The 57,671-nt window shown below is 45.4% G+C and carries 51 protein-coding genes, 2 tRNA genes and 1 other RNA gene (2 of these 54 only partly in view); 18 read left to right on the forward strand and 36 right to left on the reverse strand.

Annotated elements, in window-relative coordinates; all coding sequences use genetic code 11:
* The 4 genes in view from holB to MJ761_RS06735 are tightly spaced (at most 9 nt apart) and all read left to right on the forward strand, a layout consistent with a single transcriptional unit that may run on beyond the window.
* A protein-coding gene (gene holB / locus MJ761_RS06720; protein ID WP_093092817.1) for a DNA polymerase III subunit delta' crosses the window boundary here: on the forward strand, positions 1-448 show its 3' portion. Its footprint begins 542 nt before the window's first position; the window shows 448 of its 990 coding nt (coding positions 543-990); the start codon falls outside the window, past its left edge; its stop codon occupies positions 446-448.
* A gap of 9 nt (positions 449-457) precedes the next feature.
* Complete coding sequence (locus tag MJ761_RS06725) at positions 458-817, forward strand: PilZ domain-containing protein (RefSeq protein WP_037408402.1); 360 nt, start codon at positions 458-460, stop codon at positions 815-817.
* A gap of 2 nt (positions 818-819) precedes the next feature.
* A complete protein-coding gene (locus MJ761_RS06730; protein WP_369796854.1) occupies positions 820-1,593 on the forward strand; it encodes a TatD family hydrolase in 774 nt (257 codons plus the stop codon).
* Between the two features lie 2 nt (positions 1,594-1,595).
* On the forward strand, positions 1,596-2,387 hold the full coding sequence (locus MJ761_RS06735; protein WP_093092813.1) for an MBL fold metallo-hydrolase: 792 nt from the start codon (positions 1,596-1,598) through the stop codon (positions 2,385-2,387).
* A 592-nt stretch (positions 2,388-2,979) separates the two neighbouring features.
* On the opposite strand, the gene MJ761_RS06740 is transcribed toward MJ761_RS06735, so the two are convergent.
* From MJ761_RS06740 to rluD, 12 genes are all read right to left on the reverse strand, one after another.
* A complete protein-coding gene (locus MJ761_RS06740; RefSeq protein ID WP_093092811.1) occupies positions 2,980-3,810 on the reverse strand; it encodes an urease accessory protein UreD in 831 nt (276 codons plus the stop codon).
* Positions 3,810-4,445 carry an urease accessory protein UreG gene (gene ureG, locus MJ761_RS06745; protein WP_093092809.1) on the reverse strand — a complete coding sequence of 212 codons (636 nt, stop codon included), beginning with the start codon at positions 4,443-4,445 and terminating at the stop codon, positions 3,810-3,812. Before ureG ends, MJ761_RS06740 begins: the two co-directional genes overlap by 1 nt.
* Positions 4,446-4,578: 133 nt before the next feature.
* The gene (locus MJ761_RS06750; protein ID WP_218060219.1) at positions 4,579-5,136 is read right to left on the reverse strand and encodes a HupE/UreJ family protein; all 558 of its coding nucleotides are present in this window, start codon (positions 5,134-5,136) and stop codon (positions 4,579-4,581) included.
* A 23-nt stretch (positions 5,137-5,159) separates the two neighbouring features.
* Positions 5,160-5,879, reverse strand: coding sequence for an urease accessory protein UreF (locus tag MJ761_RS06755; protein WP_093092805.1), 720 nt, complete (start codon positions 5,877-5,879; stop codon positions 5,160-5,162).
* 12 nt (positions 5,880-5,891) lie between these two features.
* On the reverse strand, positions 5,892-6,407 hold the full coding sequence (gene ureE / locus MJ761_RS06760; RefSeq protein WP_093092803.1) for an urease accessory protein UreE: 516 nt from the start codon (positions 6,405-6,407) through the stop codon (positions 5,892-5,894).
* The gene (locus tag MJ761_RS06765; RefSeq protein WP_093092801.1) at positions 6,361-6,927 is read right to left on the reverse strand and encodes a hypothetical protein; all 567 of its coding nucleotides are present in this window, start codon (positions 6,925-6,927) and stop codon (positions 6,361-6,363) included. The genes ureE and MJ761_RS06765 overlap by 47 nt, the downstream gene beginning before the upstream one ends.
* Before the next feature lie 26 nt (positions 6,928-6,953).
* Positions 6,954-8,675, reverse strand: a complete 1,722-nt coding sequence (gene ureC, locus MJ761_RS06770) for an urease subunit alpha (protein WP_093092799.1) — start codon at positions 8,673-8,675, stop codon at positions 6,954-6,956.
* A 106-nt stretch (positions 8,676-8,781) separates the two neighbouring features.
* Positions 8,782-9,096, reverse strand: coding sequence for an urease subunit beta (ureB, locus tag MJ761_RS06775; protein ID WP_093092797.1), 315 nt, complete (start codon positions 9,094-9,096; stop codon positions 8,782-8,784).
* 93 nt (positions 9,097-9,189) lie between these two features.
* On the reverse strand, positions 9,190-9,492 hold the full coding sequence (gene ureA, locus MJ761_RS06780; RefSeq protein ID WP_037408376.1) for an urease subunit gamma: 303 nt from the start codon (positions 9,490-9,492) through the stop codon (positions 9,190-9,192).
* Positions 9,493-9,993: 501 nt separating this feature from the next.
* Complete coding sequence (locus MJ761_RS06785; RefSeq protein ID WP_093092795.1) at positions 9,994-11,784, reverse strand: 2-isopropylmalate synthase; 1,791 nt, start codon at positions 11,782-11,784, stop codon at positions 9,994-9,996.
* 677 nt (positions 11,785-12,461) lie between these two features.
* Positions 12,462-13,253 (reverse strand): peptidoglycan editing factor PgeF, encoded by a 792-nt coding sequence (gene pgeF / locus MJ761_RS06790; RefSeq protein ID WP_093092793.1) that lies wholly within the window; start codon positions 13,251-13,253, stop codon positions 12,462-12,464.
* A 9-nt stretch (positions 13,254-13,262) separates the two neighbouring features.
* A complete protein-coding gene (gene rluD / locus MJ761_RS06795; protein WP_093092791.1) occupies positions 13,263-14,390 on the reverse strand; it encodes a 23S rRNA pseudouridine(1911/1915/1917) synthase RluD in 1,128 nt (375 codons plus the stop codon).
* Here rluD and MJ761_RS06800 point away from each other — a divergent pair.
* Entirely contained in the window at positions 14,389-15,195 is an 807-nt protein-coding gene (locus MJ761_RS06800) for an outer membrane protein assembly factor BamD (RefSeq protein ID WP_093092789.1), read from the forward strand. The two genes, rluD and MJ761_RS06800, sit on opposite strands and share 2 nt — an antisense overlap.
* Positions 15,196-15,467: 272 nt before the next feature.
* A complete protein-coding gene (locus tag MJ761_RS06805) occupies positions 15,468-16,013 on the forward strand; it encodes a cysteine hydrolase family protein (protein ID WP_093092787.1) in 546 nt (181 codons plus the stop codon).
* A gap of 361 nt (positions 16,014-16,374) precedes the next feature.
* Here MJ761_RS06805 and speD read toward each other — a convergent pair whose 3' ends face one another.
* The 4 genes from speD to MJ761_RS06825 form a co-directional block, all read right to left on the reverse strand.
* Complete coding sequence (speD, locus tag MJ761_RS06810) at positions 16,375-16,740, reverse strand: adenosylmethionine decarboxylase (RefSeq protein ID WP_093092785.1); 366 nt, start codon at positions 16,738-16,740, stop codon at positions 16,375-16,377.
* Positions 16,740-18,584, reverse strand: coding sequence for a DUF4178 domain-containing protein (locus MJ761_RS06815; protein ID WP_093092783.1), 1,845 nt, complete (start codon positions 18,582-18,584; stop codon positions 16,740-16,742). The genes speD and MJ761_RS06815 overlap by 1 nt, the downstream gene beginning before the upstream one ends.
* A gap of 8 nt (positions 18,585-18,592) precedes the next feature.
* A complete protein-coding gene (locus MJ761_RS06820; protein WP_093092959.1) occupies positions 18,593-19,603 on the reverse strand; it encodes an SPFH domain-containing protein in 1,011 nt (336 codons plus the stop codon).
* A gap of 63 nt (positions 19,604-19,666) precedes the next feature.
* A complete protein-coding gene (locus tag MJ761_RS06825; protein WP_093092781.1) occupies positions 19,667-20,065 on the reverse strand; it encodes a DUF350 domain-containing protein in 399 nt (132 codons plus the stop codon).
* A 249-nt stretch (positions 20,066-20,314) separates the two neighbouring features.
* On the opposite strand from MJ761_RS06825, the gene MJ761_RS06830 reads away from it, so the two are divergent.
* Both MJ761_RS06830 and MJ761_RS06835 read left to right on the forward strand, forming a co-directional pair.
* Complete coding sequence (locus MJ761_RS06830) at positions 20,315-21,823, forward strand: polyamine aminopropyltransferase (RefSeq protein WP_239392878.1); 1,509 nt, start codon at positions 20,315-20,317, stop codon at positions 21,821-21,823.
* Between the two features lie 12 nt (positions 21,824-21,835).
* On the forward strand, positions 21,836-23,464 hold the full coding sequence (locus MJ761_RS06835; protein WP_093092777.1) for an FAD-dependent oxidoreductase: 1,629 nt from the start codon (positions 21,836-21,838) through the stop codon (positions 23,462-23,464).
* Between the two features lie 81 nt (positions 23,465-23,545).
* Here MJ761_RS06835 and MJ761_RS06840 read toward each other — a convergent pair whose 3' ends face one another.
* From MJ761_RS06840 to queC, 6 genes are all read right to left on the reverse strand, one after another.
* Entirely contained in the window at positions 23,546-24,955 is a 1,410-nt protein-coding gene (locus tag MJ761_RS06840; RefSeq protein ID WP_093092775.1) for an FAD-dependent oxidoreductase, read from the reverse strand.
* Positions 24,956-25,003: 48 nt separating this feature from the next.
* Positions 25,004-29,470, reverse strand: coding sequence for a glutamate synthase large subunit (gene gltB, locus MJ761_RS06845; RefSeq protein WP_093092773.1), 4,467 nt, complete (start codon positions 29,468-29,470; stop codon positions 25,004-25,006).
* Between the two features lie 655 nt (positions 29,471-30,125).
* Positions 30,126-31,082: a lipoyl synthase gene (gene lipA / locus MJ761_RS06850; protein ID WP_093092771.1), complete on the reverse strand. Its 957-nt coding sequence runs from the start codon at positions 31,080-31,082 to the stop codon at positions 30,126-30,128.
* Positions 31,079-31,723, reverse strand: a complete 645-nt coding sequence (lipB, locus tag MJ761_RS06855) for a lipoyl(octanoyl) transferase LipB (RefSeq protein ID WP_093092769.1) — start codon at positions 31,721-31,723, stop codon at positions 31,079-31,081. The genes lipA and lipB overlap by 4 nt, the downstream gene beginning before the upstream one ends.
* Positions 31,720-31,992, reverse strand: coding sequence for an HP0495 family protein (locus MJ761_RS06860; protein ID WP_037490101.1), 273 nt, complete (start codon positions 31,990-31,992; stop codon positions 31,720-31,722). Before MJ761_RS06860 ends, lipB begins: the two co-directional genes overlap by 4 nt.
* Before the next feature lie 110 nt (positions 31,993-32,102).
* Positions 32,103-32,765, reverse strand: a complete 663-nt coding sequence (queC, locus tag MJ761_RS06865; protein WP_037490100.1) for a 7-cyano-7-deazaguanine synthase QueC — start codon at positions 32,763-32,765, stop codon at positions 32,103-32,105.
* Between the two features lie 192 nt (positions 32,766-32,957).
* On the opposite strand from queC, the gene tsaD reads away from it, so the two are divergent.
* From tsaD to MJ761_RS06885, 4 genes are read left to right on the forward strand one after another with little or no spacing between them, the layout of a single operon-like run.
* The gene (tsaD, locus tag MJ761_RS06870) at positions 32,958-33,980 is read left to right on the forward strand and encodes a tRNA (adenosine(37)-N6)-threonylcarbamoyltransferase complex transferase subunit TsaD (protein ID WP_093092767.1); all 1,023 of its coding nucleotides are present in this window, start codon (positions 32,958-32,960) and stop codon (positions 33,978-33,980) included.
* Positions 33,981-34,020: 40 nt separating this feature from the next.
* Complete coding sequence (locus tag MJ761_RS06875; RefSeq protein WP_093092765.1) at positions 34,021-35,925, forward strand: ATP-binding cassette domain-containing protein; 1,905 nt, start codon at positions 34,021-34,023, stop codon at positions 35,923-35,925.
* 24 nt (positions 35,926-35,949) lie between these two features.
* The gene (locus MJ761_RS06880; RefSeq protein ID WP_037404865.1) at positions 35,950-36,432 is read left to right on the forward strand and encodes a hypothetical protein; all 483 of its coding nucleotides are present in this window, start codon (positions 35,950-35,952) and stop codon (positions 36,430-36,432) included.
* Between the two features lie 21 nt (positions 36,433-36,453).
* Complete coding sequence (locus tag MJ761_RS06885) at positions 36,454-36,882, forward strand: DUF4124 domain-containing protein (protein WP_093092763.1); 429 nt, start codon at positions 36,454-36,456, stop codon at positions 36,880-36,882.
* Positions 36,883-36,978: 96 nt separating this feature from the next.
* Here the strand turns inward: MJ761_RS06885 and dnaE are convergent, their stop codons facing one another.
* The 12 genes from dnaE to tpiA all read right to left on the reverse strand — a co-directional run bounded on the left by dnaE (position 36,979) and on the right by tpiA (position 48,527).
* Positions 36,979-40,425 (reverse strand): DNA polymerase III subunit alpha, encoded by a 3,447-nt coding sequence (dnaE, locus tag MJ761_RS06890; protein ID WP_093092957.1) that lies wholly within the window; start codon positions 40,423-40,425, stop codon positions 36,979-36,981.
* Positions 40,426-40,950: 525 nt separating this feature from the next.
* A non-coding RNA gene (gene ssrS / locus MJ761_RS06895) (6S RNA) lies at positions 40,951-41,131 on the reverse strand.
* 6 nt (positions 41,132-41,137) lie between these two features.
* Entirely contained in the window at positions 41,138-41,440 is a 303-nt protein-coding gene (locus MJ761_RS06900; RefSeq protein WP_093092761.1) for a cell division protein ZapA, read from the reverse strand.
* The gene (locus MJ761_RS06905; RefSeq protein ID WP_093092759.1) at positions 41,440-41,766 is read right to left on the reverse strand and encodes a hypothetical protein; all 327 of its coding nucleotides are present in this window, start codon (positions 41,764-41,766) and stop codon (positions 41,440-41,442) included. The genes MJ761_RS06900 and MJ761_RS06905 overlap by 1 nt, the downstream gene beginning before the upstream one ends.
* 93 nt (positions 41,767-41,859) lie before the next feature.
* Positions 41,860-42,837: an NAD(P)H-dependent glycerol-3-phosphate dehydrogenase gene (locus MJ761_RS06910; RefSeq protein ID WP_093092757.1), complete on the reverse strand. Its 978-nt coding sequence runs from the start codon at positions 42,835-42,837 to the stop codon at positions 41,860-41,862.
* A gap of 337 nt (positions 42,838-43,174) precedes the next feature.
* Positions 43,175-44,422 (reverse strand): beta-ketoacyl-ACP synthase II, encoded by a 1,248-nt coding sequence (gene fabF, locus MJ761_RS06915; RefSeq protein ID WP_037404853.1) that lies wholly within the window; start codon positions 44,420-44,422, stop codon positions 43,175-43,177.
* A gap of 95 nt (positions 44,423-44,517) precedes the next feature.
* The gene (gene acpP / locus MJ761_RS06920) at positions 44,518-44,757 is read right to left on the reverse strand and encodes an acyl carrier protein (RefSeq protein ID WP_037404851.1); all 240 of its coding nucleotides are present in this window, start codon (positions 44,755-44,757) and stop codon (positions 44,518-44,520) included.
* Between the two features lie 245 nt (positions 44,758-45,002).
* Positions 45,003-47,027 (reverse strand): prolyl oligopeptidase family serine peptidase, encoded by a 2,025-nt coding sequence (locus MJ761_RS06925; RefSeq protein ID WP_093092753.1) that lies wholly within the window; start codon positions 47,025-47,027, stop codon positions 45,003-45,005.
* Positions 47,014-47,166 (reverse strand): hypothetical protein, encoded by a 153-nt coding sequence (locus MJ761_RS06930; protein WP_176715086.1) that lies wholly within the window; start codon positions 47,164-47,166, stop codon positions 47,014-47,016. The genes MJ761_RS06925 and MJ761_RS06930 overlap by 14 nt, the downstream gene beginning before the upstream one ends.
* 123 nt (positions 47,167-47,289) lie before the next feature.
* A tRNA-Leu gene (locus MJ761_RS06935) sits at positions 47,290-47,375 on the reverse strand.
* 19 nt (positions 47,376-47,394) lie between these two features.
* Positions 47,395-47,757: a preprotein translocase subunit SecG gene (secG, locus tag MJ761_RS06940; RefSeq protein WP_093092751.1), complete on the reverse strand. Its 363-nt coding sequence runs from the start codon at positions 47,755-47,757 to the stop codon at positions 47,395-47,397.
* 14 nt (positions 47,758-47,771) lie between these two features.
* Positions 47,772-48,527, reverse strand: a complete 756-nt coding sequence (gene tpiA, locus MJ761_RS06945) for a triose-phosphate isomerase (protein ID WP_093092749.1) — start codon at positions 48,525-48,527, stop codon at positions 47,772-47,774.
* 733 nt (positions 48,528-49,260) lie between these two features.
* Between tpiA and MJ761_RS06950 the strand changes: the two genes are divergently transcribed.
* From MJ761_RS06950 to MJ761_RS06965, 4 genes are all read left to right on the forward strand, one after another.
* Positions 49,261-50,532, forward strand: coding sequence for an MFS transporter (locus tag MJ761_RS06950; RefSeq protein WP_093092747.1), 1,272 nt, complete (start codon positions 49,261-49,263; stop codon positions 50,530-50,532).
* A 740-nt stretch (positions 50,533-51,272) separates the two neighbouring features.
* The gene (locus MJ761_RS06955) at positions 51,273-51,929 is read left to right on the forward strand and encodes a protein-L-isoaspartate O-methyltransferase family protein (RefSeq protein ID WP_093092744.1); all 657 of its coding nucleotides are present in this window, start codon (positions 51,273-51,275) and stop codon (positions 51,927-51,929) included.
* A gap of 444 nt (positions 51,930-52,373) precedes the next feature.
* Positions 52,374-52,601, forward strand: a complete 228-nt coding sequence (locus MJ761_RS06960) for a ChaB family protein (protein ID WP_093092742.1) — start codon at positions 52,374-52,376, stop codon at positions 52,599-52,601.
* Positions 52,602-52,830: 229 nt separating this feature from the next.
* On the forward strand, positions 52,831-53,154 hold the full coding sequence (locus MJ761_RS06965; RefSeq protein WP_093092740.1) for a rhodanese-like domain-containing protein: 324 nt from the start codon (positions 52,831-52,833) through the stop codon (positions 53,152-53,154).
* A 223-nt stretch (positions 53,155-53,377) separates the two neighbouring features.
* Here MJ761_RS06965 and MJ761_RS06970 read toward each other — a convergent pair whose 3' ends face one another.
* Both MJ761_RS06970 and MJ761_RS06975 read right to left on the reverse strand, forming a co-directional pair.
* A complete protein-coding gene (locus MJ761_RS06970) occupies positions 53,378-54,304 on the reverse strand; it encodes a DMT family transporter (RefSeq protein WP_093092738.1) in 927 nt (308 codons plus the stop codon).
* A 374-nt stretch (positions 54,305-54,678) separates the two neighbouring features.
* Positions 54,679-54,754, reverse strand: a tRNA-Arg gene (locus MJ761_RS06975).
* Between the two features lie 297 nt (positions 54,755-55,051).
* Here MJ761_RS06975 and MJ761_RS06980 point away from each other — a divergent pair.
* A complete protein-coding gene (locus MJ761_RS06980; protein ID WP_093092737.1) occupies positions 55,052-56,119 on the forward strand; it encodes a metallophosphoesterase in 1,068 nt (355 codons plus the stop codon).
* Positions 56,120-56,367: 248 nt separating this feature from the next.
* Positions 56,368-57,671 carry the 5' portion of an amino acid permease gene (locus tag MJ761_RS06985; RefSeq protein WP_093092735.1) on the forward strand. It continues 172 nt past the right edge of the window, so 1,304 of the gene's 1,476 nt are visible here — the first part of the coding sequence; the start codon lies at positions 56,368-56,370; the stop codon falls past the right edge of the window.

Below are 57,671 nucleotides of genomic sequence, written 5' to 3' on the forward strand. Positions count from 1 at the left end.
TGTGCAGCAACAGCATGGTGATAATGCTGCTGACCTGCTTGCCTTTCACGGCGGAGCCCCTTTATTTGCTGATAATGCTAGCCACGACCAGCTGCGCAACCAACTTATTCCCCTGCTGGTTAAACCACGCCTGATTGCGCTACTGGATTACGCTGCTGCATTTGACAAACAAAAACTGGCACTATCCACTTTTCTCAACTGGCTGGCCAAATGGTTACTGGATATGTCTCTGGCACAGCAATACATACAAGCCATGTATTATCCGGCATGGCAAGATGAGTTAAATAAAATTTCCGGACAAATCGACCCTTTATCCCTGTTTGCCTTAATCGACAGAGTTAATGCACTTGCCCCTTACGGTAAGCATACCCTCAATGTTAAAATGCAACTGGAAGATTTATTAATAGACTATCTTAACGTGTGGCAGCAAAAAAACACAAAATCATAAAGGAAATTTATGGCTGAAGCTCCTACTAACTTGCCGGGCAAAATGCTCAACCTAACTATTCCCGATAAACCTGAACTGTACCGCAGCTATATGGCTTTTCTAGAGTATGGTGGTCTGTTTGCACCCACAACTGACAATTTTCAGATGGGTGAAGAAGTGCTACTAGCCGTTACCCTGCCGGCATTCAACGAAGCCAAATATTTGCGCACTAAAGTAGTATGGATTAACACCGCTACTACCTCTACCGGCCAGCCACAAGGGATCGGACTGGCATTTAGTAAAGATGAAGACAGCTTTGCGGTAAAACAGGCTATCGAAGATATATTGCCAGGATTACTGCTAAGCGAACGCGCTACCTATACTATATAATTATGCTTATCGATTCCCACTGCCATCTAAACATGCCTGAGCTGGCAGCCAGACTACCACAAATACTGGAAAACATGGCTCAGGCAGACATACAGCAGGCTATCGCCATCAGCGTAGACAAAACCAGTGCTGCTGAAGTACTGGCACTAGCTGAGCAGCATACCAACTTATTTGCCAGTGTCGGTGTACATCCTGAAGACCAGAACTCAGTAGAAATAAGTCTAGATGAGTTTATAGTCGCTGCTCAACATCCAAAAGTAGTGGGTATCGGCGAAACTGGCCTCGACTATCATTGGTGTAGCGGCGATCTGACCTGGCAGCATGCGCGCTTCAGAACTCATATTCAGGCCTCCAACCATACCGGCTTACCGCTTATTATCCATACACGAGATGCCGGAGCAGATACCCTACGTCTACTACGTGAAAATCAGGCTCAGCAAGGTGTAATCCACTGCTTCACCGAAGATACTGCCTTTGCCAAAGCAGTGTTGGATTTAGGCTTTTACATCTCCTTTTCAGGCATCGTAACCTTTAAAAATGCCCGGCAGATACAGGAGGCATGCCGTTATGTACCATTAGACCGGATACTGGTAGAAACCGATGCACCATATCTAGCGCCAGTACCCAAACGCGGCAAACCTAACGAACCGGCTTACGTACGCTACACTGCCGAATTTGTAGCACAGTTGCGTGGCGACAGCATAATTACGATTGAAGAAGCCACTACCGCTAATACCTATCGTCTCTTCAATAAACTTCCACCGCTTAACAATTAGCCATGACCCAGCTCACCCTTACAGTACTTGGCTGTAGCAGTTCTTCTGGAACACCACTTATCGGGTGTGACTGCCCTACCTGCACCAGCAACGACCCGAAAAACCGGCGCACTCGTTGCAGTGCGCATATACAGGTTGGTGAGCAGCATTGGCAAATTGACACAGGCACCGACTTTTATCACCAAGCCCTACAACACAGACTGCCACGCATTGACGGCATACTCTACACCCATCCCCATGCTGACCACCTTAATGGCATTGATGACTTGCGCGCATTCTGCTATAAACAACAGGCAGCCATTCCCATTTACGGCCATCATGATACACTGGCTAATATTTGCAGTCGTTTTGATTACGCCTTTCTGGAACAGAACAGGCACTGGAACCGACCAGTACTTCGTGCCCATGAGCTGCCACTGAATCAGGGACAAAATAGCGTTCTCAACATTGACGGCGTACCTGTATGGCAATTTGGCGTACCACACGGCAGCTGGATCACCAGTGCTTTTCGCATCGGCAATATCGCTTGGTTTACCGACTTTAATCACATCGAAGAATCCATATTCCCACATTTACAAGGATTGGATTACCTGTTTCTGGATTGCCTGATGGATACCCCCTATCCCAGCCACCTCAGCACCGAGCAAGCCTTTGCCTACGCAAAGCGTATCAATGCCAAACAAACCTACTTTATTCACATGACCCATGCGCAGGAATACCATACTTTAAAACAGCGTTGCCCCCAAAACTGCGCACCTGCCTATGATGGACTAACTGTGCACAGCAGTTATTAGCAATATTTAGTAAAAATAACCACAATCCTGATAGAAACAGCATAAAAATTAAATATTAAAAACATGTAGTTAAAGCCTACAATCTTAAAATAACAAGATTTAGTTGCACCACCAATTCAGCATTGCACCTGCTGACAGCACTACAAGGCATCCTGTAAATTTATGTCTACCAGCATAAATTACAGTAATAATAACTGTCTGGTAACATCTATTAAAATAAATCAGCTTAACTGGCTTTCAACAATCCAAAACATCAGCTCATCAGACAAATTCTAAATAAAGTATTATCTGCATTGTCAAAAAGACTTTTTTGCTGTGAAATTAATAAATTCAGTCAAATAAAAGATGTGATAAGTATTAAATTTGTTAAACACATAAAACAAATTTTTAAATATTAAAATTATTTATACATTAAATATAATTAAATATTTAGCCATATTAGATTGATGTTTAAAATATATTGATCTTAAAATTGAAAATTTTATGTTATATGAATATAATTTGAATAATATTTGTCAAACTACATTCGTTATTCTATTCGGGAACTAAAATTTATTTAGCATAAATTTTTAAGGTTTAATGAGTGAATGCATTATTGCTCATCGGGTATACGCAAAAAATGATTTGTTATTTGTTGCATGAAATTCTGCAACACTTCTGCACTCATCCCCAGCGCACGTACACATAAGGCACAATCAGCAGCCTGTGTAATGCCCCACAGATACTGATTATTTTCCAGCGGCCATTCGGGCAATAATGCGGCATATATCTGATTAATCAGTTGTTGTATCTGTGCTTTGCTGGCTGCGGTGTTGATGTAGTAAAGACAGGCCTGATGGGTATACTGTTCCATCTGCCCCAATACATTAAGGGGCTGTTGCTGTGGCTGCCAATAGATATTGTCGCTAAGCAGTGGTTGTTGCTGATAATCGATATTAATCCGTGATGACAGGTAATGAAAATCCCAGCATTCCTGATTGAGCACACGGCCGCAGGCAATGATTTCACCCAGTATCAGTTGACAGTTATCAGCCAGACTAATCTGCATGCTTTGGGTTAAGGCAGCGTTGCGGTGCAACACCAGTGGATGAGGCAGATAACACAGCCGGCTGTGTTCATGCAGCACAATATGCGTATGCTGCTGCGCTTCATTTTCGGCAGGCATGGATTGTATGCGGGTGAATGCCTGCGTAAATAAATACAACTGGGTCTGTTGTGCCAGCTCAATTTCGATATCTATCCGGTCACCAGCTAATAAACCCGGTGATGAGCTCATCTGGATGGCCGGTAGTGCCTGAGGCCATACCGGTGCAGCCATCTGCGCTAAAGGGAGGATTTTTAGAGGCGGTGTGTAATAGCAGTTAGCAAATGTGGTCTGCCCGCGCTGGTTTAACTGGGTGGTAAGCTGTAAACGGCTGTGCATTAGCGTATTAAACCAGCGGGTTCGGCCACATTTTCCAGTAAGGCGTATTTTTTTATCCAGTCTATTATGGTGACGATACCATCTTCTGCCATCAGATTGGTAAACACAAACGGCTGCCCTTTGCGCATACACTGTGCATCCTGTTGCATTACTGCAAGACTGGCGCCAACATATGGGGCTAAATCAGTTTTATTGATTACCAGCAAATCCGAACGGGTAATCCCCGGGCCACCTTTACGCGGAATTTTTTCGCCCTGCGCAACATCAATTACAAATAAAGTGACATCGGCCAGATCAGGGCTGAAGGTAGCAGAAAGGTTATCACCACCACTTTCGATAAACACAATCTGGATATCTGGAAAACGTGCCACCATTTCGTCTACAGCCTCCAGATTCATACTAGCATCTTCGCGAATAGCGGTATGCGGGCAGCCGCCAGTTTCCACGCCCATAATCCGTTCAGGTGGCAGCAAGCTGTTTTGGGTCAGAAATTCAGCATCTTCCTGAGTGTAAATGTCGTTGGTAATCACTGCAATGCTGTATTGCTCAGCCATATGGCGAGTAAGTTTTTCAATCAGAGCTGTTTTACCTGAACCTACTGGTCCGGCAACACCGATTTTTATGTATTGACGCATGGTGTTTTTCCTTTGCTGTTAGTCCTGTTGTTCAGATTAATGTGTTGTTTTGTTTTTTATTGTTCATATTGCTGCTGACAGGTATAGATGCAAAGATTTTGCTGTCTGCATTGAATGTTCTAAGGTGATGCTTTCAGGAAGCAAACAGCATACTGAAACCTATTACACCAATCAGACTGCCAGTAAGACGTAATATCCACTGATGTCTGCTCATGGTGGTACCGAGCGCAAAACCGGCTACATGCAAGAGTGCTGTTGCCATAACAAAACCGCAGGCATAGCTGAATGCACCATGTGAACCCATCTCTGCACCATGCGCCACTCCATGAAACAAGGCAAACAGGCCAACCATAAATATGGCGGTACCAGCTGGTACTTTTTTTAACCAAGCCGCGGCCAATCCCAACACCAGCACAGAAGCAGCAATTCCCTGCTCCAGCATCGGTATCTGTATGCCCTGTGCCCCCAGTACAAAACCGCCAATCATAACGCTGACAAAGGTGGTGGGAATCAGCCAGCGCGCTTTACCCTGAAAAGTGGCCGCCCATAAGCCCACTGCAATCATGGCCAACAAATGATCCCAGCCACTGAACGGATGCTGTACTCCAGCCAGCCAGCCTTCGCTAAGGTGGCCGGGATGGGCAAATGCCAGCACGGGGCTTAACAGGAACAAAGCAAATATTTTTTTCATAAATTCCTCCATTATTAATAAATCTAACTCATATACAGGCGAGTATATAAACGCTCATGCTGCATTGCCCGAATGTCAGTGGCCAGTGTGGTAGCGCCCAATTGCTGCCACTGTGGCTGCATACTGGCTTGTACGGTTTGTGCAATCACGGTATGCAGTTCGATTAACATTTCCTGTCCGGCCATCTGGCTTAGTGGTATCAGCTTAACGCCGTTGGTAATCAAACCGACAACAGCGTTGTAATAAAATGCCTGTAGCGTAGCAGCCTTATCCAGCTGCATGGCAGCAGCGAGTAACCCAAACACCAGTGGATAAAATCCGCGCACCTGCTGTGCAGCCAGTGCAGCCTGATAAGAAGCCACGATTGCTACCTTGGTATGCTGAGCAAAAATTTTCAGCAGACGTACGCCCAGTTTATAACTGCTTTCTCGCAACTCACGCGCTACTTTTGCCGCACCTATCTGTTTATCTAGTAATATTAATGCCTCCAGATTCTGCTTGCTGCTGGCATTAAAGGCCAATGACACATAAGCACCGTCATTATGCAGCCAGTTTTGCTGCAACTGGGTGTATACAAATGTTTTCAGTGTCGCCGCATCATGTACAACACCCTGCTGGACAAAGGTTTCCAGCCCGCCGGAATGATTAAAGCCACCAATCGGCAGTGTAGGATCAGCCAGTTGCAGCAATAATCCTGCACGCGTTAAAGCGTCAATATCAATGTGTCTGTCTGAACCGGACATATATTCAACTTATCAGTGGTGATGATGGCCAACTAAATCATGTGTATGGCTGTGGCCACCGCCAACACCCGGCGCTGAATTGGCACGCAATTGTTCACTTAAGCGCCGTTGCTGGCGTATTGGTGCAAAACCAGCCGCCTGCAACCATTCAAATAAGGGTTTATCAAACGGTAGCAGCAATTCATTTCCGTCTAGAAATAATGGCGTATGTTTGTTACCGATTTCATAACAAGCACGTGCCATTTCCGGCAAGGTTTGCGGCGCCAGCACCATCACTTCACTTGGTTCAATCTGCACCACAATTGCCAACTGCTTGTCCAGATAAACTACATCATCATGGTGCAGCCGCTGTCCCTCTTTCAGCAGACGAAAAGCAATCTCACGCCCGTTTGTTGTCGTCGTACGGATAATGCGCCGGTCTGCCTCAAACCATTGCAGACAAACAGTATCCAGCTTCTGAGTAGTAATCTGCTGCTTTTCTTTAAGCGTTTGCAGATTGCCGAGGATGGTTTGGATGATTAGATTCATTTTTGATTTTAGCAATTTGAATAAAATATTTTAAAAGGCAAACACAAATAATAAATAACCAACCAAATTCACCTAGTATAAAAAACATTCCTTTAAATACTTCTAATTTAAAATCTTCGTGGGATGGATTAATTAATAGCCAAAGAATTATATCTATGATCAGAGATGTACTCAGAGCCAAATATCCAAATAAAATAGCTACTGTACGTTGTGTAATGCGACTATCAACATAAAAATACCAGTCAGCAAAATTTCTTTTACTGCGTAACCGCAGATAACATACCGAAATAATAAACCAAATGAATGCCGATATAATAATGTACTTAAATGAATGTATACCTTGGCTAGCAATATGCCATCTTTCTAAAAACAAATCCGAATCACTAAAAAAATGTACGCCATATTTGGTTTGCTCAAATGAATTTGAAACAAAAAATCCCGTTGTTAAAACACATGACAGCAGTAACATACTTTTTAATTCGTCAATAACTAGAGAAATAAAGTCTTTGATATATTTCATATATATGCAACCACAAATTGTTTTAATCAAAACAGAAAATACCGCTGTGCCAGCGCCACTTTTTCAGCCGGTTCACAGGTAATATGCTCACCATTCACCCGTACTTCATAGGTTTCAGGATTGACACTGATTTCAGGCATTGCATTGTTGTGAATCAGGTCTTTTTTGCCAATTGAACGACAATTGTGCACAGGTAAAGTTTGTTTACATAAACCATATTGGCTGCGGATATCATTATCCACACCAGCCTGTGATACAAACAATACAGCGGTATCCTTCACAGCACGGCCAAGTGCGCCGAACATGGGGCGATAGATAACAGGCTGAGGTGTGGGGATAGAGGCATTCGGATCGCCCATGCGCGCATAGCTGATGGTACCGCCCTTGATGATGATTTCCGGTTTTACACCGAAAAAAGCTGGTTTCCACAATACCAAATCGGCAATTTTGCCTGCTTCAATTGAGCCTACATATTCGCTGATACCCTGAGCAATGGCTGGGTTGATGGTGTATTTGGCCAGATAACGCTTGATGCGAAAGTTGTCGTTGGCGCCGGTTTCTTCAGCCAAGCGGCCACGCTGCTGTTTCATTTTGTCTGCGGTTTGCCATGTGCGTACAATCACTTCAGCTACTCTGCCCATAGCCTGTGAATCTGAACTCATTATCGAGAATACGCCCATATCATGCAATATATCTTCGGCGGCAATGGTTTCCGGGCGGATACGCGAATCGGCAAAGGCCACATCTTCGGCCACATTTTTATCCAGATGATGACACACCATTAACATATCCAGATGTTCGTCTATGGTATTCACGGTAAACGGGCGGGTAGGATTAGTAGAAGCCGGCAGTACATTCGGATACATCGCGGCTTTGATGATATCCGGTGCATGGCCGCCACCGGCACCTTCGGTATGAAAGGTATGGATTACCCGGCCATCAATAGCCTGCATGGTATCCTCAAGAAAGCCACCCTCATTCAGGGTATCGGTATGAATCGCTACCTGCACATCCATTTCATCTGCAATCTGTAATGAAGCATGGATTACCGCGGCGGTTGCACCCCAGTCTTCGTGGATTTTCAGCCCCAGTGCACCGGCAGCTACTTGCTCGCGTAATGGTTCCAGACTGGCGCAATTGCCTTTGCCAAAAAAGCCCAGATTAACTGGCGCCTGTTCGGCAGCCTGCAACATTTTCTGAATATGCCATGCACCCGGAGTCACTGTAGTGGCATTAGTACCATCGGCAGGCCCGGTACCCCCTCCGATCATGGTGGTGATGCCGGATTCAATGGCATGGGTAATTTGCTGTGGTGAAATAAAGTGAATATGGGTATCAATTCCGCCTGCGGTGGCAATTAGATTGGCACCATTATGCACTTCGGTAGCAGCACCAATAATCATGTTCGGGTGCACGCCATCCATAGTATCGGGATTTCCTGCCTGACCAACAGCCACTATTCTGCCATCACGAATACCAATATCAGCTTTTACTATTCCCCAGTAATCCAGTATCAGTACATTGGTGATCACCATATCAAGCACATTCTGATTGTTGCGTGGCGCTGTAGCTGATTGTGCCATACCGTCGCGAATGGATTTGCCGCCGCCGAATTTACCTTCATCACCATAGGTGAGTAAATCGCGTTCAACTTCAGCAAATAGCTCGGTATCACCCAATCGTACTTTATCACCCACGGTTGGCCCATAGGTGGCAACATACTGCTGGCGGGAAATTTTCAGGCTCATGACAGGATTCTCTATTTAAGTAATCTGTAGCAATTCTCTATGGTTTGATTATTGGATATTTATCCGGAGTTTAGTATCTAAACCGTATATTGGTTAAGCAGGCAAATCATTTATTGCTTATGCTGCCATTAACGGCATTATGAAAACCAAATACTTTTTTATGGCCACCGTATTCGGTTAGCGCCACCGTTTTGGCTTCACCGGGCTCAAACCGCACGGCATTACCTGATGGAATATTTAAACGCATACCACGTGTCTGTTCCCGCTCAAACTCAAGCGCATTATTGGTTTCATAAAAATGATAGTGTGAACCCACCTGTATCGGCCGGTCGCCACGGTTAACCACGGTAATGGTGAGGGTACGGCGGTTCTGATTGGCAATGATGTCATCTGCGGCCAGTATATATTCTCCCGGAATCATACCGTTTCTCCTGAATAGGTATGGTACGAATATTATTTGCTGTTAAATAATCATTTCGCCCATAGCGAATGTTTACAGTAACTGAATCATGCTTTAGCGGATAGGCTGGTGTACGGTAACCAGCTTGGTGCCGTCGGGAAAAGTTGCCTCAATTTGTACTTCATGCACCATTTCGGCTACGCCTTCCATGACATCAGCAGTGGTTAATAATGTAGCGCCATACTGCATTAATTCGGCCACACTCATACCATCGCGCGCCGCTTCCTGTAACTGGCTGCTGATATAAGCGATGGCTTCTGGATAGTTCAGTTTCACTCCCCGAGCACGCCGTCTGGCAGCCAGTTCTCCCGCCACAAACAGCATTAGTTTTTCCTGCTCACGACTGGTTAAATGCATAACTTTCTCTATAAATAGTCAATTAATGAATTACATTACTGCGCCTGACAATCTAAACTACTTTATACAAAGCTATTTAAAAAACTATTTTTCTTTAAAATATTTATAAATTCTGTGAATAATAAGTAATACAAAAATAATTGTAAAAATCTTGCCAATCATTCTGCCTTGCTGGTAAGCAGTACTGTTTTCATCTACTACAGCAAAAGCATTAGTCATGGTAAAAGCAAATACAGATAGTACCCACAAAAACTGTTTAATATATTTCATGGCTTCAAACTAATCGTATAAAGGGAAATTCAATTTTTTAAAACCCTTGTTTAAATCAGATATAACTGAAATTTAATAAGTTTATAAAATATCATAAACTTAATATAGTTAGTTTGTATAGCAAAATCTAAAGTTTTTTTACATAAAAAGTGCCTGTTCTTTGGTTGGAAAACCAAAGAACAGGCACTTTTAGATTAATTAGCTTTTAAGTATTTGCAGATTTTACTTTATTTATATTATCCCCTGAGCCTTAACGCGTGGCTGACTATTCAGCTTGTTCAGGGCAGACAGATATGCTTTGGCACTGGCAACAATGATATCGGTGTCGGTTCCCTGCCCGCTTACCAGATGACCCTCATGTGACAAACGCACGGTAACCTCTCCCTGACTTTCCGGGCCGGCGGTGATGGCATTGACCGAATACAATTGTAAATCTGCACTGCTGTGCGCTTCAGACTCAATAGCTTTGAATACGGCATCAATCGGTCCTGAACCATGCCCACTGGCACGTTTTTCGTTGCCGTCCAGATTAAAGACGATTTCCGCCACTGGTTCTTCGCCAGTTTCACTGCGAATGCTCAGTGATATGTATTTGTAACGATCGGGAGCTCGGCTTTCCAGTTCATCAGATACCAATGCATGCAAGTCTTCATCAAAAATTTCACGTTTTTTGTCGGCCAGCTCTTTAAAGCGGGCAAAAGCAGCATTAAGGGCTTCTTCACTATCAAGTTCAATACCCAATTCCTGTAGTTTGGTGCGGAAAGCATTGCGGCCGGAAAGTTTACCCAAAGTTAGCCGGTTGGTACTCCAGCCAACTGATTCGGCAGACATGATTTCATAGGTTTCACGACATTTCAGTATGCCGTCCTGATGAATGCCTGATTCATGTGCAAATGCATTGGCACCAACAATGGCTTTGTTCGGCTGAATCGGATAGCCGGTAACGGTAGAAACCATTTTTGAGGTGGGCACGATCTGCGTGGTATCGATATTGGTTTCCAGCCCAAAAATATCGTGGCGGGTTTTCAATGCCATAACCACTTCTTCCAGACTGGCATTACCTGCCCGCTCACCCAGACCATTAATGGTACATTCCACTTGCCGTGCACCGCCGCTTACTGCGGCCAGTGAGTTGCCAACGGCCAGTCCCAGATCATTATGGCAGTGTGCCGACCAGATGACTTTATCGCTATTCGGGGTTTTCTGAATCAGTTCACGAAAGAATGCTTCTGTCTGAAATGGAATGGCATAACCCACTGTATCGGGGATATTGATGGTGGTGGCACCTGCTTCAATCACTGCCTGACAGATTTCAGCAAGAAAATTGATATCACTGCGCAGTGCATCTTCACAGGAAAACTCCACATCATCGGTATATTCACGCGCTATTTTCACTGCTTTAACCGCAGTTTCTTTAACCTGCTGCGGCTTCATACGTAATTTATGTTCCATATGCAATGGACTGGTAGCAATAAAGGTATGAATACGCTTGCGTTTGGCCGGCGCAACTGCTTCGCCGGCTTTGCGTACATCGCGTTCATTGGCACGTGACAGAGAGCAGACAGTAGCATTCTGGATAATTTCGGCAATGCTGTGAATAGCATCAAAATCCCCCGGACTGGCAGCAGCAAAACCTGCCTCAATCACATCCACACCCAGTTTTTCCAACTGGCGTGCAATGCGGATTTTTTCTTCTTTGGTCATGGCCGCCCCCGGCGACTGTTCTCCATCGCGCAGGGTTGTGTCGAATATAATGACTTGATTATTGGTACTGGGCATTCTTGGTCTCTCCAAGGTGATGTTATTGTGTTGCATAAATGCATTGATATCCAGCGGCTTGTTTTGTTTCTCAGCCATCAGAATAATTTTTTGTAACTGATTTAATGGCAATGAACCACGCTTGCGCCATTTATAGATAGCAGCCGTTGAAGCGGCACTATCCGGATAATGCTGTTTGAGTGCTTCTGCTAAAGCGTTTACGCCCCCAAAATAGGCAATCAGGCGGTCTATATTCAATTGCATAACTGACCTTTTGTCCAATTTATTCATCTCATCAAGTTACAATATATTCTAATAAGCTAATATACGTAAATTTAGACAGAAAAACAAGCTCAATTATTGGTTATTTTGTTTTTATACACCCAATTTGGACATTTTGTATATTAATTCGTACTGATCATTTATTCGTGCTTGAGTAACTCAATACCTATAATTAAACCGCCGGATTATCTTAAACGGGATAAACGGCGGCTATATGGCAGATAGTGGTATTTTTAGTTGGCTAAATCGCCTTTTAAGGCAACACCAGTCTTGGCATTAAAATTTGCAGAACAGCCATTGAGAGCAAGTTCACTAAGATTGCAAACGCACCGGCATTTGCCACCGCTCTTGATGCAACATTATTACCATTGTTATTATTAAAATAACATAAAATTTTTCCATCGCAAAGCAAACTGCTATCCGCCGTGCCGTCCCAGACATCGGATTCTGCACACTTATCGTCTTGGCTAGAACATTGTCACTGCAATACGGCAGCAAACTCACACAACACAGCAATAGCCTGCACAACCTGCGCAATGCTGTCAGATTTAGTTTTTTCCAACATAAAATCAGCCATTATTTTGCCCTTATAAATATATTCTTTGCTGGCTGTACTGTTAAGAATGCAACAAAACCAAGTCTGATTCAGCATTTATTTTTTAGTTAAGCCAGATTGCGCTCAGCATACGTCCCGTTTGTCCATCACGTCGATAAGAAAAATAACGTTCACGCTGTAAAACCGTGCATTCAGTACCGCCGTAGACTTGATGTACACCTGCATCAGCCAGAGCCAGCCGTGCCAGCGCATAAATATCTGCCAGATAATGGCCATTACCAATATCAGCAAAGGCTGCCTGTGCCTTGGGCTGGCGCAGACAAAATGCTTCCCACACTTTCGCACCTACCTCAAAGGCTTCCGGTCCTATTGCCGGCCCCAGATAAGCAAGAATTTCCACTGGATTGACCTGCATGGCCTCTACCGTATTCTGCAATACCCCATTTGCCAGCCCACGCCAGCCGGCATGTGCCGCAGCCACTACCGTACCGGCACGGTCGCACATCAATACTGGCAGACAATCCGCAGTCATAATGGCACAGGCTACTACTTCACCCTGCCGGCAGAAACTGGCATCAGCAGCTTCTGGCCTACCCGCCTGCAACGCAGTTAATGCCGACATAGCATCGGTTACCTCGGCACTGTGTACCTGATTCAGATAGGCCAGCGGCTTTGCCACCTGCTGCTGCACCAGTGCGCGATTATGCTGTACTGCCTCCGAAAGATCTCCTACATGCGCACCAACATTTAATGAAGTAAATGGTGGCCGGCTCACACCACCTTGTCGCGTAGAAATCAGGGTATGTACATTAGCCGGTGCCGGCCATTCTGCCTCAAAAAAGGATTTTTTGTCCTGAGTCAGACCAAGTGCCTGATTCATGTCCCACTGATTCATCGTGCTACTCTATTCGCGTACATAAATAACATCCACATCATAATCATCGTCATCCCAATCTTCATCTTCCGCTTCGGTACCCAAACGCTGCTGCCACTCATCTGCGGTTTTAATCGCAGAGTCCATGCCAGCCTGTAAACGCAGCACGGAGAGCAAATGATAAATATCAGCCGGCAATGGTGCTTCAAACTGCATAGTTTCCTGTGTTTGCGGATGAACAAAGCACAGACGATAAGCGTGCAGTGCCTGACGTGCCATTGCTTTAATTGCTGCCTTGACTTCAGCTGTAGCTGGCTGGCGCGGATTGCCATAAAGCGCATCTCCAGCCAGTGGATGACCGGCTGCTTTCATATGCACACGGATTTGATGAGTACGACCGGTTTCCAGCTGGCACTCTATATAGCTGAAATCAGCATAACGCTCCAGCACCTTGACATGGGTAATGGCCTCCTTGCCACCGAAAGGCACAACAGCCATACGAATACGATTATGCGGATCACGCCCAATTAAGGTTTCAATTTTGCCATCAAAGGGTACCGTGCCATCCGCTACAGCACGATAGGTGCGTTTCACAGTACGTGCCTGTAATTGGCGTACCAGCTGCGTTTGCGCAGCTACAGTTTTGGCTACCACCATCAGACCACTGGTATCCTTATCCAGCCGGTGCACGATTCCGGCACGAGGCACCTGTGCCAGTACCGGACAATAAGCAAGCAACCCGTTAAGGAGCGTACCATGCCAATTGCCTGCAGCAGGGTGGACTACCAGTCCGGCAGGCTTATTCAGCACCAGTACACAATCATCTTCATATATAATATCCAATGGCATAGACTCAGGTACAAAGGCCTGTTGGCTTTCATCCTGCTGGATAGCTACCTGAATGGTTTCACCACCGATTAATTTATACTTGGGTGGTACCACACTGCCATTAACGGTAACATGATTATCCTTTATCCATGCAGTCAGGCGACTGCGGGAGAATTCTGGCACCAATTTTGCCAGTGCTGCATCCAAGCGCAAGCCGGCCAGATCATTTGGTACTGCCCAATTTTTATAAGTTTGTGCACTATCATCTGCCGCAAAGGGCAAATCATCGTTATAATCGTCATCATTCTCTAACAAAGAAGTGTCTTCCATGAAAAATTTGTTTTTGGCGGTGGCCTTAGGCCTGTTACTGAGTGCCTGTGCCAGCACAAGTACGGTCGATAAAGATTCCCAAATTACCCGGGACTGGTCTGTTCAGCGTTTGTATAATGAAGCTCATGATGAGCTGATGCACCGTAATTATACTCATGCTGAGAAATTATACGAAATTCTACAGGCACGTTTCCCTTATGGCTCCTATGCAGAACAGGCTCAGCTGGATCTAGCTTATGCTTATTACAAGGACGATGAGAACGACAAGGCACTGGCAGCTGTCGAACAGTTCCAGCGTCTGTATCCGCAACATCCAAATATGGATTACGCACTGTATCTGAAAGCACTGATACAGTTGAATGAAGACAAATCCTTTGTCAGCAAACTGGCTAAACAGGATTGGTCTGACCGTGACCCGAAAGCCAATCGCGAAGCCTATACTACCTTTGCCCAGCTGGTGCAGTATTTCCCCCGGAGCAAATATGCCGATGATGCCCGTACTAAAATGCAGAAACTACTGGAGGCACTTGGTGGCAATGAACTATCAGTAGCTCGCTATTACATGAAACGCGGTGCTTGGTTGGCGGCAGTGGGACGAGCACAGACAGTGATTTCCCAATATCAAAACACCCCCAATGTAGAAGAAGCGCTGGCAATCATGATTTCAGCATATGCAAATTTGGGTGAACAGGCATTGAGCGATGACACAAAACGTGTTCTGGCACAGAATTTTCCAGACAGCCCTTATTTACAGAAACCATGGAATGACCATAATGCCATTCCGTGGTGGCGTTACTGGAAATAATTGCTACAGCCATCAAATTATGCAGTCTTATACAAACTAATCCTACGCTATCAGGCCAATATCAATTGTATTGGCCTGATATTTTTGCAAACGCAGTATGCACTATTTTGGTCAATATGCTGCACTGTGTACAGACTGTAGATTCATCTGAGCTCATGTTTTAGCACAAAACAGCTATATATAAACCATAAATTAAAGCTAAAATATCAGCAGAAGCATTTTACAATTTAAAACAACTAACTACAAATTACCAAAATCTTTGGGGATAGCCGATGAAAGCACTGATTTCAATTGATTACACTAATGACTTTATTGCTGAAAATGGCGCATTAACCACCGGAATAGCGGGACAATCAATTGAAGAAGAAATGGTCAATGTGGCCAGAACATTTATTGAGCAAGGTGACTTTGTGGTTTTTGCCATTGATGCCCATCAGGCAAATGATCAGTATCATCCAGAAAATAAATTATTTCCGCCACATAACATCATCGGTACAGAGGGACAGGATTTATATGGTGCATTGAAGAACCTGTACACAATAAATCAATCTAATTCGCAAGTTTACTGGTTAAATAAACGTCATTATTCAGCATTTAGTGGTACTGATCTGGATTTACGTCTGCGTGAAAGAAACATCACAGAAATACATTTAACTGGCGTATGTACCGACATTTGTATTTTACATACCGCAGTTGATGCCTATAATCTCAATTATAAAATAGTCATCCATCAACAAGCCGTTGCCAGCTTTGACATTACAGGACATAACTGGGCTTTAAAGCATTTTCAAAATACTTTAGGAGCAAGCATAATTTAATCATTCTGATTAGCTCTCGATTTATCTTACCATAAGCAAGAGTTTTTGTAGTGCACAGGCGCCTGATGTAACTACCCACTAAAAGAGTACAGCCCAAATTTGAAATTTCTCCATTAACCCACGAGAATTTAAATATAAAAAAGACTGAGCACCAAATTATCTCTATTTAAAAAAGCACAAGCCGGTGTTGCGCTTTAAGAACTGTGCCATAAATATGGCATGGGTAACTCAATCCTGTATAAATGGCAAAAAAGCGGCGTAGAAATGTCGGATATCAATCATCTAAAGGAGTAGGAAACGGATAATTGTAAAATTAAAAAACATTATGATTTTCTAATCAGCATAAGTTAGAAAACATATTTTATATTTTTGGTAAATATTCACGTGCTAACCAGCGAATCTGCATCTGTGCATCTGGTAGCAATTGTTGCAATTCAGCTACTGCTGCTTCAACCAGCAACTGCCCGCACATGAAAATATCAATGGCAGCATAGTGATGCTCCGGCCAAGTATGAATGCTGATATGTGATTCTGCCAGTAACAGTACACCAGTTACGCCGCCGCAGCCGCCAAAGGTATGAAAATGGCTGGCCAAAATATGCGCCTGCGCCACCTGTGCTACCTGAACCAATACTTCTTCAATGGCGATGGCATCCTGCAACCAGCTACTGGTCAGTTGATATACATCTAGTAGACAATGTTGTCCTATAGTCTGATTAAGCTGCATTATTTATGCCACCGACCGCCACTGCCACCATAATAGTGGCTATCAGTAGAAGTACCAGCTTCTTTATCGCTGATATAGATAGCATAATTGCACCAAGTAAATATGATGACAATCAGGGCTGCTAAATAAGGGTTATATTTTTTGGCACTATCTGTAGATTCAAATATACCCCATGTCCAATAAGGAATTTTTACAAGCAATCCGTAAGTGATGAAATGAAATATTAATGACGTGATGCCAAAATCATTATCATCCAGTCCTCCTATAAATATCGGTAAATTCAAAATAATAAATAAAACCATCCAAAATTCAACAGTACGAACATCAATGTCGGGTTTAATGAAAGCTTGCAAACGCCATTTTCTGATATTACCTATAGTAAAATCTTTTGCCTTGAGTCTTTGATGTTCATGGACGATTTTAACGGCTTTATCAGCTGACAGTGGTTTTGCCTTAATACTGATATTTTTATTATCTTTAAACCATGCTGCTACCAATGATGCCGGAATACTGCTGACAACCGACCACGACTGTTCGTTTTGAGTCAGGGTAGTGGATAACTTACGCTGTTCACAGCCATAATCGACGTAATACATACTGTCGCCCGGTGCTACCTGCCAATAAAAAGCACCAACAGCATAGAGAACATGAGCGGCATAATCATAAAGAAAAGGAACTTTATCCTTTCTGAAATCAATTGGCTCTAATGGCCTGTTTAAGGTAGGCCAGTCATCCAGCGTTGAAGCCAGTGCCCATCGATTGTTTTCCAGCTCCAGTAGCCATAAAAACCCTTTTTTGGGGGAATAGAGCAGATATTCCGTCCAGCCAAGCGTTTCTATGTCAGTTTCCGCACGTTCGGCTACCTGAATATATAAAGGTACATCCGGCATAACTTTATTAACAGGTACGTCATACAGCACCATCGCGCCCAGTACCCACCAGCGTTCATTGCCAATCCGCGCTCTGCTGCCGATTTTAATGGTCAGATAGTGCTCCTGATGCTGGCGCATTTCACCAGTCGCATGCAGCTGGGCAGTTTCTTCACTCATGTCCAACTGGCTACGGCAATACTGGCACACCACATAATCAGCAATACCACTTACCCAGCGGATTTCCCCTCCGCAATTAGGGCACTTGCCTCTTTTAGTACTACCCTTGACATAACCCGAGTGGGTACGTATCTGCTCAGGTGTGCGGGTATTTTGCAAATGCAGTGATTCTAGTGCCACTCCCTTCCCAGCAAATACCTGTGGCTGAGACTTTCCGTCTGAATAATCAAGCGTGATAAAAGATGTGCCATTGCGACAATCAACTACCTGAGCAGTTTCAGACTGCGGTAAAGATATAGGTAGTTCTCCCTCAGCAGCATACTGACCACGCTGGATATTCCGGATATCGGCAACGGCATAGCCACGCTTTTGGTATTTGAAAAAGGTATTACCAATTTTCAGATTACTGAACTCAGGCAAGGCACGAAGATCAGGCAGTGCTGGTTGCAGACGGGTGAAAACAAAACGGTCGTTGGCCTCGGAAAGCCATGCACTGCTACCATCATGCATCAGCGCATGCCATTCATTCCACGAACCGGCATCGTAATTAACCTGCATCCGCCCGATTAAAGTAAATGGCTTGCCCTGCCACACACCGGAGGTACCGATTTGCAGTGGCGACAAATCATTTAAAACCGCAGAATGGCGACCAGACTGAACCAGCTTATTCTGATTAATTAATAAAACAGAATGACAATAACCACAAACAGCAGTTACCGCGGTAGCTGAGTGAATGCCTATTTCAGCCCCACAGCAGGGACAGGTGCTATGCAGCAGATAGGAAGAACTGTTCATACAACCGGCTAACCAGTGATTTTTTTGATAATCTCAGCCTTAGCTGTATCGTAATCATTCTGGCTAATCAGATTTTGCTCCAGCAAGGTTTTCAGTTGTGCTAGTCTGGCAGTCGGGTCTGCGGCAGTGGTTTCTGTGCCACCTGCCGGTGCTGACTGTGTGGCTGCGGCACCAGTAATACCGGAAGTCATGACATTGGCTATATTCATTCCCGCTGCCAGTCCGGCACCAATACCGGCAACACCGCCCTCATTCTGAGCAGCCAGAGGAATAGCCTGTGCAGTCTGATACTGAGCATACCGTGCCATATCACCAACTATACCCATACCCATGCGTTCATCCAGACGCTGTTGCAGGTTTTCGGGCAAGGTAATACTTTCTACGGTAAAGTTTTCCAGCTCCAGCCCGATCGCGGCAAATGCCGGTTGCAGCAAAGTAGTCATTTGCTGAGACAGCATCAGCTGATTGGCAGCCATATCCAGAAAAGGAATATCTGAACTACCGAAAGCACTGGCCAGCTGAGTAACAGCCAGATTGCGCAACTGCTCTTCCAGTGTTTCGGTGCGATATTCCTCACATACACCACTTACTTCGCGAAAGAAAACTGCCGGTTGGGCAATACGGAAGGAATACATACCAAACGAGCGTACAGAGATGGCACCGAAATCATTGTCGCGAATGGTAACCGGCTGAGCTGTGCCCCAGCGTCTGGATAGCTGCTGGCGCATATTAAAAAAGTACACATCAGATTTGAATGGCGACTGAAATAATTTACCCCAGTGTCTCAAGTTAGTGAGTAAGGGCAAGTTCTGAGTATTCAGGGTGAATGTGCCGGTGCCAAACTGGTCAGCAATGGCTCCTTCATCTACAAACATGGCATTCTGAGATTCCCGTACTATCAGAGCAGCACCATTCTGGATTTCCTGATCCCGTAGCGGGAAACGCCACATTAATACCTCGGGGTCGGGATTTTCCCACTGGATAACGTCGATAAATTGTTTCTTGATGAAACCACCCAAACCATTACTACCAAAAATAGAATTCAGTACCATTGTTCGTATCCAGATTTAAAAGTTTGTTTATTAACTTAATGCAGCAGCATTGAGAATGCCGATAGCTATCGACAGACCAAAAAACAGGATGCCAACTGCGATATTGTTGTTTGCCAGCTCCTGATTGGCTTTGGGAATAAGCAAAGTGGCAATAAAATACACCAGAATCTGCACAATCATGGCAGCCACGCCCCAGATAATGAAACTGATCAGGCTTACTGATTGCAGCATACTGGAAATCAGAGTGATGCAAAAACCGGTCATAGCACCACTGAGTGAAGTAGCACAGGCTATATTGCCCTGTTTAATTAATTTCAGTTCAGCTACAGGAGTGATGCGCAGGTAGACAATAATAAACCCGATTAGCAAAAGCAGAGCAACAGCGAAGTATTTCAAATACTGCAAATACTGCCATAAAGTAATTGCCATATTTCATTTTCCTGATTATTTCTGCTCTTAAACATACCGTATAATAATAGTTTTGTATAGTATGTTTTTACTTTAAGCAGCAATAAATTAACATTTTAATTTGCATAGAGTATTCTGTAACCAGAATAGTTTAGATTCGGGCAGTGATTATGAGTTATCAAAGCCACCATAAGTAATGGCAATGCTGACTTACGGAGCAAGCTACCAATCACTGTAGCGATAGCATCAGAAATCAATAAAGGATAAATAGTGAATCCTGCATTAATTGTGTCGGTGTTTGTGGTAGCCAGTTGCGGATTGGCCTATGAGTTAATCATGGCAGCACTGGCCAGCTATCTGCTTGGGGATTCGATACTACAGTTTTCGTCGATTATCGGTGTATATATGTTTGCCATGGGTATTGGTGCTCATCTGACTCGTTATATTCATGACAAAGATGCATTAAGCCGCTTTATTGACATTGAAATTCTGGTGGGTATAGTCGGCGGTATTTCTGCACTGCTTTTATTTGTGCTGTTTGGTTTTTCCGCTGCACCATTTCGCTCGGTATTGTATGGGCTGGTACTGATTATAGGCATTATTACCGGTATGGAGCTGCCACTGGTGATGCGGGTGCTCAATTTGCGTGAGGTTGAGTTTAAGGAAGTGGTTAGCCGAGTACTCACCTTTGATTATCTCGGCGCGCTGGCCGTTTCACTGCTGTTTCCGCTGATTCTGGCACCGAAGCTGGGCATGGCCAGAAGTGCTTTGCTTTTCGGGATTCTGAATACAGTTGTTGCCCTATTAACTGCGCGCCTATTTAAAAAAGATTTGCGCCGTTATCGGCACTTGTGTCTGCGTGGCAATATTGTTCTGTTTGTACTACTGCTGTTTTTCTGCTACGCCAATCAGATTACCAATAAGGCTGAAGAGCATTATTTCGGTGATCCGGTGGTTTATAGCACCGCTTCTCCTTACCAGCGGTTGGTAATTACCAAGTGGCACAATGATACTCGGCTGTTTATCAATGGCAATTTGCAGTTTTCTTCGGTAGATGAAGCACGCTATCACGAGGCACTGGTGTTGCCGGCAATGGAGCAGAACCCAAAGGCAGCCAATATACTGATACTGGGTGGCGGTGATGGACTGGCTGCGCGGGAAGTGCTGAAATATTCACAAGTTAAACAGGTGACATTGGTTGATCTGGACGCCAGCATGACCAAAGTATTCCGCACTTCAGCACAACTGCGCGAACTTAATCAAGATTCACTCAACCATCCGAAAATGCGCATTATCAATGCCGATGCGGCACAATGGCTAGAACATAATCAGCAAAAATTCGACGTAATTATTATCGATTTTCCCGACCCTTCCAATTTTTCTCTGGGCAAACTGTATTCTGTACCAATGTATCGCATGGTAGCACGACACTTAAACCCACATGGCAATATTGTGGTGCAATCCACTTCGCCCTATTTTGCACCTAATGCTTTCTGGTGCATTGTCACCACACTGGAAGCGACCGGACTGAAAACCCTGCCCTATCACGTTTATGTTCCTTCCTTTGGCGAATGGGGCTACGTGATGGCTAATCAGAATGGTGAATTTCTGATTCCCGACCACTACCGTGTCCCAACCCGATATCTGGATGCCAATAGTACACGGGAAATGTTTAATTTTCCGAAGGACATGCAGCGACGTGCGGTTGAAGCCAATCATCTGAATACACAAAAGCTAGTGGAATACTTTGAAGCAGACTGGCGTGCGGTAATGCGCTAAGGGGGATGGAGAATGAAAATCAGTCGCCGCCGCTTTCTCGGCCATGCACTCGGTGTCAGCATGGTAGGATTAACCGGCTACGAAGCATGGCGTTATTTTGTGCCCGGAAGACCGCCAATCAGCGTGGATTTTCCGGGCAAAGCGATTGGCCATGCTATTCGTGATGCACAAATGCAGCCGCCTGCAAACATACCCACACACTACGTCAACACGGTGATTATCGGCAGTGGAGCTGCTGCCTTATCTGCCGCGTGGCAATTGTCCAGACAGAAAATGCAGGATTATATCCTGCTTGATGGTGCGGAACGTAATGGCAACAATCGCGGCGAAAGCCAGTTTGGCGTGGATTACCCAACTGGCGCTCATTACCTGCCTCTGCCCTCGCCCGAGTCTGAACACATTCGTGAATTACTTGGCGATTTACAGCTTTACCAGCATGGTGTGTATGATGAACGTGCCCTGCTGCAAGTACCCAATGAACGCCTGTTTTATCAGCAGCACTGGCAGAATGAATTACTGCCACAGCGTGATGCCGACAGTGAGCGTTTTTTTCACTTTATCCGCCAGCTCAGCAATCAGCGTGGTGCCGATGGCAAACGCCTGTTTACCATCCCGCTGGATTTATCCAGTACCGACAGCCACTGGCGTCGGCTGGAACAGATAACGTTTGCCCACTGGCTGCAACAGCAGGGTTATCATTCATCAACATTATTATGGTATCTGGATTATTGCTGCCGTGATGATTACGGGCAAGGTATCGGCCAAATCTGTGCCTGGGCAGGTTTACACTACTTCTGTGCACGCGGTAATGAACAAAATGAGCATGGTTCAGTGCTGACATGGCCACATGGTCTGCATGAACTATCGCAGCGCATACGCACATTCTGCCGTCTGCAACCACTTAATCGCTGGCCTGAAAGCAGCCAGCCACCTAAGCGACCATGCAGTTTGAATGCCTTTGCTGTTTCGATTGAAGAACATACACATGGTGTGCGTCTGCTGGTCTGTACCGGCCAGCAGAAATATTTCTGGCTTGAAGCGCGCCATGCCATCTGTGCCATGCCACTGTATATTGCTGCACATGTAGTTAAAAATATTCAACAGTATGGTTTTAAGCCTGAAAGCCATATGCCACAGTATGCACCGTGGATTGTGGCTAATTTCTTGTTACGCGGAATGCCACCAGAAAGCAAGAACAGCAGGCTGGCGTGGGACAATATCCTGTATCAGGGTGCGGGGCTGGGTTATGTAGTGGCCACCCATCAGCTAATCCGGCAAGGGCCACCGGCTTACACCTCTTTTACCGCTTATACGGCACTGAATCAGGATACACCAGCAAATGTACGCCACTGGATGCTGTCTGCCTCGCCGGAGGAGATTTACCGATGTGCCGCAGCGGAGCTGGAACAGATTTACGGAGTAGTCTTGCGCCGGCGCATACTACAGGCACGGTTAAGTCTGCGCGGCCACGCCATGGCGGTACCGCAGCCCGGCTATCTGACCAATCTGGGTTTACAGGCACTGCGTTCTTATACCGGACGTTTACAGTTTGCCCATAGTGATTTATCCGGTTATTCGATTTTCGAAGAAGCCTGCTACTGGGGCAAGCGTGCAGCCATGCAGATACTGGCACAGCAATAATCAATCGCTACTTAGGAAAACAAAACTGCCTGATGCCATACTTACAGATGGCATCAGGCAGTTTTATCCGGAAATCAGTTCTCAGACTTGCAGATAATCCATGATACTTTGTGCTGCATCTCGTCCCTCGGCGATGGCGGTAACCACTAGATCTGAACCGCGGGTAATATCACCACCGGCGAAGATCTTCGGATTGGCGGTTTGCTGTTTGTATTCACCATTAGTCTGAATGCGGCCACGTTCATCCACGGTTACGCCGACAGTGCTTAACCACGGCATGTTGTGTGGCGCAAAACCAAACGCCACAATCACGGCATCACAGGCAATCACTTCTTCACTGCCGGCAACGATTTCAGCGCGGCGGCGCCCATGTTCGTCTGCTGCGCCCATACGGGTTTTTACTACCTGTATGCCGGTAACAGCACCTTCTGCATTGGTCACTATGGCCTGTGGCTGGACATTGAATTTAAACTGTACGCCTTCTTCGCGCGCATTATTGAATTCTTTTTTGGAACCGGGCATATTGGCTGCATCGCGGCGATAGGCGCAGATAACTTCTTTTGCCTGTTGACGCAAAGCTGTGCGTACGCAATCCATGGCGGTATCGCCACCACCTAGTACTACTACGCGTTTGTTGGCCATGGAAACATAATTTTTACTGGCAATATTCAGCAGATTTTCGGTATTGCCAATCAGATATGGCAAGGCCAGATAGACGCCGCTGGCATCTTCATTCTCAATGCCGGCACGCAGCCCCTGATAAGTCCCTACGCCCAGAAATACAGCATCGTACTGTTGTTCCAATTGTTGCAGGGTGATGTCTGTACCGACATTGACACCCAGTTTGAATTCAATCCCCATATCGGTGAGTACATGGCGCCGGTGCATCATCACTTCTTTTTCCAGTTTGAAAGCCGGAATGCCAAATGTGAGCAAGCCACCAATTTCTGTCGCCCGTTCGTATACTGTAACGTCAACACCATTGCGAATCAGTACATCGGCACAGCCCAGCCCAGCCGGCCCGGCACCCACTACGGCTACTTTTTTGCCCACTTTTTCCACCGCACTGATATCAGGACGCCAGCCCTGCGCAAAAGCCTGTTCGGTAATATATTTTTCGATGGCACCAATGGTAACCGCACCAAATTCAGCGTTTAGAGTACAGTCGCCTTCGCACAAGCGATCTTGCGGACACACGCGTCCGCATACTTCCGGCAGGCTGTTGGTGGTATGCGCTAGTTCCACTGCTTCAATAATCCGTCCTTCATTCGCCAGCCGCAGCCAGTTGGGAATGTTGTTGTGTAACGGACATTTATTCTGGCAGTACGGATTGCCGCAGGCCAGACAGCGATCAGCCTGAGCAATCGCCTGAGCAGTAGTAAACGGCTGATAGATTTCCGCAAACTCATGCTGACGCACGGTAAGCGGTTCTTTCGGAGGATCGACACGCGGGACATCGATAAACTGGTAAACATTTTCGCGTTGACTCATCTGGTGTTCCTTGCACTATTTCTGTTTATTCCTGATTTTGGAGCGGTTTTACTGTGTAACGGCTCTCAGCTCGGTAACGGTACGTGGTTTGTGTCCCAGCAGCGCATGAACATCATTGGCTTTCGGTTTAACCAGTACAAAGCGGTTAACATAATTGTCCCATTTTGCCAGAATGCGTTCCCCTAACGGGCTATGAGTATTCTCCACATGCTCAGCAATTAAGCCACGCAGGTTTTCCTGATGCATGCTCAGCGCACTGATATCCAGCCCTTCCACCAGCTCAGGGTTGATGCGCTGCCTGAAGCCTCCATCCACATCCAGTACATAGGCAAAACCGCCAGTCATACCAGCACCGAAGTTGATTCCGGTTTTACCCAGTACACATACCACACCGCCAGTCATGTATTCGCAACCATTGTCGCCAATACCTTCCACGACAACTGTTGCACCGGAATTGCGCACGGCAAAACGCTCACCGGCCTTGCCGGAAGCAAACAGCTTGCCACCAGTAGCGCCATATAGGCAGGTATTGCCAATAATTGTGGTGTCTTCCGGCCGGAATGCTGTACCACCATGCGGATGAATCACAATCTTGCCGCCGGCCATTCCTTTGCCTACATAATCGTTGGCATCTCCGGTCAGATATAGGTTTACGGTTCCGGCCAGCCATACACCGAAACTTTGTCCGGCGGTACCATTCAGGTATATATCAAAGCGTTGTGGTGCATGGCCGCGATTGCCGTAAGCCGCAGCAATCTGACCGGACAAAGTAGCACCTACTGAGCGGTCTGTATTGTTGATGTCATAGCTTAAATCCACATCTGCACCGCTTTGCACTGCATCCCCGATATCCTGCATGATGGTGCGGTTAAGGCGGCCGCTATCAAACGGCGGATTGGTCTGAGTACAGTAACGCGAACTGCCATCCGGTACTTTAGGTGAGTACAGTAGCTTGCTCAAATCCAGCGTACTTTGTTTCGGCGTGATGCCAGACACGATTTCCAGCAGCTCGGTACGGCCGATTAAATCGGTTAACTGGCTTACTCCTAGCTGTGCCATGATTTCGCGCACATCCTGTGCAATGAATCTGAAATAATTCATTGCTTTTTCTGGTAAACCATGGAAATGTTCCTGACGCAGGGTATCGTCCTGAGTAGCTACGCCGGTAGCACAGTTATTCAGGTGACAGATGCGCAGATAGCGACAGCCTAAGGCAATCATCGGCCCGGTACCAAAACCAAAGCTTTCTGCACCAAGAATCGCTGCTTTAACAATATCCAAACCGGTTTTCAGGCCGCCATCTACTTGCAGGCGCACTTTATGGCGCAGATTATTTTCCACCAGTGCCTGCTGAGCTTCGGCCAATCCCAGCTCCCACGGGCTGCCAGCATATTTCACGCTGGTAATCGGGCTGGCTCCGGTACCACCATCATAACCAGAGATGGTAATCAGATCAGCATAAGCTTTGGCTACTCCGGTAGCAATGGTGCCAACACCCGGTAAAGACACCAGTTTCACAGAAATCAGTGCGCGCGGATTAATTTGTTTTAAATCAAAAATCAGCTGCGCTAAATCTTCAATCGAATAAATATCATGATGTGGTGGTGGTGAAATCAGAGTAGAACCAGGCACGGCAAAGCGCAGTTGTGCAATATACGGGGTAACCTTGTCTCCCGGTAACTGTCCCCCCTCTCCCGGTTTGGCACCCTGAGCCACTTTAATCTGAATAACATCGGCGCTCATCAGATAAGCCGGTGTCACTCCGAAACGACCTGAGGCCACCTGCTTAATCCGTGATACCCGTTCGGTACCATAACGGCGCGGGTCTTCGCCTCCCTCACCAGAATTAGAAAAACCGCCCAGCCGGTTCATCGCTGTGGCCAGTGCCTCATGCGCTTCTGGACTTAATGCTCCTATCGACATGGCTGCACTGTCAAAACGCTTATACAAGTTTTCAGCCGCTTCCACCTGTTCCAGTGCTATTGGTGTAGCAGTTTCGGTTTTCAGCCGCAGCAAATCGCGTAGCATAGAAGGAGGCCGCTTATTTACAGTATCTGCATAACGGCGATAGTTGGCATAATCACCACTATTGACGGCTGCCTGCAAAGTATTGACCACTTCAGGATTATAGGTGTGGAATTCTCCTTGTGGCTTGTATTTCAGATAGCCACCGATTTCCAGCCCTCGGCTTTTCTGCCAGGCGCGCTTGTGAAACCAGCGTAACTCCGCATCCAGTTGTGCAAAAGTGGCTCCTTCAATCCGGTTAAGCATATTTTTAAAGCACAACTCCATCACTTCCTGATGAAAGCCGATTGCTTCAAACAGACAGGCACAGCGATAGGAAGAAATGGTCGATATGCCCATTTTAGAGATAATTTTATACAAACCTTTATTGATGCCATCGCGGAAATTGATCATTACTTGCCGTAATGGTTTGGTAATCGCGCCAATGCTCACCATTCTGGCCAGACTCTCATAGGCCAGATAGGGATACACTGCTGTGGCGCCCAAGCCTATCAGTACAGCAAAATGGTGCGGATTGCGTGCCGAAGCAGTTTCAACAATAATATTTGCATCACAGCGCAGATTGGTTTCCACCAGTCGCTGCTGAATCGCGCCGACGCTGAGAACAGCCGGAATCGGCATGGCATCTCGACTGACATTACGGTCTGAAATCACCAGCAGCACTGCCCCATTTCTGACTGCGGCCACGGCTTCATCACACAAGCGCACCAGTGCCTCTTTCAGACTGATTTCATTCGGGTTATAGACTGCATCCAGATGATGATGCTGATAGTATTCGGCTGATAATTGCAGCAACTGCTGCATATCGGAGAACAGCAGTACCGGCGATTGAAAATTCACGCGGTGCGACATGCCCTCGGCTTCAAAAAACACGCTCATTTCGCGCCCGATGGAGGTGTTCAGGCTCATTACATGTTTTTCACGCAAAGGATCTATCGGCGGATTGGTGACTTGGGCAAAATACTGACGGAAATAATCAAACAATACCCGCGGTCGCTGCGACAACACGGCAAACGGCGTATCGTCTCCCATTGAGCCCACTGCTTCCTGACCATTTTCGCCCAGTACGCGCACGACACTTTCCAGTTCTTCTATGTCATAACCGAACAATTTCTGGTAAACCAGCAGTCTGTCTGCTGAAAAACTGGATTCGCCTACTTCTTCGTCTGGCAGCTTCTCAAACGGAACCAGTGATAGAACATTTTTGTCCAGCCATTCTTTATACGGATGGCGCGTTTTTAATTCGGTATTGATGTCGGCCGATTGCATCAGCCGCCCCTCACGTGTATCAATTACCAGCAGTTCGCCCGGGCCGACACGGCCTTTTTCCACCACTTCATCCGGCGCGTAATCCCAGATACCTACTTCTGATGCAATGGTAATCAGCTTGTCCTGAGTAATCACATAGCGCGCCGGCCGCAGGCCATTACGGTCGAGCGTGCAGGCTGCATAGCGGCCGTCGCTGAGCACAATCCCTGCCGGTCCATCCCACGGTTCCATATGCATGGAATTAAAATCATAAAATGCGCGCAAATCCTCATCCATATCCGGATTATGCTGCCAGGCCGGCGGTACCAGTAAGCGCATGGCTCGAAATAAATCCATCCCACCATTTACAAACAGCTCCAGCATATTATCCAGTGAGCTGGAATCAGAGCCGGTTTCATTGACAAATGGAGCCGCTGTCTGCAAATCCGGAATCAGCGGAGTGTGGTATTTATATGAGCGCGCCCGTGCCCAAGCCCGATTGCCGGAAATAGTATTGATTTCACCATTGTGCGCCAGATAACGAAATGGTTGCGCTAGCTGCCAGCGTGGCAGCGTATTGGTTGAAAATCGCTGGTGAAACAGACAAATTGCACTTTGCATGCGTAAATCAGCCAGATCAGGATAAAACCGCGGTAAATCCTTGGGCATACACAGCCCTTTATAAATCGTTACCTGATTAGACAAACTGCAAATATAAAAATCGCGGTGATTAATACGCTTTTCAATGCGCCGGCGGGTCATAAACAGCCGCCGTTCCAAATCACGCGGCAGCCAGCCGGCCGGCGCATTGATAAAAACCTGCTCAATATGTGGCATATCTGCCAGTGCAATGGCACCAAGCATTTTCGGATTAGTGGGTACAGGCCGCCATAGTGAAATATTCAGCGTTTCACGAGTCAGCTCCTCCTCAATAATGGCCTTGTACTCCTGTGCCAATGCCTCATCACGTGGAAAGAATATCATGCCCACCGCAAAATTCTTTGCCAGCGTGATGCCAACTTCTTCGGCTACCGCCTGAAAGAATTTTTTCGGCATTTGTAGCAACAGGCCACAGCCATCACCTGTTTTGCCATCAGAGAGAATCGCCCCGCGATGCTGCATGCGAGACAACCCCAATATTGCGGTACGCACCACCTTGTGGCTGGGTTCGCCTTCAATATTGGCAATTAATCCAAAACCGCAGTTTTCTTTTACTAAAGTGTGGTCGTATAAACTGGACATCAGGAAACCTCGCTTACTGCATTAACTGCAAAGCACAAATTGATTAGTCAAGATATCAAACATACAAAAATTTACCTATATGCGTCAAAATTTTTTTTGGTTAGCATGACAAAAAAAAATCTATGATTTCATTAAATTTCAGTTGAAATCACTACATATATTCAATCTAAAACGCATTAAAACGGTATTGAACAAAAAATATGCTATATTTCACCAAATTACATATTAATGGCAATCAGGCTTTAAAATCTAAAAAAATGGGCAAAAAGAGTAAATAATGCCATTAGCAAGTTAAATTAATGAGAATAATAATCAATTCATATTTTAATTCAACAATATAACACTACCTTTAAAATAAAACCTATTCTCAGACATCCATACAAAGATAAGCCTGTCCTGTACCTCTTTCGCCCTGAAGAATTTCCGGTCGCCACCTGAAAAGTTTTTATACCTAAATCTCGCCAGTCGCTACTCTGTAACAACAATACTGACAATACGCCGGAAATAATTTTCCGTTTTCAGCCTCTATAGTAGAAAAGCACATACGCAAGACAGCGCCATCTTAATGTTGCCGTCAATATTTCTGTTTCAAGCCAATAAGAGTGATTTATCTATTAATAAAAAAGGGAGATGCAAGCATCTCCCTGTTAGCATGTTATTCGCTGACCACTCCAGCATGTTCAGCCTGAACGTCGGCATGATAGCTGGAACGTACCATTGCGCCGATTGCGCCATGCTTAAAGCCCATTTCATAGGCACGTTTTTCAAATATCTTAAACTGTTCCGGCGTAACATAGCGTAATACCGGCAAATGGCTGTTACTAGGCTGCAAATACTGGCCGATGGTAATCATCTCCACATCATGCGCGCGTAAATCCTGCATCACTTCCAGAATTTCTTCATCACGCTCACCCAGCCCCACCATCAAACCGGATTTCGTCGCCACTTCCGGCCGTAACGCTTTATACTGTTTCAACAGCTTCAGCGAATGCTGATAATCCGCACCGGGTCGCGCCTGTTTATACAACCGCGGAGCGGTTTCCAGATTATGATTGAGTACATCCGGTGGTGTTTGTGCCAGAATATCCAGCGCCGTATCCAAACGGCCACGGAAATCCGGTACCAGCACCTCAATCTGGGTATGTGGGCTGGATTCTCGAATAGCACTAATACAATCAGCAAAGTGCTGTGCTCCGCCATCACGCAAGTCATCGCGATCCACCGAAGTAATCACCACATAACGCAGATTCATCGCTTTCACCGAAGCGGCCAGATGTTTCGGTTCCTGCAGATCAAGCGGATTGGGGCGACCATGCCCTACGTCGCAAAACGGGCAGCGGCGGGTACAGATATCACCCATGATCATAAATGTTGCCGTTCCCTTGCTGAAACATTCGCCAATATTCGGGCAACTGGCCTCTTCGCATACCGTATGCAACTTCTGCTCACGGACAATGCTTTTAATTTCAAAAAATTTCTGGCTACTGGGTAGCCGCGCCCGAATCCATTCTGGTTTTTTCAGTTTTTCTTCCAGCGGTACAACTTTAATTGGAATACGCGCAGTTTTTTCTGCACCCTTGTGTTTTACCCCTTGGCTATTATCTTGATTCATAATACAACTTTCTGTATAGATGGCCGCTCAGGCGGCGGTGCATTCAATTGCAAAGTCAGGTAGCCGGTTAAACGTTTGGCAACATCCGCAAGCGCAGGACAAGGCTCTGTCAGATCGGCCATCTGGGTCATGTGCAAGCCGGCATAGCCACACGGGTTGATATGTGTAAACGGTGTCAGATCCATATTCACATTCAGTGCCAGCCCGTGATACACCGAACCCTGCTTGATACGCAGCCCCAGTGAAGCGATTTTCCGGCCGTTTACATAAACACCGGGACGTTTCGGGTCATTTTCTGCTGCAATACCATAATCAGCCAGCGTAGCAATAATACTGTTTTCCAGCCGGCTCACCAGCTCCCGTACGGTAATATGGCGCCGCTTAAAATCAATCAGCGTATACACCACCAGTTGTCCCGGGCCGTGATAAGTTACCTGCCCGCCACGGTCAATCTGCACCACTTCAATTTCATCATGCACCAGAATATGTTCGGGCTTGCCGGCCATCCCCTGTGTAAACACCGGCGGATGTTCTACAACCCATAATTCATCTTCCGTTTCAGTGGTACGATTCGCCGTAAAATCCTGCATCGCCTCAAAAACCGGCCGATAAGCGCGCAAGCCCAGCTGCACCACCTTCATAGCACAACCTTCACCATCGGATGGCTGCTTAAAGCACGATAAATATTGTCCAGCTGCTCCTGACTTTGCGCACGGATAACCACTGTTGCACTAATATAATTACCCTTACTGCTCGGGCGGGTATTGATATCTGCTGCTGCCGTTGCCGGTGCATGCTGCTGCACTACCTCCAATACCGTAGCCGCAAACTCAGGATGCTGCGCACCCATTACTTTAATCGGGAAATCCAGTGGAAATTCAATAATACTGGTTTTCAGATTATCACTCATCTCTGTACCTTTCCTGTCTGCACACGTTTGTACCATTTAAATCCCATGCAAAACAGGCTTATTCACGTAAAAATTTTTAATCCAAAGCTAACAGCGGCAACAAACTTATACTAAACAACAGTTTTTTGCGCCAGATAAGTCTGTAACCCGCGTTCACGCAGCACACAGCTCGGGCACTCGCCGCAGCCGCCCTCCACCCCGTTATAACAGGTATGCGTATGATTACGCACATAATCCAGATAACCCAGCTCATCAGCCAGCGACCATGTCTGCGCCTTATCCAGATACATCAGCGGCGTAATCAGCCGGAATTCATAATCCATTGCCAGATTCAGTGTTACATTCATCGACTGCACAAACACATTGCGGCAATCCGGGTAACCGGAAAAATCAGTTTCACACACCCCGGCAATCACATCATGAATCCCCTTACCCTTAGCAAAAATCGCTGCATACAACAAAAACAGCGCATTGCGCCCATCGACAAAGGTATTTGGCAGCCCCGCCGTCGGCGCTTCAACCACCTGCTGCTCATCCATCAATGCATTATGAGTAATGCTTTGCAGCAGCGATAAATCGATCACTGTCTGTGCCACACCCAAGTCTTGCGCTATCCAGCGTGCCTTTTCCAGCTCAATCGCATGACGCTGGCCATACTGAAAAGTAATCGTCTGTACATTTTCGCGTCCATAAGTTGCGATAGCCTGCAACAGACAAGTAGTTGAATCCTGACCACCAGAAAAAATTACCAGTGCTTCAGCATATTGTTTCATTATTCAGATTCCTTAGTTTTGATTCCAGAACCGGCAGAAACCCATTTTCTAACCGTCTGACGTGGGAAGTTTGCGAACCACGCAGTCACTTATTATAAAACATTTGCTCCCCCATTCTGACAGTCTAACCACGAAAGCGTGTAAAACAGGTAAAATAACCAGCTTTACTGCTTAAAATTCAAATATTCAAACATGTTGGTATTGGGAATCGAATCATCCTGTGACGAAACCGGTGTTGCTCTCTACGACAGCACACACGGATTACTGGCGCATCAGCTGCATACACAAATTGCCATGCATGCCGAATATGGTGGCGTTGTCCCTGAGCTGGCCAGCCGCGACCATATCCGTCGTCTCACTCCGCTTACTCATGCCTGCCTGCAACAGGCCGGCAAAACCTACCGCGATATCGATGCCATTGCCTATACGCAGGGGCCCGGCTTAGGTGGAGCCCTGCTGGCTGGCGCCAGCTTTGCCAACGCACTGGCGTTTGCCCTCAACAAACCCATCATTCCAGTACACCATCTTGAGGGGCACATGTTATCGCCGCTGCTCAGCGAAGAAAAACCGGCTTTTCCCTTTGTCGCCCTGCTGGTTTCTGGCGGTCATACCCAATTTATGGCAGTAAAAGGCATCGGTGACTATACTCTGCTGGGCGAAAGCATCGATGATGCTGCCGGAGAAGCTTTTGATAAAACCGCAAAACTGCTCGGCCTGCCTTACCCGGGTGGTGCCAAACTGGCAGAATTAGCCAGACTAGGACAACCGGGTAGCCTGCATTTTCCGCGCCCGATGCTACATTCACATGACCTGAATATGAGCTTTTCCGGCCTGAAAACCGCCGTACTAACCGCTGTAAACAAAATCCGCACAGAAACAGGTTGTGACGCAGAATTACCAGAACAGATCCGCAATAATATCTGCCGCGAATTTCAGGATGCTGTAGTAGACGTACTCACCAGCAAAGCCAAACAAGCACTAAAACAAACCGGCTATCAGCAGCTAGTCGTTGCCGGCGGCGTGGGCGCCAACTGGCAGTTGCGCCAGAGCCTCAACAACCTGCCCAGAGTGCGTACATTCTTTCCGCCAATGGCCTACTGCACCGATAATGGCGCCATGATTGCCTTTGCCGGTGCCATGCATCTGGCCAGTGCTCAGCCGGCTGCCGGTTTTAATGTCAAACCACGCTGGCCATTAAGCCAGATTGTCCAGTAATACCATACCCTGATAGCACCATTCCACCACACTGATTTATATGATCGAAATCAAAAACCTCAGCTTACAGCGTGGCAGCAAACAGCTGCTGCACAACGCCAGTCTGACCATCTATCCCGGCCAGCGCATCGGTCTGATTGGCAAAAACGGTACGGGTAAATCCAGCCTGTTTGCCCTGCTAGCAGGTAAAATCAGCCACGACAGCGGAGATATCCGCTTGCCCAAACACTGGCATCTGGCTACGGTTAAGCAGGAAACACCGGCACTGGACATCCCTGCACTGGATTACGTCTTGCAGGGTGATGACGAATTACAGCTGCTGCAACAGCTGCTGCAACAGGCAGAAGCCTGCAACGATGGCCTCAAACAGGCAGAATACCATGCACGTCTAGATGAAATCGGCGCCTACAGTGCTCCAGCACGTGCAGCCAAACTGCTCAACGGACTTGGCTTTTCCCAGCATGAACAGCAGCAGCCGGTAAAATCATTCAGTGGTGGCTGGCGTATGCGCCTGAATCTGGCACAGGCTTTAATGTGCCGTACCGATTTACTGCTGCTGGATGAACCGACTAACCATCTGGATCTGGAAACAGTCCTGTGGCTGGAGCAGCATCTGGCTAATCTCAATACCACCCAGATCATCATCTCGCACGACCGCGACTTTCTCAATGCCACCACCACCCAAACAGTTGAACTGGCACAGCAGCAACTTACCCTCTATGGTGGTAACTACGATTTCTACCAGCAGGAACGTGCACAGCGACTGGCACAGCAACAGGCGGCTTACCTCAAACAGCAGGCACATATCCAGCATCTGCAATCCTTTATCGACCGCTTCAAGGCTAAAGCCACCAAAGCGGTACAGGCACAAAGCCGCATCAAGGCACTGGCACGGCTCGAACGCATTGCTCCAGCACACTTGGACAGCGAATTTTCCTTTGAATTTGCGCAGCCCGACCATCTGCCCAATCCTCTGCTGAAACTGGAACACATCAACCTTGGCTATGGCGACAAAACCGTATTACACAATATCGACCTGTCGGTAGAATCTGGTGCCCGCTATGGCCTGCTTGGCGTAAATGGCAGTGGCAAATCCACTCTTATCAAAGCCATATCCGGCAGTCTGCAACCGCTAAGTGGCCAGATTGTCCGCGCCGAAAAACTTAAAATCGGCTACTTTGCCCAGCACCAGCTCGAAACCCTGCGTCCCGACCAGAGCCCGATCTGGCACATTCAGCAACTGTCTCCCGAAGTGCGCGAACAGGAAATCCGCAACTTTCTTGGCAGCTTTGCCTTTATCGGCGACATGGCTTTACAACCAATCGCGCCCTTTTCCGGCGGTGAGAAAGCACGTCTGGCACTGGCCATGATTGTGTGGCAGAAACCCAATCTGTTACTACTGGATGAACCGACCAACCATCTTGATCTAGACATGCGCCATGCCCTGACACTGGCACTGCAAAGCTTTCAGGGCGCACTGATAGTCGTATCCCACGACCGCAGCTTACTCGAATCCACCACCGATGCGCTGATTTATCTCAACCAGGGCGAACTCAAACATTTTGATGGAGACCTGAGCAACTACCGCCAGTGGCGTTTAACCCAGCAACAGCACAGCAACGAACAGCCACAAAACACCACTGATAGCCTCAACCGCAAAGAACAGAAACGCATTGAGGCTCAACAGCGACAAGAACGTGCCCGCCTGACCAAACCCTTACTGAAAAACATCGAAAAAGCCGAACGTGATATGGAAAACTGGCAACAGCAACAACAACAATGTGAAGCATTTCTAGCCAGCGAACAGGCCTATCTTGACGAAAACCGGGCAAAATTACAACAAATCATTACCCAATTAGCCGAGCTCAAAGTAAAATTAACCCAAACAGAGGAAAATTGGCTCAAATGGCAACAACAAGTAGAAGACATCAACCTGAATACCTGAATTAACGCTGTATAAGGTTCAATAATGACATACAACAAACTCCTCCCGATACTGATACTAACTGGTAGCCTATTTATGGGACAGATTGCCTGTGCTAAAGTTTATACCTGCCTTGAAAATGGCGAAATTATCTATACCTCCAAACCTAAAGGTAACTGTGCCGTAGCCAGCCTGCCCCCTATCGGCAGCTACAGCAATAGTCGTCCAAGTTATCGCAACAGCACATCAGCAACTGTGCGCAGCCGCCCACGCCCAGCGAATCGAGTAGCTACTGCTTACAGCGGTCCGCAACCAACCGTTAACATCGTTCCCAGAGGCAGCGATAATACCCGCCGCGCCATATTGCAGCAGGAACTGACCAATGAACGCAACGCTTTGGCACAGGCTCAACAGGCACTCAACCGCAGCCGTACAGGCAAAGGCGGTAACATCACCGAGCTGCAAAGTGCCGTACTCGACCGGCAACAGAATATTCAGGCCATCCAGCGAGAACTTGGCCGTATGTAATACCCAGACAAAGGATAAATCATGAAAAAACGCTTAATATTTACCGTACTGAGCACCCTGATAAGTGCGTCCGCGCTGGCACAGGTATATGAATGCACCGACAGCCGCGGCAACCACAGCTATGCCGAAATTCCCACTGGCAAAAACTGCCACCCAGCCAGCAATCTGGGCGTAAACTTCTCTACTACCAGCGCCTACAAGCCTACCCCAAGCAACAGCACTATCGAAGCGAAAGAAACAGCTTCAACAGCCGGCAACAATCACTCCAATCCAGCTGCTATAGCCACTGCCCGCAAAAATCTTGCTGACGCCCAGAAAGCACTGGAAGAAGGCAAAAAAATACGTCTGGGCAATGAACGTAATTACGTGCGCTATCAGGAACGCATCAAAGGTCTCGAAGATACTGTCAAAACCCGGCAACAGGAACTGGATAGTGCCTTGGGTAAATAATAATTGTGCGACAACCCAATATTGCCTGTTACAAACATCAATATAACCGCAGTAGCCGCGCATTATCTGCCACCGGCTACCGCCCTGTTATCATACTCAGAAACTTACCTGTACCGCTTCATCACCCAGTAATGTGTACAGACTATCAAATAAAGCCGCTTCAGGTCTGATTAGCCAGCTCTTATCCGCACGCAATTCCCCATACGCCTGCTGATGCTGGCAGCAGAATTTCAGCGGTACATGTGCCTGCTGCTCGCGGTAAGGTTGTAATAGTGCCGCCAGCTGACTGACAGGTGTATCCGCAGTGATTTGTAATTGCAGACTGCGCGCATAACGGGCACTGGCCTCTGCAAGCGTAAACGCATCATCCGCAGTAATGCGCAAACCATCGCCACCATTGTATTCATCAACCGCAACCTTACATTCCATAATCAGTACCTGATCGGCCTTCAGACTGGCTCCATATTCTTCCAGCGCTTGCCCTGCTACCACCACTTCCTGCTTGGCACTGCCATCTTCCAGTTGCACTACAGCAAATTTACCGCGTTTACCCATAATATAACGCACCGCAGTTACAAAACCGGCTACTTTCTGCTTATTATTGGATGGCTTAAGTGCTGCCAGTTTACTGCTTACCAGTGCGCGTACCTTATCAGCGTAAGGCTCAAAAGGGTGACCGGAAAAATAGAAACCCATCGCCTGTTTTTCCTCCGCCAGCTTCACTGCCAGTGACCACGGAGCGACTTCTTCCATTTGCAAAGGTTCTATGGCATCTTCCACCATATCAAACAGCCCGCCCTGATTAGCATTGGCAGCCACCTGTTCAGCGTTGTCCATGGCCAGCCCAATATTGGCCAATAACTGTGCACGATTCGGATTCAATTCATCAAATGCACCGGCTCGCACTAAAGCTTCTATAGTACGGCGATTCAGATGCTGGCGGTCAACGCGCTGGCAGAAATCAAACAGATCAGTAAACGCACCACCTGTTTCACGAGCACGCACAATTGCTTCTACCGCCCCCTCGCCCGTACCTTTAATCGCACCTAGCGCATAACGAATCTGCTTATTATTATTTGGTGTAAACCGATAAAACGATTCATTAATACTGGGTGGCAGGAAAGTAATACCATTTTCAATACCATCATCAACAAAGATTTTCAACTGATCGGTATTGGTTAACTCACTGGACATCGTACCAGCCAGATATTCAGCCAGATAATGACATTTAAGCCAAGCAGTCTGATACGATACCAGCGCATAAGCCGCAGCATGAGACTTATTGAAACCATAACCAGCGAATTTTTCCATATAATTGAAAATCTCGTTGGCCGTTTGCTTATCTATACCTTTTTCTGCCGCACCAGCTTCGAAAATGGCACGGTGCTTCACCATTTCCTCCACCTTTTTCTTACCCATGGCGCGCCGCAGTAAATCGGCGCCCCCCAGCGTATAGCCACCGCAAACCTGAGCAGCTTGCATCACCTGTTCCTGATACACCATCACCCCATAAGTGGAATCCAGTACCGGTTCCAGATTGGGATGCAGATATTCCACTTTCTCTTCACCGTGCATACGCCGGATAAAGTCGGGAATCAGATCCATCGGCCCCGGGCGATACAAGGCTACAAACGCGATAATTTCCTCAAACTTTGTCGGTCGTGCTGTCACCAACATCTTCTTCATCCCCGCCGACTCAAACTGGAATACCGCAGTCGTATTGCCTTTGGCAAAAATATTGGCGTAAGTGGCCGCATCATCTAGCGGAATATGATTTACATCAACCTTCTTTCCAGTAGTCTCCAGAATAAACTTTTGCGTCATTTCAATAATGGTTAAATTGCGTAGCCCAAGGAAGTCGAATTTCACCAGACCAATCTGCTCAACATCATCCTTATCAAACATAGAAACCGGAGACGCATCATCACCTCCTGCCTGATAAATCGGACAGAAATCGGCAATTTTTCCGGGAGCCATCAACACCCCGCCGGCATGCATACCCAAACCGCGAGTTAAATCTTCCAATTTCAGCGCCAGCGTCATCAGCTCTTCTGCTTCTTCTTCACGCAATAACTGCTGAATCTGTGGCTCAGCTTCCATAGCCTTGGTCAGACTCAAAGGCTTATTTGCTTCTACCGGTATCAGCTTGGACAAACGGTCACACAAACCGAACGGCAAATCAAGCACCCGCCCAACATCACGCACCACAGATTTAGATGACATCGTACCAAAAGTCACAATCTGGCTTACCGCAGGTACACCATATTTATGGCGGACATATTGAATCACACGGCCACGATTTTCCTGACAAAAATCAATATCAAAGTCCGGCATCGAAACCCGCTCTGGATTCAAAAAACGTTCAAACAGCAAGTTATAGCACAACGGATCCAAGTCAGTAATTTTCAACGAGTACGCCACCAGAGAACCGGCGCCGGAACCACGCCCGGGACCAACCGGACAGCCATTTTGCTTAGCCCAGTTAATAAAGTCCTGCACAATCAGAAAATAGCCGGGAAACTGCATCTGAATAATAATGTCCAGCTCATAATCCAGTCGCTGCTGATATTCAGGCATCTTTTGTGCCCGCTCAGCTTCATCCGGATACAGAAAAGCCATGCGCTCCCGCAACCCCTCATTACTCAGATGTATCAGCAGATCATCAAGCGTCATACCCGCAGGTGTCGGAAACAAAGGCAGATAATGTTTACCCAGAGTCAGCGTCAGATTACAACGCTGCGCAATACCTACCGTATTGGCCAGTGCTTCTGGAATATCAGCAAAGCGCGCCACCATTTCCTCTGGTGTCACAAAATACTGACTAGGCACAAAATCATGCGGACGACGCTTGTCTGCCAGCACATAACCACTGGCAATACAAACCCTTGCCTCATGTGCCTGAAAATCTTCTGCATCCATAAACTGTACCGGATGGGTAGCCACCACCGGTAACCGTTGCTCAGCAGCAAGTGTCACACTGCCCGCTACCACAGCCTCCCACTCCGGCCGTTCCGGCAAGCGCTGAATTTCCAGATAAAAGCGGTCTCCAAACCATTGCTGATATTTGGTACAGACCTGCGCAGCTAGCTCAGGTTTATGCGCCAGCAAAGCCTGTCCAACCTCACCATACTGTGCGCCTGACAAACAAATCAACCCACTGTTGTCTCCTTCTGCCAGCCAGTGCTGCCGAATAAGAGGTTGATGCGGGTGGCGATCTTCGCCTACATAAGCATCTGTCAACAATTCATTCAGACGCAGATAACCCGCATGATTCCTTACCACCAGCATCATACGAAAAGGCTTATCTGGCTGCTCCGGATTTTCCACACGTACATCTACAGCCATAATAGGCTTGATACCAGCATTACGGCAGGCCTTATAAAACTTCACCATGCCAAATACATTCATCAAATCACTGATGCCGAGCGCCGGTATTCCTAAAGTACTGGCACGCTTGACTGCTTCTTTAATCCGCACAATACCGTCTTCAATCGAAAACTCAGTATGCAGACGTAACGGAACATAGGGAAAATTGTTGGACATAGCACTTTTCATACCAGAACAATGATTGTCTGGTTTATCGGAAATAAAAAAGAGATAAAACTGATGGACTAAACTGGCAACTTCATCAGCAGCATAGTGAAAAATACAAATGGCACTATTCTGCACATACAGCCAATGCATAAGCGCATCGTTACAGCGTTAATTTTACCCGATTTGCTCAATGGCACAGCAATAAATATGGGATACAAAACTGATTGATTTATTATTCAACAACAGAAAAGCGGGTATAACTGTACAAGCATTACTGGCTTACAGATCAAACAGCATAGATTTACGCATTTGCACTTAATATAAGCACAAACTTCATTTTCCAAAAACAGGAAAATTCCGGTTAATCTGTTTTTTTATAGAAAAAAAGCATCTTTTAGCGGTATTTGACAGCATAAAACTGCCAAAATATATCTGTCAAATTTCATAATCAGAGCACCAACACAATGAAAAACATCAACACACCAACCAATGAAAAACAGGCTGCCTGAATCATCAGACAGCCTGTTCAAATAGGTTTCCCCCGCACGTGCCGCATTGGACGCCATCCGCTTGAACCTTGAGGACAAGGCTGGCAGTATCGAATGGCTTCGGGTTCATTCACAAGGAATGCTCACGCCCACCACTACCCAACCACCAAGAAAAGCGAATTATTGGTTCAAAGGAATATATGTCCTTACGAACACAGCAGGGGAAGAAAGAACTATTTTACCACAAGTGTGAGTGTACTTTCACACAACTGGATCATATCCTGCATCTTATGCTCGAAATCACCTACCGCCAAATCGCCATGCATCGTAAGTTTAAGTAAATCGTGCGCCAGATTCAAAGCAGCCATAATCACAATTTTATCTGTTTCAACAATCCGTCCAGAACTCTGAATGGCAACAATTTTCTCATTCAGCATCTTTACAGCCTGCATCAACGTTTCATGTTCACTTCTCGGCGTACCTATATTAAAAGGACGGCCGAGAATCTCCACACGAACCTGTTGAATTTCATCCATTAAGAATCCTCCTGCACCTGTGGTAAGCGTTGCAGCAATCGCTGTAATTCATCACTAGATGCCTTTAATACCATAGTATAGCGTTTTTTTTCAGCAATCAGCTCATCAATCGTAGTTTGCATGCTTTCCTGTAAATTAAATTTATCCTGTTCATGCTGTTTACGCATCCGTTCACGTTCTGCCTGAAAATTCTCACCCTGTTGTTGCAACTGTTTTTTTACAGTTGATAACTGCTGAGTCAACTGATGTTTCTCAGCTAAAAGAGAATTAAAATGAATAACCAGCCGTTTAACGCTGTCTTCCAATTGTTCTAGTTGATTTTCCATTCCCTACCCGCTTCCATCCGTCAAATACGCAGTATGGTTGCCTGATTTACCCATCCGCCAGTCAAATTGTTATTTGTTAAAACACTTAAATGATTATTCCACTCTTGGCGCCCGTTCCATCAATATTTCTGCCAGCGCCCGCACCTCAGTACGACCTTCAAACAGCTGCTGCAGAATAGTGGTAATCGGCATATCCACTCCCAGTGAAGTAGCCTGCCGGCATACTTCTTCGACAGTATATACACCTTCGGCCACATGTCCAAGTTCAGTTAACGCTTCAGGCAGCGATTTTCCTTCAGCCAGCAGCAAGCCTACTCTGCGATTGCGCGACAGCGAACCCGTACAAGTAAGAATCAAATCCCCCATACCAGACAAGCCCATCAAAGTAGCAGACTGTCCACCCAGAGCCTGATTCAGGCGCGAAATTTCTGCCATTCCACGCGTCATTAACGCCACTCGGGCATTGATACCACAATGCAGGCCATCAGCAATACCTGTAGCAATAGCCATGACATTTTTCACCGCGCCACCCACTGCTGCACCAATCACATCAGCATTAGCATACAAACGCAAAACCGTATTATTCAGCACAGTTGCCAATTCCTGAATCCAAGCAAAATTTTCTGACGCCAGCGTAACAGCACAAGGTAACTGCTGTGCCAACTCCTGCGCAAAACTCGGACCAGACAATACCCCAATACATTTATTCGCCGGCATCACTTCTGCCAGCACCTGCTGTGGCAGCAAGCCAGTTTGCTGTTCAAACCCCTTACAGGCAGCAAGCACCGGCACCTCACCCAAGCCAGCAGCCAGCAGTTTTCGCGCACTTTCACGCAACGCAGCTACCGGCGTAGCAATAATACACAAATCTGCCGCAGCAAACTCATCAACCACAGCAAGATTATCCGGTAACACAAAATCAGGCAGATACCGCCTGTTTACCCGCTCCTGCCGTAATTGTTGCGCATGTCGAACATTATGTGTCCATAGCCATACCTTATGCGAATGCAAGGCAAAATGGATAGCAAGTGCCGTTCCCCACGCACCAGCACCTAGTATACCAATATTCATGACAAATATTCCTTTCAACAAACCGCCGGCAGATAACTGTCCTATACTTAGGCCACTAGCTAATTTTAAACCACATGTAAAACATCATACTATCTTGAAAGCATCAGATAGCAGCATGAATTGGCTTAACAAAACAACTAACAGCGCATTGTATACAAAATTTCATTCTCAGGCTGCACGTATCACACCATAGCAATCAATCCAGCTACAGCGCGCACCAAACCAGCACACAACAATTACCACAGCAAACTATGCAACCTAAGCATAATCAAACAATACAAAAACACAGGCTGCCTGCATCCAGACAACCTGTGCTCATAGCTGATTCCAACAATAATTAATCCTCAAAGCGTTTAAACGCCAGCGAACCATTTGTACCGCCAAAGCCAAATGAATTGGAAATAGCCGCACGAATCGTCAAATCACGTGCTTCATTGGCACAATAGTCCAAATCACATCCAGCCTCAATATCCTGTTCGAAGATATTGATAGTAGGCGGAGATTTTTGAGTATGGATAGCCATTACCGTATATACCGCCTCCACACCACCAGCACCGCCTAACAAATGACCAGTCATAGATTTAGTTGAATTAACCACCAGCTTCTGAGCATGTTCGCCTAAAGCCAGCTTCAACGCATTGGTTTCATTCAAATCACCCAGTGGTGTCGACGTACCATGTGCATTCACATAATCAACATCTTCCGGATTCAGACCACCATCTTTCAGCGCACGCATCACACCAAGTGCAGGGCCTTCCGTATTTGGTGCAGTAATATGATAGGCATCCGAGCTCATACCAAAGCCTACCAGCTCAGCATAAATTCTGGCACCACGCTTACGAGCATGTTCATACTCCTCCAGCACCATCACACCAGCACCTTCACCCATAACAAAGCCATCTCGCTCCTTATCCCAAGGTCTGGACGCCGTAGCCGGATCATCATTGCGGGTTGACAGCGCCTTCATGGCAGCAAACCCACCTACACCCAGCTCACAGATAGCACCTTCCGCACCACCGGCAATCATAATATCTGCGTCACCATACTTAATCAGGCGGGCAGAATCACCAATACTGTGTGCACCGGTAGTACAAGCCGAAACCATACCATAGCTTGGCCCTTGATAGCCTTTCATAATCGTCACATGACCAGAAATCAGATTAATCAGAGAACTGGGGATAAAAAACGGATTAATTTTACGCACACCATGTTCTACAACAGCCCGCGCAGTAGCCTCAATTGCTGGCAAACCACCAATACCGGCACCAATATTTACCCCTACACGGGTTTTATCCAAACCCGGGATATCATCCAGTCCAGCATCTGCAATGGCCTGCAAGGCTGCAGCGACACCAAAATGAATAAAAGAATCCATCCGCCGTGCTTCTTTAGCACTGATGTACTGAGTAACATCAAAATTTTTAACCTCACCGGCAATCTGGCAAGCTAAAGACGAAGCATCAAAATGGGTAATAGTGCCAATGCCGCTTTTACCTGCAAGTAAATTTTGCCATGCTGTGGTTATATCATTACCCACAGGAGATACCTGACCCAGGCCGGTAATGACTACTCTTTTTTTACTCATAATTTGCTCGTAAGAAAAAAACCTCTACCGAATCAGGCGAAAAAATACACCTTATTTCGACAGAGGAATTTGAATTTAACCAACACTACACAGAATTAATTCAAGTGAGCGCCAACAAAATCGATAGCTTGTTGTACAGTAGTAATTTTTTCGGCTTCTTCGTCTGGAATTTCGCAACCAAAAGCTTCTTCCAGTGCCATTACTAATTCAACGATGTCCAGTGAATCAGCACCCAGATCTTCCTGAAAAGAAGATTCATTTTTTACTTCAGCTTCACTCACACCTAAATTTTCTGCAACAATCTTCTTTACTCGTTGTTCAATATTGTTATCCATTGACTGATCTTTCTTTGCTTTGCCCAGCACTAGTGCGGACAGGGGTTAATTGAATTAATCAACTTTTAGTTGTTGATATCATTGTACCTAATAAAAATAGAGTTTTCCATTCAAATTGTTTTTTGCCGTATTTTCCGTGGTTTTCAGCGATTTTCAGCGCACTTTTACTTATCACCCGAGGCAAATTAAACAGTAAGCGGCAGCCATATTAGCACAGCCTGATTTTTTGCTACAAGCTATATGATTTATATTGAATCATAATCAACAATAGTTTTATACAAAAAATTCATAATCAAGGCCAGTTCTGCTGCTGTATTTTCCTGCGTACTCCCGCCAGCATGCCCGCCCGTTTCCGGCACCGCCAACCATACCCGCTGTTTTAGCCCAAGCAAGCGCGCATAAAATTTCAGCGCATGAGCCGGATGCACACGGTCATCATGCAAATTAGTCGTAATCAATGCCGGCGGATAGTGTTGCAAATCACTCAAATTGTGATAGGGAGAAAGGCTACTTAATACTTGATTTTGAATAGAATCATCAGGGTTTCCATATTCATCCATCCATGAAGATCCTGCCGACAGATACGGATAGCGCAACATATCCGTTAACGGCACCTCACACACCATCGCCCCCATATTCTGTGGCTGCTGGCAAAATGCAGCGGCCACCACCAGACCGCCATTACTACCACCCTGAATCGCCGTATGTGCCGCAGTAGCGCGTTGATGTTTATACAAATCATGCAGCACAGCCAGTAAATCATCAACACTGACCTGCTTGTGAATCCCGCGCGCAGCCTCATGCCATGCCGGACCAAATTCACCACCGCCGCGGATATTAGCCAGCACAAAAGCATAACCTTTCGCCAGCCAGTGCCGGCCAATACTGCCCAGATAATAAGGCAGCTGTGGCATACCAAAACCACCATATACATAAACAATTGTTGGCGTATCCCTATTCATATTTTTACCAACATGAAAATAAGGAATAAACGTACCATCCTGCGCAACTGCACTAAACTGCTGCACCTGCATTCCCTCAGAGTCAAACAGCCGCGGCTGCCGGCGCATAACACACAACTCGCCCAGATGCACATCTAGCGTATACAGCGTCAGTGGTTCCAGAAAGCTACTGATGGCCAGATACACCACATCACCACCCCAAGGCTGGTCAGTAATCTCCAGAGCTCCTGCCGGAAGATTTGGCACAGCAACCTCCTGCCAGCGATTTTCAGCAAAACGCCAAGCCAGCAAACGGCTATGCACATTATCCAGTATCGACACCAGCACAAACCGTCGTGTCGTTTCAATACACTCAATAGCCTGAGTAGCGGCTGGCTGAAAAATTACCTCAGCTGCACCCAACTCACCTTTATGCAACTTCACAGCTACCAGACTACCAGCCGGATAAAACCGGTTGGCACGCTGCCAGTCACTGCGTAACTGCACCAGCAACTGTCCACACAGATAGCCCATCAGCTCACAATCATCCGGTAACGCCAGTAACTTAACGCTTAAATCCGCCATCACCTGATAATACTGCTTGTGATAAAAACCACTCGCAGCTTCAACCAAATCAATCGGCGCTCCCTGACTATCCAGATAACGCCAAGCATTAACCATCATACCATCGGCAGGCATTTCCAATACCGGCACTGCCTCCGCAAAAGACTGGCCGCGCTGCATCAGCCACACCTGCCGCGAATAGCCAGCCTGAGTTAACTGCCGCTCATCCCATGCTGGAGACACCCACACACTTTCCGTATCACGCCAGCTGATAATGCTTTTACTTAATGGAAAATGAAAGCCACCCTCAACTACCTTACCTTCTGCCAGATTAAACTCAATCGTATATGCAGCATCCGCCCCTCCAGCACTCAAACTGATTAACACATGTTCAGGAGCCTGCACATAATGCGCCACACCCTGCAAATACACATCATCATCAAGCAGAGCGTCAAAATCAGCAACCGAAAACAGAATTTTCCACTCCGGCAAACCAGCACGATAACTAGCCGCAGAACATACCCGGTACACCCCTTTCGGAAATTCAGCCGACTGATAAAAATGATACATACGTGCACGATGTTCCTGACAAAAAGGGATTTGCTGCTCATCCCGCAATACAGTCACAATATCATCACGCACTGCCGCATACTCAGCACCCGTAGCAAACTCAGCCTGAGCAACAGCATTTGCCTGCTGAATAAAAGCCTGCGTTACCTCACTATCAAGGTTCTCTAAATACGCAAAAGAATCAGTATTTGTCATCTACATTCATTTCCAGAAACACACACCACCAGCAATCAGCCAGCCAATAAACCACCATACTAGCACAAGACACCATCAACTCTTTGCCAGCGCCAGCCTGCTGAATATCCGAAACCAATACCATCATCAATACAAACAAAAAGGGCAGCCTCTATAGGCTGCCCTTTTATCCAAAAAATCAACAAAATAAATTACAATCTGCAATACACCACCACTAGCATACACACATCATATATAAAAATATAACTGTTGATTTTAGATATGGTGCCGACAACGAGAATCGAACTCGTACGACCTGAGGTCACCACCCCCTCAAGATGGCGTGTCTACCAATTTCACCATGTCGGCAATTAACTGTAAAAAATCTCTATTCCGGTATCAGTGGTTTCTGCGCTGGTTTCACCGGTACGGCCGGAGCACTGGCTGCAGCCGAACTCGCTGGCACAACTACCTGTTGTTGCTTCACATTACTGAAATCCAGACCACTATGCCGATGTGTCGAAATATAACCTAAAGCCAGACAACTAATAAAAAATATAGTTGCCGCAATTGCGGTACTGCGACTGAGGAAATTTGCATTGCCCGCTGCACCAAAAACACCCTGAGCACTACCGGAACCAAATGCCGCGCCCGCATCCGCACCTTTGCCCTGCTGCATCAGCACCAGCACAATAACACTCAGCGCCGCGAAAATATTCACGATTAAAATAAGGGTTTTAAATGCTTCCATGATATCAACTTTTATCAAGCAGGCGCATATGCAGCCTGAATAATAGCGGTAAAACTGTCAGCCTGCAAAGAGGCACCGCCAACCAAAGCACCGTCAACATGTGACACAGCCAGAATTTCAGCCGCATTGCTCGCGTTGACACTACCGCCATAAAGGACGCGGATTTTAACATCTTCCCCACATAAAGACAAGATTTGCTGATAAATTAACTTATGCATAGCCTCAATCTGTGCCACAGCAGGAACTTTGCCCGTACCAATCGCCCATACTGGTTCATATGCCACCACAACCTCTTTCAAGCCCAGCTGCGCCAGCAGTGACAGTTGCGCACTAACCACTTGCTGCTCCTGCCCGGCTTCTCGTTCAACCAGCGTTTCACCCACACACAGAATCGGCAGTACACCAGCCGCAACACTATTCTGTAGCTTGGACAGTAACTCATCATTGCTTTCCTGAAAATACTGCCGTCGTTCAGAATGGCCAATCAGCACAAACCGCGCCCCCACATCAGCCAGCATCTGGGCATTTACCTCCCCGGTAAAAGCACCATTGGCAGCAAAGCGGCTCACATCTTCCGCCCCAACCGCCAATGCAGTACCGGCAGCAAACTCACAGACCGCAGCAAGATAAACATTTGGTACAGCCACACCACAATATACATGCGTCGCTGCTGCATCCACAGGTTTCAGCAACGCTTGCAGCAGCAATCGATTAGTCGCATTACTGCCATTCATCTTCCAATTGCCAATTACCCATTTTTGCTGCCACATAGATTTTTTCCTTACCGACTAATAACATGCCGAACCTGATTATATGACCATGACGGATATTCACCATTTCGTCACATACTGACATCCGCTTCAAAATGGCAGCATTGTAGCGGAAAATCCAATCTGCGTGCCAAGACTACTCTGGTTAATTTACAGTCATCAACTTTCAGCTTATTCAACATCTGCAAAAATACCATTTAAACCCCTGCAAATATCTCCTCACACTAAAACCTGTATAAACTTTATAGCAAATCGCTTCCATTCATATCATAAGCCTCATCGACTTACCATTTCGGGTTCAAATAATATTTAAATCCATTTTTTGATAACCCAAGTGAGCGAGACTTCAAAAAACTTGCCCATCCTATTACACATCAAACACAACCATCTCCCCTCTCAATATTACCAGAGATACCGCAAAGTAAATTGGCATCACCCTGACTATAATTAATAATTCAAGCAACAGGGAACGGCATAGCCTACAAAAAGCCAATCAAAAAAATACACAATTCAAAATCACTATTTGCCTTAAATCCAGCAAATAAATCCCCCTGCTCTTACTTATATTATTTGCCAATAAGCATAAAATTTAACACCCACTCTAACTTATTATCTCTCAGGAACCATACTGATATGTATTTCATATCACAAAATAAATATTTCTATATTTTAAACTTTGTGGTTATTGTCATAAATACAAATAACATCATTATTAATTAAAGAAACTTAATTTATGGAAATAACTAATAGCCCGCAAATAACACCAAAACAGAGCAAAATAAGTATTATTGTGTCCGTCGTACTTATCGTACTTCTAGTCGGATCAGTCTATATCAGCCAACTCATCTTTCAAGAAATATCCCAAAGCTTCAATATAAACATTCTAGAAGCTAGATTAGTTTTCAGCCTATCGTGTTTCTGTTATGCAATTTCTTTCTTCATCTATGGACCATTATCTGACCAAATATCAACACGACTATTAGTTATTTTTGGATGTATCGGTACCATTTTTTGTCTTGGTATTTCAGGGTTTATCCAATCATTTAGACTTTATCTATTTATCATGTCATTGACAGGTTTTTTTGCAGCATCGGTTCCCGCAGCACTATTTGCCTATACAGCTAAAACTACCCCAAATAAACAATTACCCCAAAAAATGGGATTGATGATTTCTGCCTCCATTGTTGGTATGATTTTTAGCCGGAGCTTTATTGCAATACTAACAGACAACAGCTCTTGGCAATTTGCCTTCATGATTTATGCCATACTAATTTTTTGTACTTGCCTCTTTATTCCATATAGTATAAAAAATGCAGCCAACAACCATAAATTAACCATCATTCAAGCTTACCTGAACGCAACTCAATTATTACCACATAAAACCATCATTGTTTTTTTACTGGTAGGCTTTATACTCTTTTTCATTTATTTAGGCATATCTTCATTTTTAACTTTTTACTTAAAAGGAGCACCATACTACCTTTCCTCAACAACATTAGGCTGGTTAAATTTTGCTGGTATCAGTGCTGTTATTGGTGCAACAATCACCGGTAAACTATCCCAATCCATCAAAGGCAACAAACTATTAATTATCTGCTTACTATGTATTAGTGCATCAATTATTATAATTGGATTAAGCTCAAACCTAATCTACATCACAATAGGAGTTTTCAGTTTATTCCTATTTGTTTTTAGTGCTCAATCAATCATAATTTCAATAATCAATCAAACTGTTACAGTGATGTCACGAGGCACAATCTCGTCTTTATATTTACTTGCCTGCTTAGCCGGAGGCAGTACCGGCACATACTTACTGGGAATTGTATACAAAAAACTAAATTGGAATGGAATAATTAGCACATGCATGATTCTTTCCTTAGCAAATATAGTTTTAGCCTGCTTAGGGACAAAATCACTACAAATAGCAAAAAATAAAATGCAGAAAAAAATCAACAATATTAATATACTGAACCATTTCTACATAACTCTACCAATCCGAAACTAGCAACATCAAAATCTGCTGCACTACGCTAAAAGTTGAACCCTAGTAAAAAATTGACTCAATTAAACTCACCCTATCGTAAAACAATCAGTTCATTTTCTTCTATAGTTCGATTACCTTAACTCTTAAACAAACTACCTGCGCTTAATTAGTCTATCCAGCACTTTAAAGAGGCTCCTTGACCAATTCACTGCGCAATGCGCCCCTGATAATAAAGTTCAACCATTTGCGATTTGAAATCAGCACGAAACGTCCGCCGTGTACGCTCTTGTTCATTCATCTTTTTATCCCTTTTAGCGTTAAGTTTACCTTACCCCCTAAACAACCGTATGAACTAGTGCAGCCTATCCAATGCGGTTTCTTAATTAGTAAAGTGAAAATTCAATTATCATATCGATGATATTAAAAGGACTCTCAAAAATAAAAGAACCTTCATGGCTGATAGCTTTAAACTGCTGCATAAATCTCCTGATTACATTACTAAAGATGACAGCACTCATAATGAATCGGACAAAAAAACATATTAAAAATCCTTATTTATTCATGTTTCTAACACATCAACCAATATATTAATTCTTATTCTGAGCGAACCAACTTACAATTACTCTACTGCCACAACGTAAATAGTTTTATAATTAACCCAAGCTGTATTCGTGTGCAATAGTCCAAAAATACAGCACTTTGCTTTTATAAACCTCTTTACCACTCACCCGTTCAGCGGGTGTGCGCACTTCGGAGCAGATATGGATTTCAATACCGCCCGCTATAATATGGTCGAGCAACAAATCCGTCCTTGGGACGTATTAGATTTCGACTTACTGGATGTTTTATCCGACATTCCGCGCGAACGCTTTGTCCTGCCACAGCAGCAAGATGTAGCCTATACCGATCAAGCGCTTGGACTGGCAAACGGTGGAAAAATGCTCGAACCCAAAGTAGTAGCTCGGATGATTCAGGCATTGAAATTGAATCTAACCGATACCGTAGTAGAAATTGGTACCGGTTCCGGTTATGCCACAGCCATTTTGGCAAAAATGGCTGGCAAAGTCATTACCGTTGACATTGACGCCGAACAACAGCAGCATGCCCAACTTATCCTCAGCGACCTCAACTACACCAATATCAGCTACAAAAGCTGCGATGGACTGGCAGATAAACTGCCCGGGGCACCTTTTAGTGCCATTTATGTCGGCGGTTCCTTACCAACATTACCCACAACCCTGCTCGACCAACTGGCAGAAGATGGTCGCATGGTAGCCATTATTGGCGAAGCTCCAGTAATGCGTGCCATTCTGTTTGAACGGCAAAACAATCAGCTCAAGGAAACCATCCTGTTTGAAACAGTAGCTCCTGCCCTGCACAGCCTAGAAATACCAGCACCAAACCAGTTTAAATTCTAATTAAATTAAAGCTACATCAGCAGCACAACTTGTTATTGCCACAACTTGTGCTGCTGCTTACAACAATATAACTTTTTTATTGGCAACAATAGTCACTACCAGCCGTAAACAATTACCTGATAACTGTCACCAGCCAGATACCATTTCACATCAACATCTATACATCCCGATATCAAACAACTTCTCCATATCTACGCACAAAAGCACCAAACATAATTCGATTCCCATCATCCATAGTTTGTTTCCTGATAGAAACGAATATTTTTTATTTTTCTCACTGCAACCTGAATAATAACGTCCTCAGCAACCACACCCAAACCAATAACAAAGCAGCAACAAAACAGTAAAAATATATCAAAATCAATAATATATTTAGAAAACTTATTGCCAAAATCATCACTCTGGTATTAACTAAGGCATAAACCAATTATCAGGAGCAGAACCATGCCTTATCAAAACCGCACCGACCTGCCAGCAACAGTACAACGTGCATTACCTGAACATGCACAGGATATCTTTAAAGAGGCATTTAACCATGCTATTGAAGAATATCAGGATCCGAAAAAACGCCGTGATAACAGCGATGCAGAAACCATCGCATTTAAAGTGGCCTGGGCAGCAGTAGAAAAGGTATACCACAAAGGTAAAGATGGTAAATGGCAGCCTAAATAACCAGCAGCGCATTACTTACACACATCATCCAAACACAAGTTCAACCTACTACGGACACAATAGTACCGTAGCTAATAGGCTATACACGGCAAACTTAACAGCCATTGTAATATGCAGCATAACCCGGGTATCATTTGCACCCTAAAACGAAACAATTGCAACCTGAGCATCAAATCTGGTTTCACAATTCAAATCATAAATTAATTTCACACATCATCAACTTATCATCATGACTATCCAGACACTAAGCGCCGCACAATTACAGCAATGGCAACAGCAGAATCAGAATTTCATCTTACTCGACGTACGCGAAGATAACGAAGTTCAGTATGCAGCCATACCCGGCCATCTCCATATCCCCATGAACATGATACCCTTGCGCCAGAATGAATTACCAGATGACAAACCCATCGTTCTGTACTGCCATCATGGTATGCGCAGCATGCAGGTAGCACTGTATCTACAGGATACCGGTTTTGATAACCTCTACAATCTCCATGGAGGTATTGATGCCTGGTCACGCGAAGTTGATGCCAGTGTTCCTACGTATTAATCACCAGACTTGATATCCCGGGATCAGCAAGCCCTTATTGCAAGGATCCCTTTTCGAATGAATATCATCAAACAATAATAAATACAGACAAACAAAGTCAACAAAACACAACATTTCAGCAATATCCACAATAGCAATACTGCTGATAATACTATGCCAATTCATTATAAAAACAAAAAACTCTGATAATAAAAACATTGCCAGAGCAAATATGCCTCTTCAACTATTTAAATTTCTGAGCATTAAAATTCAAGTTAATCTCTTTTAACCTTATCTTACCTTCCGATAACAGCACGCCACTGAGCGTAAGTAATGTCCCCACAGCAGCAATCCAAGTAAAAGGTTCTTTTAAAATAAGCATCGCAGTCACAATAGTGATAATCGGCACCAGATAAATATAAATACTGATTTTAACCGCACCCACCAATTTAACCGCATAATTCCAAGAGGCAAAACAGATTGCCGAGGCACCCAAACCTAGAAATAAAATATTAAACACATTGGTCAGCTTAGAGAATCTCGCCAATTCCCATTCAAAATCGAATATATACAAAGCAGGCAACATTAAAACCAAACCATAAAAAAAGAAGCGTCTGGTAAGCAAAATAATATTGTAATTATAATTACTGCTCTTCTTAGTTAAAATCGAATAGCCAGCCCAGAATAAGCAAGCAACAACCGCCAGCAAATCACCCAGCAAATTAAGAGACAATACAAACTTGCCATTAAAGCTAATCAAAACAACGCCCACAATCGCTAGCAGACAACCAATATAAAAACGTGGCGGGGGAGTTTCCGCTTTTAAAAAGAATATGGCCAAAATGGCCGTAAATACCGGTGCCAGACTGGCTATCACGCCGACATTAGACGCAGTTGTATAAGTTAATGCAATATTTTCACATAAAAAATAACTGGTTACCCCACAAAAACCAGCTGCCAGAAACAGCAGTTCTTGCCTAATCCCCTGCCAAGCAAACCAATGAGGTGATAAAATCCAGAGTGTGAAATAACCCAGTATAAACCGGAAGAAGAGAATTTCTATCGGCTTGAAGTCTGCTAACAGTACTTTAGTAGAAATATAAGTCGTTCCCCAGATAAACACAGTGATCAGTGCAATTACATGCCCTTGTGCTCTTTTTGACAGAACCATGAAAATTCTCTCTATTTACAATAAATACTACTAAAAATTTTCAATATTGCCAGAAAACAGCAACACAGAATAAATTTGGAAAATAATCAAGAACTGATTACATTGAGAGAAATAGCTTGCTTGGGATAGCTCAAATTAGAATACAGTAAATTCTAACTTAATGTATATCATTGCTCAATATCTTTCCGACAATCAGATAACAAACATAAATACCATAATTATGGCCATAATATAATCTTGATTAAACTGAATATTCATATACACATTGCAGTAAAATTGAAAACTATTCGGGTAAGTTATTAATAATATCACCAGCTATAATGACCAATAAAATTTAAGGGTTTCAGTCAAGCTGAAACCCTTAAATATATATCTGGTGCACCCAACAGGGATCGAACCTGTGACCTCCGGCTTCGGAAACCGACACTCTTCCAACTGAGCTATAGGTGCAATTAATATAGAGAAAGATAGATTTTAGCCCAAATCGATCAACTTGGCAAAAGCTATCCGTAATCCAAGAACACCAAAGTTGAGCACAGCTATTACCAAATAAAAATCAACCTACTGAAATTAAACATATTTATCCATACTAGCAATAATCATACAAAAATAGCGATTGATAGCGACAAAATTGGCATACGTAAAATTTTTGTGCTATGTTAACTGATTTAGTTAATCAGATATTATTTAATAACAAAAAAATATATTTATAGACAGACTCTGATATATCAAGCAGGCAACCAAATTATGCATTCTGACAAATGTTCATTTATTCACTCCCTGCCCACCAATACAGCTTTAGATGTGATTGGCGATGTACATGGCGAGTGGGAAGCTTTACAGCAATTGTTACATTTTCTCGGCTATGATGAGTCTGGTCAGCATAAACAAGGTCGTAAACTGGTATTTATCGGTGATTTATGTGATCGTGGTCCTGATAGTCCGGCTGTACTGGACTGGGTAATTAAAGCAGTGGCCGCGGAAAACGCATTTGCCGTTATTGGCAATCACGAATTGAACTTATTAATTGAAGACCCTAAAGATGGTTCAGGCTGGTATTTTGATAACAGACCACAGGATGAAGCGCGCTTCGCACCTTGGCAACATTACTGCAACGCAAAACGTAAGCAATTACAAGAGACCCTGTCACAATGGCCACTAATCCTGCAACGAAATGATTTGCGTATTGTCCATGCAGCATGGCTGCCAGACAGTATCGATAAACTTCTTCATTGTGGCGAAACTTCATTGGTTAAACAGTATCACTACTGGGAAAATCGCTTTTTTGAGGACTTCCGTCAGACTGAGTGGTATGAGCACTATATGCAGGAAAGACAGCAATTGGATGCTGAGCTGGAAAATGAGCATTACCCCATGACATTTCAGCCGGGTATAGCTCATTACGATTTACTGCGCAGCTGTCATAATCCGTTACGCGCACTAACCAGCGGCATACAGGCCATAACACAGAAACCATTCTATATTAACGGTCGCTGGCGCTTTACGGTAAGAAAACCATGGTGGCAACAATATAACGATCCGATTGCAGTAATCATCGGACACTACTGGCGCAGCTGGTACAGCACAGGTGTAGCAGAACACCGCAAAGAACTGTTTCAAGAACCGCCCACACACTGGCTGGGCAAACGCCAACAGGTATTCTGCATCGATTTTTCCATTGGCGCGCGCTGGCGTGAACGCAAAAAAGCAATTTCATCGGCAGATAGCCAGATGCATCTGGCTGCACTGCGCTGGCCGGAAAATTTGATTATGCTAAATAATGGCAAATATCACTTGAGTAAACGTTCTCACTGAATAATCATGCCAGTAAACAATACAATTTGCTATAATGGATTCTTTACAACAAAACAGCATATGTGAAAAGGATAAAAATTTCCAGCAAATACTGTTTATCCTTATAATATACAATCCGCTTTAAGTATGTCATAGAATACCATGCAGGCTGTTCCTAAAGCTTAATTAGACCGCACTGAAACGAAAATTTTTGAGCGGACACAGCTAAACTTTCAGACATATCAAGCTTACCTTTACTCAATATCAGAATGACCGACACCAACTCCTCTTCCAACCAAGTTAAACGCCATCTGAAAACTCGCCATCTGTCAATGATTGCTATTGGCGGCAGTATTGGTACAGGATTATTTATGGCCAGTGGTAGTGCCATCCACGATGCCGGGCCAGGGGGTGCCTTACTGGCCTATATGGCTATCGGAATTATGGTATATTTCCTAATGACTTCACTCGGCGAAATGGCCACCTATCTACCTACTTCCGGTTCATTCTCTACATATGCCGCTCGTTTTGTCGATCCGTCACTGGGTTTTGCACTGGGATGGAACTACTGGTTTAACTGGGTAATTACTGTGGCTGCCGATATTTCCATAGCTTCACTGGTGATTACCTATTGGGAGCCATTACGCTTTATGCCCACATGGTGCTGGAGCTTATTATTTTTTACATTGGTGTTTCTACTCAATATTTTATCCGTCCGTGCCTATGGTGAATCGGAATATTGGTTTGCTTTGATAAAGGTCATCACAGTTATCGTTTTTCTGGGTGTAGGCGTACTGACTATTTTTGGTATTCTGGGCGGCCAGTATGTGGGTTTAAACAATTTCACCATCGGCGATGCACCCATACTCGGCCATGGCTGGTCTGGTGGATTCTTGACTGTACTTGGAGTATTTCTAATTGCCGGCTTCTCCTTTCAAGGCACAGAGCTTATTGGCATTACTGCTGGCGAATCAGAAAATCCACAGGAAAGCATTCCCAAAGCAATCAAACAAGTATTCTGGCGTATTCTGATTTTCTATATTCTGGCCATGCTGGTGATCGGACTGCTGATTCCTTATAATAGCGATTCACTGCTCGGAGCAGACGTAGATCAAATCGCCAAATCCCCCTTTACACTGGTATTTGAACGTGCTGGTCTAGCCTTTGCCGCTGCCGTAATGAACACTGTTATTCTCACATCTATTTTGTCTGCCGGTAATTCAGGCCTGTATGCTTCCACACGCATGCTATATGCCATGGGTAAAGACGGAATGGCACACCGCACCTTCTCCGAAGTAAACCGCCGTGGCATACCTATGCCAGCGTTGCTGGCAACCGCAATCGTAGTACTGGCTATTTTCCTGCTGGAAAGCGTGAATGAAGGAGCTTACGAATATATCGTAGCTGCTTCTGGTCTTACCGGCTTTATTGCCTGGCTGGGAATTGCCATTAGCCACTACCGATTTCGCCGTGCTTTTGTGCGACAGGGTAATGATGTCAATTCACTGGTTTATCGCGCCAAATGGTTTCCGTTCGGGCCAATTCTGGCATTATTACTGTGTATTCTGGTGAT

The organism is Snodgrassella communis, from assembly GCF_914768045.1.
Taxonomy (GTDB): Bacteria; Pseudomonadota; Gammaproteobacteria; order Burkholderiales; family Neisseriaceae; genus Snodgrassella; species Snodgrassella communis.

Bases quoted from the DNA above. Each gene is read 5' to 3' on its own strand.
- MJ761_RS06805 (WP_093092787.1), top strand. From the start codon at position 15,468: ATGAAAGCACTGATTTCAATTGATTACACTAATGACTTTATTGCTGAA.
- acpP (WP_037404851.1), bottom strand. From the start codon at position 44,757: ATGGATAACAATATTGAACAACGAGTAAAGAAGATTGTTGCAGAAAAT.
- MJ761_RS06735 (WP_093092813.1), top strand. From the start codon at position 1,596: ATGACCCAGCTCACCCTTACAGTACTTGGCTGTAGCAGTTCTTCTGGA.
- MJ761_RS06740 (WP_093092811.1), bottom strand. From the start codon at position 3,810: ATGCACAGCCGTTTACAGCTTACCACCCAGTTAAACCAGCGCGGGCAG.
- MJ761_RS06725 (WP_037408402.1), top strand. From the start codon at position 458: ATGGCTGAAGCTCCTACTAACTTGCCGGGCAAAATGCTCAACCTAACT.
- ureB (WP_093092797.1), bottom strand. From the start codon at position 9,096: ATGATTCCGGGAGAATATATACTGGCCGCAGATGACATCATTGCCAAT.
- MJ761_RS06900 (WP_093092761.1), bottom strand. From the start codon at position 41,440: ATGGATGAAATTCAACAGGTTCGTGTGGAGATTCTCGGCCGTCCTTTT.
- MJ761_RS06835 (WP_093092777.1), top strand. From the start codon at position 21,836: ATGAAAATCAGTCGCCGCCGCTTTCTCGGCCATGCACTCGGTGTCAGC.
- MJ761_RS06860 (WP_037490101.1), bottom strand. From the start codon at position 31,992: ATGAGTGATAATCTGAAAACCAGTATTATTGAATTTCCACTGGATTTC.
- MJ761_RS06825 (WP_093092781.1), bottom strand. From the start codon at position 20,065: ATGGCAATTACTTTATGGCAGTATTTGCAGTATTTGAAATACTTCGCT.
- lipA (WP_093092771.1), bottom strand. From the start codon at position 31,082: ATGAATCAAGATAATAGCCAAGGGGTAAAACACAAGGGTGCAGAAAAA.
- MJ761_RS06875 (WP_093092765.1), top strand. From the start codon at position 34,021: ATGATCGAAATCAAAAACCTCAGCTTACAGCGTGGCAGCAAACAGCTG.
- MJ761_RS06785 (WP_093092795.1), bottom strand. From the start codon at position 11,784: ATGCAATTGAATATAGACCGCCTGATTGCCTATTTTGGGGGCGTAAAC.
- rluD (WP_093092791.1), bottom strand. From the start codon at position 14,390: ATGGAAGACACTTCTTTGTTAGAGAATGATGACGATTATAACGATGAT.
- secG (WP_093092751.1), bottom strand. From the start codon at position 47,757: ATGGAAGCATTTAAAACCCTTATTTTAATCGTGAATATTTTCGCGGCG.
- gltB (WP_093092773.1), bottom strand. From the start codon at position 29,470: ATGTCCAGTTTATACGACCACACTTTAGTAAAAGAAAACTGCGGTTTT.
- MJ761_RS06965 (WP_093092740.1), top strand. From the start codon at position 52,831: ATGACTATCCAGACACTAAGCGCCGCACAATTACAGCAATGGCAACAG.
- MJ761_RS06750 (WP_218060219.1), bottom strand. From the start codon at position 5,136: ATGAAAAAAATATTTGCTTTGTTCCTGTTAAGCCCCGTGCTGGCATTT.
- MJ761_RS06730 (WP_369796854.1), top strand. From the start codon at position 820: ATGCTTATCGATTCCCACTGCCATCTAAACATGCCTGAGCTGGCAGCC.
- MJ761_RS06980 (WP_093092737.1), top strand. From the start codon at position 55,052: ATGCATTCTGACAAATGTTCATTTATTCACTCCCTGCCCACCAATACA.
- ureC (WP_093092799.1), bottom strand. From the start codon at position 8,675: ATGAGCCTGAAAATTTCCCGCCAGCAGTATGTTGCCACCTATGGGCCA.
- MJ761_RS06970 (WP_093092738.1), bottom strand. From the start codon at position 54,304: ATGGTTCTGTCAAAAAGAGCACAAGGGCATGTAATTGCACTGATCACT.
- lipB (WP_093092769.1), bottom strand. From the start codon at position 31,723: ATGAAGGTGGTGCAGCTGGGCTTGCGCGCTTATCGGCCGGTTTTTGAG.
- MJ761_RS06880 (WP_037404865.1), top strand. From the start codon at position 35,950: ATGACATACAACAAACTCCTCCCGATACTGATACTAACTGGTAGCCTA.
- MJ761_RS06960 (WP_093092742.1), top strand. From the start codon at position 52,374: ATGCCTTATCAAAACCGCACCGACCTGCCAGCAACAGTACAACGTGCA.
- ureG (WP_093092809.1), bottom strand. From the start codon at position 4,445: ATGCGTCAATACATAAAAATCGGTGTTGCCGGACCAGTAGGTTCAGGT.
- speD (WP_093092785.1), bottom strand. From the start codon at position 16,740: ATGCAGCTTAATCAGACTATAGGACAACATTGTCTACTAGATGTATAT.
- dnaE (WP_093092957.1), bottom strand. From the start codon at position 40,425: ATGTCCAACAATTTTCCCTATGTTCCGTTACGTCTGCATACTGAGTTT.
- MJ761_RS06815 (WP_093092783.1), bottom strand. From the start codon at position 18,584: ATGAACAGTTCTTCCTATCTGCTGCATAGCACCTGTCCCTGCTGTGGG.
- ureE (WP_093092803.1), bottom strand. From the start codon at position 6,407: ATGAATCTAATCATCCAAACCATCCTCGGCAATCTGCAAACGCTTAAA.
- ureA (WP_037408376.1), bottom strand. From the start codon at position 9,492: ATGCATTTAACCAGTCGTGAGCAGGAAAAACTAATGCTGTTTGTGGCG.
- MJ761_RS06955 (WP_093092744.1), top strand. From the start codon at position 51,273: ATGGATTTCAATACCGCCCGCTATAATATGGTCGAGCAACAAATCCGT.
- MJ761_RS06950 (WP_093092747.1), top strand. From the start codon at position 49,261: ATGGAAATAACTAATAGCCCGCAAATAACACCAAAACAGAGCAAAATA.
- MJ761_RS06800 (WP_093092789.1), top strand. From the start codon at position 14,389: ATGAAAAATTTGTTTTTGGCGGTGGCCTTAGGCCTGTTACTGAGTGCC.
- MJ761_RS06905 (WP_093092759.1), bottom strand. From the start codon at position 41,766: ATGGAAAATCAACTAGAACAATTGGAAGACAGCGTTAAACGGCTGGTT.
- tpiA (WP_093092749.1), bottom strand. From the start codon at position 48,527: ATGTGGCAGCAAAAATGGGTAATTGGCAATTGGAAGATGAATGGCAGT.
- MJ761_RS06910 (WP_093092757.1), bottom strand. From the start codon at position 42,837: ATGAATATTGGTATACTAGGTGCTGGTGCGTGGGGAACGGCACTTGCT.
- MJ761_RS06755 (WP_093092805.1), bottom strand. From the start codon at position 5,879: ATGTCCGGTTCAGACAGACACATTGATATTGACGCTTTAACGCGTGCA.
- tsaD (WP_093092767.1), top strand. From the start codon at position 32,958: ATGTTGGTATTGGGAATCGAATCATCCTGTGACGAAACCGGTGTTGCT.
- MJ761_RS06925 (WP_093092753.1), bottom strand. From the start codon at position 47,027: ATGACAAATACTGATTCTTTTGCGTATTTAGAGAACCTTGATAGTGAG.
- MJ761_RS06840 (WP_093092775.1), bottom strand. From the start codon at position 24,955: ATGAGTCAACGCGAAAATGTTTACCAGTTTATCGATGTCCCGCGTGTC.
- pgeF (WP_093092793.1), bottom strand. From the start codon at position 13,253: ATGAATCAGTGGGACATGAATCAGGCACTTGGTCTGACTCAGGACAAA.
- queC (WP_037490100.1), bottom strand. From the start codon at position 32,765: ATGAAACAATATGCTGAAGCACTGGTAATTTTTTCTGGTGGTCAGGAT.
- MJ761_RS06765 (WP_093092801.1), bottom strand. From the start codon at position 6,927: ATGAAATATATCAAAGACTTTATTTCTCTAGTTATTGACGAATTAAAA.
- fabF (WP_037404853.1), bottom strand. From the start codon at position 44,422: ATGAGTAAAAAAAGAGTAGTCATTACCGGCCTGGGTCAGGTATCTCCT.
- MJ761_RS06885 (WP_093092763.1), top strand. From the start codon at position 36,454: ATGAAAAAACGCTTAATATTTACCGTACTGAGCACCCTGATAAGTGCG.